The sequence below is a fragment of the Nonomuraea sp. JJY05 genome (assembly GCF_043496855.1).
Taxonomy (GTDB): Bacteria; Actinomycetota; Actinomycetes; order Streptosporangiales; family Streptosporangiaceae; genus Nonomuraea.
Window position 1 is genome coordinate 1 of the sequence record NZ_JBIEIS010000016.1, and the last position, 55,618, is coordinate 55,618.

The 55,618-nt window shown below is 71.3% G+C and carries 53 protein-coding genes (1 of these 53 cut by a window edge); 17 read left to right on the forward strand and 36 right to left on the reverse strand.

What is annotated here, in order from left to right:
• Positions 1-17: 17 nt before the first annotated feature.
• Complete coding sequence (locus ACFKCF_RS25470) at positions 18-164, forward strand: hypothetical protein (protein ID WP_394497641.1); 147 nt, start codon at positions 18-20, stop codon at positions 162-164.
• 114 nt (positions 165-278) lie between these two features.
• Here the strand turns inward: ACFKCF_RS25470 and ACFKCF_RS25475 are convergent, their stop codons facing one another.
• From ACFKCF_RS25475 to ACFKCF_RS25495, 5 genes are all read right to left on the reverse strand, one after another.
• Positions 279-1,070 carry an alpha/beta hydrolase gene (locus ACFKCF_RS25475; protein ID WP_394497324.1) on the reverse strand — a complete coding sequence of 264 codons (792 nt, stop codon included), beginning with the start codon at positions 1,068-1,070 and terminating at the stop codon, positions 279-281.
• A gap of 10 nt (positions 1,071-1,080) precedes the next feature.
• Complete coding sequence (locus ACFKCF_RS25480; RefSeq protein WP_394497326.1) at positions 1,081-3,510, reverse strand: ATP-binding protein; 2,430 nt, start codon at positions 3,508-3,510, stop codon at positions 1,081-1,083.
• A gap of 54 nt (positions 3,511-3,564) precedes the next feature.
• The gene (locus ACFKCF_RS25485) at positions 3,565-3,978 is read right to left on the reverse strand and encodes an AMP-binding protein (RefSeq protein ID WP_394497328.1); all 414 of its coding nucleotides are present in this window, start codon (positions 3,976-3,978) and stop codon (positions 3,565-3,567) included.
• A 72-nt stretch (positions 3,979-4,050) separates the two neighbouring features.
• Positions 4,051-6,795: a LuxR C-terminal-related transcriptional regulator gene (locus tag ACFKCF_RS25490; protein ID WP_394497330.1), complete on the reverse strand. Its 2,745-nt coding sequence runs from the start codon at positions 6,793-6,795 to the stop codon at positions 4,051-4,053.
• Between the two features lie 52 nt (positions 6,796-6,847).
• Positions 6,848-7,591: an AMP-binding protein gene (locus tag ACFKCF_RS25495; RefSeq protein ID WP_394497332.1), complete on the reverse strand. Its 744-nt coding sequence runs from the start codon at positions 7,589-7,591 to the stop codon at positions 6,848-6,850.
• Between the two features lie 187 nt (positions 7,592-7,778).
• Here ACFKCF_RS25495 and typA point away from each other — a divergent pair, with 187 nt between their 5' ends.
• Both typA and ACFKCF_RS25505 read left to right on the forward strand, forming a co-directional pair.
• Positions 7,779-9,629 carry a translational GTPase TypA gene (gene typA, locus ACFKCF_RS25500; protein ID WP_394497334.1) on the forward strand — a complete coding sequence of 617 codons (1,851 nt, stop codon included), beginning with the start codon at positions 7,779-7,781 and terminating at the stop codon, positions 9,627-9,629.
• 185 nt (positions 9,630-9,814) lie between these two features.
• Entirely contained in the window at positions 9,815-12,328 is a 2,514-nt protein-coding gene (locus tag ACFKCF_RS25505) for a hypothetical protein (protein WP_394497336.1), read from the forward strand.
• A 290-nt stretch (positions 12,329-12,618) separates the two neighbouring features.
• Here ACFKCF_RS25505 and ACFKCF_RS25510 read toward each other — a convergent pair whose 3' ends face one another.
• The 4 genes from ACFKCF_RS25510 to ACFKCF_RS25525 all read right to left on the reverse strand — a co-directional run bounded on the left by ACFKCF_RS25510 (position 12,619) and on the right by ACFKCF_RS25525 (position 15,302).
• Positions 12,619-13,269, reverse strand: coding sequence for a DUF2461 domain-containing protein (locus ACFKCF_RS25510; RefSeq protein WP_394497338.1), 651 nt, complete (start codon positions 13,267-13,269; stop codon positions 12,619-12,621).
• 36 nt (positions 13,270-13,305) lie between these two features.
• A complete protein-coding gene (locus tag ACFKCF_RS25515; RefSeq protein WP_394497340.1) occupies positions 13,306-14,103 on the reverse strand; it encodes a polysaccharide deacetylase family protein in 798 nt (265 codons plus the stop codon).
• 30 nt (positions 14,104-14,133) lie between these two features.
• On the reverse strand, positions 14,134-14,439 hold the full coding sequence (locus tag ACFKCF_RS25520; protein ID WP_394497342.1) for a hypothetical protein: 306 nt from the start codon (positions 14,437-14,439) through the stop codon (positions 14,134-14,136).
• Between the two features lie 287 nt (positions 14,440-14,726).
• Positions 14,727-15,302: a helix-turn-helix domain-containing protein gene (locus ACFKCF_RS25525; RefSeq protein WP_394497344.1), complete on the reverse strand. Its 576-nt coding sequence runs from the start codon at positions 15,300-15,302 to the stop codon at positions 14,727-14,729.
• A gap of 91 nt (positions 15,303-15,393) precedes the next feature.
• Here ACFKCF_RS25525 and ACFKCF_RS25530 point away from each other — a divergent pair, with 91 nt between their 5' ends.
• Positions 15,394-16,233 (forward strand): EamA family transporter, encoded by an 840-nt coding sequence (locus ACFKCF_RS25530; RefSeq protein WP_394497346.1) that lies wholly within the window; start codon positions 15,394-15,396, stop codon positions 16,231-16,233.
• 19 nt (positions 16,234-16,252) lie between these two features.
• A complete protein-coding gene (locus tag ACFKCF_RS25535) occupies positions 16,253-17,197 on the forward strand; it encodes an anti-sigma factor RsbA family regulatory protein (RefSeq protein WP_394497347.1) in 945 nt (314 codons plus the stop codon).
• A 10-nt stretch (positions 17,198-17,207) separates the two neighbouring features.
• Here the strand turns inward: ACFKCF_RS25535 and ACFKCF_RS25540 are convergent, their stop codons facing one another.
• Positions 17,208-17,792: a sigma-70 family RNA polymerase sigma factor gene (locus ACFKCF_RS25540; RefSeq protein WP_185068057.1), complete on the reverse strand. Its 585-nt coding sequence runs from the start codon at positions 17,790-17,792 to the stop codon at positions 17,208-17,210.
• Positions 17,793-18,039: 247 nt separating this feature from the next.
• On the opposite strand from ACFKCF_RS25540, the gene ACFKCF_RS25545 reads away from it, so the two are divergent.
• Positions 18,040-19,113, forward strand: a complete 1,074-nt coding sequence (locus ACFKCF_RS25545) for a PLP-dependent cysteine synthase family protein (protein ID WP_394497349.1) — start codon at positions 18,040-18,042, stop codon at positions 19,111-19,113.
• Positions 19,114-19,120: 7 nt separating this feature from the next.
• Here ACFKCF_RS25545 and ACFKCF_RS25550 read toward each other — a convergent pair whose 3' ends face one another.
• Positions 19,121-19,963 (reverse strand): ABC transporter substrate-binding protein, encoded by an 843-nt coding sequence (locus ACFKCF_RS25550; RefSeq protein ID WP_394497351.1) that lies wholly within the window; start codon positions 19,961-19,963, stop codon positions 19,121-19,123.
• A 237-nt stretch (positions 19,964-20,200) separates the two neighbouring features.
• Here ACFKCF_RS25550 and ACFKCF_RS25555 point away from each other — a divergent pair, with 237 nt between their 5' ends.
• The 3 genes from ACFKCF_RS25555 to ACFKCF_RS25565 are packed head-to-tail and all read left to right on the forward strand — an operon-like array spanning position 20,201 to position 23,078.
• Complete coding sequence (locus ACFKCF_RS25555; protein WP_394497353.1) at positions 20,201-21,235, forward strand: FecCD family ABC transporter permease; 1,035 nt, start codon at positions 20,201-20,203, stop codon at positions 21,233-21,235.
• Positions 21,235-22,278 carry a FecCD family ABC transporter permease gene (locus ACFKCF_RS25560; protein WP_394497354.1) on the forward strand — a complete coding sequence of 348 codons (1,044 nt, stop codon included), beginning with the start codon at positions 21,235-21,237 and terminating at the stop codon, positions 22,276-22,278. Before ACFKCF_RS25555 ends, ACFKCF_RS25560 begins: the two co-directional genes overlap by 1 nt.
• Positions 22,275-23,078: an ABC transporter ATP-binding protein gene (locus ACFKCF_RS25565; protein WP_394497355.1), complete on the forward strand. Its 804-nt coding sequence runs from the start codon at positions 22,275-22,277 to the stop codon at positions 23,076-23,078. Before ACFKCF_RS25560 ends, ACFKCF_RS25565 begins: the two co-directional genes overlap by 4 nt.
• Before the next feature lie 13 nt (positions 23,079-23,091).
• Here ACFKCF_RS25565 and ACFKCF_RS25570 read toward each other — a convergent pair whose 3' ends face one another.
• The 6 genes from ACFKCF_RS25570 to ACFKCF_RS25595 all read right to left on the reverse strand — a co-directional run bounded on the left by ACFKCF_RS25570 (position 23,092) and on the right by ACFKCF_RS25595 (position 31,774).
• Positions 23,092-24,768, reverse strand: coding sequence for a tetratricopeptide repeat protein (locus ACFKCF_RS25570; RefSeq protein ID WP_394497356.1), 1,677 nt, complete (start codon positions 24,766-24,768; stop codon positions 23,092-23,094).
• A 254-nt stretch (positions 24,769-25,022) separates the two neighbouring features.
• The gene (ftsY, locus tag ACFKCF_RS25575; protein WP_394497358.1) at positions 25,023-26,201 is read right to left on the reverse strand and encodes a signal recognition particle-docking protein FtsY; all 1,179 of its coding nucleotides are present in this window, start codon (positions 26,199-26,201) and stop codon (positions 25,023-25,025) included.
• A 129-nt stretch (positions 26,202-26,330) separates the two neighbouring features.
• Positions 26,331-30,011: a chromosome segregation protein SMC gene (smc, locus tag ACFKCF_RS25580; RefSeq protein WP_394497360.1), complete on the reverse strand. Its 3,681-nt coding sequence runs from the start codon at positions 30,009-30,011 to the stop codon at positions 26,331-26,333.
• A 176-nt stretch (positions 30,012-30,187) separates the two neighbouring features.
• Positions 30,188-30,382, reverse strand: coding sequence for a hypothetical protein (locus ACFKCF_RS25585; RefSeq protein ID WP_090938435.1), 195 nt, complete (start codon positions 30,380-30,382; stop codon positions 30,188-30,190).
• A gap of 190 nt (positions 30,383-30,572) precedes the next feature.
• Positions 30,573-30,860 (reverse strand): acylphosphatase, encoded by a 288-nt coding sequence (locus ACFKCF_RS25590; protein ID WP_192787578.1) that lies wholly within the window; start codon positions 30,858-30,860, stop codon positions 30,573-30,575.
• 11 nt (positions 30,861-30,871) lie between these two features.
• The gene (locus ACFKCF_RS25595) at positions 30,872-31,774 is read right to left on the reverse strand and encodes a LysR family transcriptional regulator (RefSeq protein WP_394497362.1); all 903 of its coding nucleotides are present in this window, start codon (positions 31,772-31,774) and stop codon (positions 30,872-30,874) included.
• Between the two features lie 91 nt (positions 31,775-31,865).
• Here ACFKCF_RS25595 and ACFKCF_RS25600 point away from each other — a divergent pair, with 91 nt between their 5' ends.
• On the forward strand, positions 31,866-33,029 hold the full coding sequence (locus tag ACFKCF_RS25600; RefSeq protein WP_394497363.1) for an MFS transporter: 1,164 nt from the start codon (positions 31,866-31,868) through the stop codon (positions 33,027-33,029).
• Here ACFKCF_RS25600 and mutM read toward each other — a convergent pair.
• The 8 genes from mutM to ACFKCF_RS25640 form a co-directional block, all read right to left on the reverse strand.
• On the reverse strand, positions 32,977-33,822 hold the full coding sequence (gene mutM / locus ACFKCF_RS25605; RefSeq protein ID WP_394497365.1) for a bifunctional DNA-formamidopyrimidine glycosylase/DNA-(apurinic or apyrimidinic site) lyase: 846 nt from the start codon (positions 33,820-33,822) through the stop codon (positions 32,977-32,979). The two genes, ACFKCF_RS25600 and mutM, sit on opposite strands and share 53 nt — an antisense overlap.
• A 37-nt stretch (positions 33,823-33,859) precedes the next feature.
• Positions 33,860-34,600, reverse strand: a complete 741-nt coding sequence (gene rnc / locus ACFKCF_RS25610; protein WP_376775821.1) for a ribonuclease III — start codon at positions 34,598-34,600, stop codon at positions 33,860-33,862.
• Between the two features lie 194 nt (positions 34,601-34,794).
• On the reverse strand, positions 34,795-34,974 hold the full coding sequence (gene rpmF / locus ACFKCF_RS25615) for a 50S ribosomal protein L32 (protein WP_139632166.1): 180 nt from the start codon (positions 34,972-34,974) through the stop codon (positions 34,795-34,797).
• Between the two features lies 1 nt (position 34,975).
• On the reverse strand, positions 34,976-35,545 hold the full coding sequence (locus ACFKCF_RS25620; protein WP_378525625.1) for a YceD family protein: 570 nt from the start codon (positions 35,543-35,545) through the stop codon (positions 34,976-34,978).
• A gap of 53 nt (positions 35,546-35,598) precedes the next feature.
• A complete protein-coding gene (gene coaD, locus ACFKCF_RS25625) occupies positions 35,599-36,075 on the reverse strand; it encodes a pantetheine-phosphate adenylyltransferase (protein ID WP_185068071.1) in 477 nt (158 codons plus the stop codon).
• Positions 36,076-36,089: 14 nt separating this feature from the next.
• Positions 36,090-36,656, reverse strand: a complete 567-nt coding sequence (gene rsmD / locus ACFKCF_RS25630; protein WP_394497366.1) for a 16S rRNA (guanine(966)-N(2))-methyltransferase RsmD — start codon at positions 36,654-36,656, stop codon at positions 36,090-36,092.
• A gap of 481 nt (positions 36,657-37,137) precedes the next feature.
• A complete protein-coding gene (gene recG, locus ACFKCF_RS25635; protein ID WP_394497368.1) occupies positions 37,138-39,315 on the reverse strand; it encodes an ATP-dependent DNA helicase RecG in 2,178 nt (725 codons plus the stop codon).
• A 60-nt stretch (positions 39,316-39,375) separates the two neighbouring features.
• The gene (locus tag ACFKCF_RS25640; protein ID WP_394497370.1) at positions 39,376-40,935 is read right to left on the reverse strand and encodes a DAK2 domain-containing protein; all 1,560 of its coding nucleotides are present in this window, start codon (positions 40,933-40,935) and stop codon (positions 39,376-39,378) included.
• Between the two features lie 240 nt (positions 40,936-41,175).
• Here ACFKCF_RS25640 and rpmB point away from each other — a divergent pair, with 240 nt between their 5' ends.
• Positions 41,176-41,361: a 50S ribosomal protein L28 gene (gene rpmB, locus ACFKCF_RS25645; protein WP_043618345.1), complete on the forward strand. Its 186-nt coding sequence runs from the start codon at positions 41,176-41,178 to the stop codon at positions 41,359-41,361.
• Positions 41,362-41,431: 70 nt separating this feature from the next.
• Here rpmB and thiD read toward each other — a convergent pair whose 3' ends face one another.
• From thiD to ACFKCF_RS25660, 3 genes are all read right to left on the reverse strand, one after another.
• On the reverse strand, positions 41,432-42,235 hold the full coding sequence (gene thiD / locus ACFKCF_RS25650; protein ID WP_394497372.1) for a bifunctional hydroxymethylpyrimidine kinase/phosphomethylpyrimidine kinase: 804 nt from the start codon (positions 42,233-42,235) through the stop codon (positions 41,432-41,434).
• Between the two features lie 8 nt (positions 42,236-42,243).
• A complete protein-coding gene (locus tag ACFKCF_RS25655; protein WP_394497373.1) occupies positions 42,244-43,860 on the reverse strand; it encodes a hypothetical protein in 1,617 nt (538 codons plus the stop codon).
• 270 nt (positions 43,861-44,130) lie between these two features.
• Complete coding sequence (locus tag ACFKCF_RS25660; RefSeq protein ID WP_394497375.1) at positions 44,131-45,096, reverse strand: thiamine-phosphate kinase; 966 nt, start codon at positions 45,094-45,096, stop codon at positions 44,131-44,133.
• A gap of 47 nt (positions 45,097-45,143) precedes the next feature.
• Between ACFKCF_RS25660 and ACFKCF_RS25665 the strand changes: the two genes are divergently transcribed.
• Positions 45,144-45,377 carry an Lrp/AsnC family transcriptional regulator gene (locus tag ACFKCF_RS25665; protein WP_106249262.1) on the forward strand — a complete coding sequence of 78 codons (234 nt, stop codon included), beginning with the start codon at positions 45,144-45,146 and terminating at the stop codon, positions 45,375-45,377.
• Between the two features lie 13 nt (positions 45,378-45,390).
• Entirely contained in the window at positions 45,391-45,822 is a 432-nt protein-coding gene (locus ACFKCF_RS25670) for a DUF3515 domain-containing protein (RefSeq protein WP_394497377.1), read from the forward strand.
• Positions 45,823-45,832: 10 nt separating this feature from the next.
• Here ACFKCF_RS25670 and ACFKCF_RS25675 read toward each other — a convergent pair whose 3' ends face one another.
• The 3 genes from ACFKCF_RS25675 to ACFKCF_RS25685 form a co-directional block, all read right to left on the reverse strand.
• Positions 45,833-46,927 carry a D-alanine--D-alanine ligase family protein gene (locus tag ACFKCF_RS25675; protein ID WP_394497379.1) on the reverse strand — a complete coding sequence of 365 codons (1,095 nt, stop codon included), beginning with the start codon at positions 46,925-46,927 and terminating at the stop codon, positions 45,833-45,835.
• Between the two features lie 72 nt (positions 46,928-46,999).
• Positions 47,000-48,010, reverse strand: coding sequence for an NAD(P)H-dependent glycerol-3-phosphate dehydrogenase (locus ACFKCF_RS25680; protein ID WP_394497381.1), 1,011 nt, complete (start codon positions 48,008-48,010; stop codon positions 47,000-47,002).
• A gap of 4 nt (positions 48,011-48,014) precedes the next feature.
• On the reverse strand, positions 48,015-48,725 hold the full coding sequence (locus ACFKCF_RS25685) for a lysophospholipid acyltransferase family protein (protein ID WP_394497382.1): 711 nt from the start codon (positions 48,723-48,725) through the stop codon (positions 48,015-48,017).
• A gap of 80 nt (positions 48,726-48,805) precedes the next feature.
• Between ACFKCF_RS25685 and cofC the strand changes: the two genes are divergently transcribed.
• The gene (gene cofC / locus ACFKCF_RS25690; RefSeq protein WP_394497383.1) at positions 48,806-49,441 is read left to right on the forward strand and encodes a 2-phospho-L-lactate guanylyltransferase; all 636 of its coding nucleotides are present in this window, start codon (positions 48,806-48,808) and stop codon (positions 49,439-49,441) included.
• On the opposite strand, the gene ACFKCF_RS25695 is transcribed toward cofC, so the two are convergent.
• Positions 49,436-50,644 carry an MFS transporter gene (locus ACFKCF_RS25695; protein WP_394497384.1) on the reverse strand — a complete coding sequence of 403 codons (1,209 nt, stop codon included), beginning with the start codon at positions 50,642-50,644 and terminating at the stop codon, positions 49,436-49,438. The two genes, cofC and ACFKCF_RS25695, sit on opposite strands and share 6 nt — an antisense overlap.
• A gap of 57 nt (positions 50,645-50,701) precedes the next feature.
• Here ACFKCF_RS25695 and ACFKCF_RS25700 point away from each other — a divergent pair, with 57 nt between their 5' ends.
• Entirely contained in the window at positions 50,702-50,941 is a 240-nt protein-coding gene (locus ACFKCF_RS25700) for a hypothetical protein (RefSeq protein WP_394497385.1), read from the forward strand.
• An 85-nt stretch (positions 50,942-51,026) separates the two neighbouring features.
• On the opposite strand, the gene ACFKCF_RS25705 is transcribed toward ACFKCF_RS25700, so the two are convergent.
• The 4 genes from ACFKCF_RS25705 to leuC all read right to left on the reverse strand — a co-directional run bounded on the left by ACFKCF_RS25705 (position 51,027) and on the right by leuC (position 53,619).
• On the reverse strand, positions 51,027-51,326 hold the full coding sequence (locus tag ACFKCF_RS25705) for an HU family DNA-binding protein (RefSeq protein ID WP_185068084.1): 300 nt from the start codon (positions 51,324-51,326) through the stop codon (positions 51,027-51,029).
• Between the two features lie 99 nt (positions 51,327-51,425).
• On the reverse strand, positions 51,426-51,653 hold the full coding sequence (locus ACFKCF_RS25710) for a hypothetical protein (RefSeq protein ID WP_394497386.1): 228 nt from the start codon (positions 51,651-51,653) through the stop codon (positions 51,426-51,428).
• A complete protein-coding gene (gene leuD, locus ACFKCF_RS25715) occupies positions 51,632-52,219 on the reverse strand; it encodes a 3-isopropylmalate dehydratase small subunit (protein ID WP_394497387.1) in 588 nt (195 codons plus the stop codon). The genes ACFKCF_RS25710 and leuD overlap by 22 nt, the downstream gene beginning before the upstream one ends.
• A 14-nt stretch (positions 52,220-52,233) precedes the next feature.
• The gene (leuC, locus tag ACFKCF_RS25720; protein WP_394497388.1) at positions 52,234-53,619 is read right to left on the reverse strand and encodes a 3-isopropylmalate dehydratase large subunit; all 1,386 of its coding nucleotides are present in this window, start codon (positions 53,617-53,619) and stop codon (positions 52,234-52,236) included.
• Between the two features lie 346 nt (positions 53,620-53,965).
• Here leuC and ACFKCF_RS25725 point away from each other — a divergent pair, with 346 nt between their 5' ends.
• Both ACFKCF_RS25725 and ACFKCF_RS25730 read left to right on the forward strand, forming a co-directional pair.
• Positions 53,966-54,682, forward strand: a complete 717-nt coding sequence (locus ACFKCF_RS25725; protein WP_139632184.1) for an IclR family transcriptional regulator — start codon at positions 53,966-53,968, stop codon at positions 54,680-54,682.
• 58 nt (positions 54,683-54,740) lie between these two features.
• On the forward strand, positions 54,741-55,618 hold the 5' portion of the coding sequence (locus tag ACFKCF_RS25730; protein ID WP_394497389.1) for a hypothetical protein. Its footprint extends 835 nt past the window's final position; the window shows 878 of its 1,713 coding nt (coding positions 1-878); its start codon is at positions 54,741-54,743; the stop codon falls past the right edge of the window.

A 55,618-nucleotide genomic window follows, 5' to 3' on the forward strand; every position in this document is an offset into this window, starting at 1 on the left:
AGCGGCAGCAGGACCGGGTGGAGGGCTACATCAAGATCGGCATGGACGAGGGTGCCAAGGTCGTCGTCGGCGGCCTCGACCGGCCCTACGATCGCGGCTGGTACGTCTCCCCCACCGTCTTCGTGCCACGGGACGTTGCACCCAGCGCGCCCCCGCAACGCTAGGTACAGATCCCGCTACCGGAAGTATGTCCCAAGTCCACCGCGTCGACGGTTTCCTTCCCCAGAGACTTTCTCCCGGTGGTTTCTTTCTTTCCGTCCTAGATAGACGCGTTTAACTCAGGAAAGGTTCGAGGAGATCCACTTACCGATTCTGCGGATGAGTTCGGGGGGCGCGGCGGTCTCCGCGTGGCCGTACCCGGGCTCGATCCAGAGCTCCTTGGGCTCGCGTGCGCCGGCGTAGAGCTGGTGCGCGTGGTCGAGCGGGAAGAACGCGTCCGCGTCACCGTGCACGACCAGCAGCGGGGTCGGCGAGATCAGCGCGGCGGCCTCGTGCGGCGGCATCGGGATCGGGTCCCACTCGCCGCGGGCGATCCTCGTCCGCTTGACCACCCTCGCCGCCAGGCGCCCGAACGGCCGCTCGATGGCCCAGTGGACCTGCCGCATCGGCTTGGTGCCGCGGTAGTACCAGCGGGCCGGGCCGCTCACCGCCACCACGGCGTCCACGCCGCCGCGCAGGCCCGCGTGCCGTACGGCCACCGCCGCCCCCATGGAGAAGCCCACGACCGCGAGCTTGGAGTAGCCGGCCACGCGGGCGTGCCGGACGGCGGCGTCCAGGTCGAGGATCTCCAGGTCGCCCACCGTGGTCTCGCCGCCGGAGCGCCCGTGGCCGCGGAAGTCGAAGGCGATCACGCCGCCGTACCCGCTCAGCACGTGCACGATGCGCCGCGCGGTGCGGTCCCGCCACGACCCCGTGAACCCGTGCGCCATGACAATCCCTGTGTTCATGGCCTCCACTCCGTGGAGGCGGGCTCGGTCGCCGGGAAGCCGTGCGTAAGGGGTGTGGGCGGCGTTGAGGCGTACCCCGTCGTCGGTCCTGAGCATGACGGGGAAATGGGGCGCGTACGGCATGGAGACGAGCTTATGTTCGCTCCGCGTCGACCTCGTGTTCGGCCGCCCAGACCGCGATCCGCGCCCGCGAGTCGAAGCCCAGCTTCTCCATGATGATGGCGACGTGCCTGGCCACGGCGGCCTGGCTGATCACCAGTGCCTCGGCGACGCCGCGGTTGCTCAGGCCGCGGGCCAGCATGGCGGCGATCTCCCGCTCCCTCGCGGTCAGCCCGTCCCGGGCGGGCACGCGCGGCGGCGGCGCGGCCGACCCGGGGTCGCCGTCGAGCACCAGCCCGGCCACCTCCTCCGGCGGCATCCCCGTCCCCGTGGCCCACAGCAGGTCCACCGCGTCCGCCCCGAGCCGCGCGCGGGCGAGCGCCAGCAGCTCCTCGATCCGGCCGGACGCGCCCACCTGCCCGATGGACTCGCGCAGCGCGGTGGCGGCCGAGGCCGCGAGCACCGCGCCCGCCAGGTCCTCGCGCGCCCGCGCCAGGGCGGAGACGGCCATGAGCGCGCGGACGATCCCCCTGCGCTGGCCCGTCTGCCTGCTCAGCGCCAGGCTGTCGGCTATGTGGCCCCGGGCCGCGGCGTAGTCGTGCAGCTGGGCCGCAACCCGGCCGATCTGGGCCTGGCAGCGGGCCAGCTCGATCCGGTTGTCCAGGTCCTCCAGCAGCGGCAGCGCCGCGGCGTGGTGTGACCTGGCGCTCTCCAGATCGCCCGCGGCCTCGGCCACCGCGCCCAGGTGGGTCAGCGTCCTGGCCAGGGACCAGTGGTGCCCGGCCTCCCTCGCCAGCGCGAGCGCCTCCTCGCCGTAGCGCCGGGCCTCGCCCGGCCGGCCGTGGAAGAGCGCCAGGTTGAGCTGGGCGATCCTGGCCGTGACCAGGTTGAACAGGTCGTCGTTGGCCCCGGCCGCCGCCTCCAGCTCCTGCGCGTAACACCGCGCCCGCTCGCTCTGCCCGGTGCGGAAGAGCACGGTCAGCGCCACGCCGTACGTGATGCCCAGCCAGTGGGTGTACGGGTGCCGCTTCTGCTCCTCGAGCCCCCGCACGACCAGCTCTTCGGCCCGGCCCAGCTCGTCGGCCAGCTCCAGCCCGTACGCCAGCCCGCTCCTGGCCACCGCGACCAGGTCGGCGGGCACGCCGGACAGGTCGAGCGCGAGGAGCCGCTCGTGCCAGCCGACGCTCTCGCCCAGGTCGCCGCGGACGGCCATGACGGCCATGGCGGCGCGGGCCAGGCGCAGCCCGAGTACGGGATCTTGCGACTCCACCGCCCAGTCGACCGCGTTCCTGGAGTCGTCGAGGAGGGCGCGTCCCCTGGTGAAGTGGGCGAAGCGCCCTTCCCACGGAGTCCTGCGGTCGAGCGAACCCGACTCGTGGCAGTGCTCCATCTCCTCGCAGATCGCCTTCAGGTGCCTGTCGCGCAGGCGCGCGGCCTCGCCGGCCTCGTCCAGGCGCTCGGCGGCGTACTGCTTGATGGTCTCCAGCAGGCGGTAGCGGCCGGGGGCGTGGCGGCGCACCAGCGACTTCCCGGCCAGGCCGGCGAGCAGGCCGGCCAGCTCGGGCCTGCGCAGGATGCCGCCGTCGGCGCAGATCCGCTCGGCCAGCTCGACGTCGAACGGCCCGGCGAACACCGACAGCCGGCGGAGCAGCACCCGTTCCTTGGGCGGGAGGAGCTCGTGGCTCCACTCGACGATGGCCAGGAGCGTGCGCTGCCTCGCGGGAGCCGTGCGATCGCCGGTGGCCGGCCGGCCGAAGCGCTCGCCGTCGCGACCGGCCAGGCGGTCGGCGATGTGCCCGGGGCTCAGCCGGCTCGTACGGGCCGCCGCCAGCTCCAGCGCGAGCGGCAGGCCGTCGAGCGCGCGGCACAGGCGTACGACGTCGTCCATGACGCCCGCCACCCCGCTCGCGCCCGCCGCGAGCGCCCGCTCGACGAACAGCAGCACGGACTCGGCCTCGGGATGCCGCTCGTCGGGCAGCTCCAGCGGCGGCACCCGCCAGACCAGCTCTCCCGGGATGCGCAGCGGCTCGCGGCTGGTGAGCAGGAACCGCAGCTCGGGGCACTCGGCGCTCAGGCCGGCCACCAGCTCGGCGCAGCGCTCGACCAGGTGCTCGCAGTTGTCCAGCACGATCAGCGCCCTGGCCGCGCGCAGGCGCGTGCGCAGGCCGTCCAGCAGCCGCCCGGGCACCTCGTCGCGTACGCCGAGCACCTCGGCCATCTCGTTGACGATCAGCTCGGGGTTGCCGATGCGGGCCAGCTCGACCAGCCACACGCCGTCGGGGAAGCGGCTCAGCTCGTGCGCCGCCACGCGCAGGCCGAGCCGGGTCTTGCCGATGCCGCCCACGCCGCTGAGCGTGACCACGCGTTCTTCGTGGACGAGCACCGCCAGCTCGGCCACGTCGCGGACGCGCCCGACGAAGCGGTTGGGCTCGGCGGGGAGATTGTGCGGGACTTGCGCGATCATGTGGGGCCCAGGTGGTCGCGGGAGGATCACATCCGATGCCAAGTCTCCCCTGCTTCAGGGGCTGATGGGATCACTTTCCGTGCAGAGTTCGCGACTGGTTGGATATGAATGCAGGGCGCCGATGTCGGCGACGCTCATCACGATCCGTACGCGTGATTCGTCCGCGGCGTCGAGCGCCCGCTGCACGTCGGAGATCATCACGCGGGCGCCGCTCGCGTGGATCCGGTCCCTGAAGGCGCCCGCGTCGAGGTCGCACGGCAGCGGCCAGGCGACGCCCCCCGCGGCGATCACCGCGTCGGCCGCCACCAGCAGGTCGGCACCCACGGGCAGGCAGATGAGCACGGCGTCACCCGCGCGCACACCTCGGCGCCGCAGCTGGAGGGCCGCGACCGCGGACCTCTCGTCCAGCTGCTCCTCGGTGAGTCTCAGGCCGGTGCCCGAGTCCACCATGACGATGCGCTCATCCATGTGGCCCACGGTAGGGAGGGCCCCTCATGCATACATGGGGCGGAATATGCAGATCCCTATGCAGAACTGTGGTCACCGTGCGACGATCGGCTGCTCGGCGGCCCAGACCGCGATCTGGGCCCGCGACGTGTAGCCCAGCTTCTCCATGATGTTGGCGATGTGCCGGGCGACCGTGGCGGGGCTGATCACCAGCTCCGTCGCGATGGCGCGGTTGGACAGCCCCCGGGTGAGCAGACCGGCGACCTCCAGCTCGCGGGCCGTCAGCAGCGAGTGTCTGACCGGCTCGGTCGCCACCGGCGCCTTCTGCGCGATGCGCTCGCCCTCCAGCACGTGGCGGGCGGCATCGTCGGGGCTCATGGCCCGGCCCCGCGACCAGAGCGAGGTGGTGCGGCCGTCGCCCAGCTTGGTGCGGGCCCGGCCGAGCAGCTCCTCGATCCTGATCGTGGGCGACTGCTGCCCGATCGACTCGCGCAGCCTGGCCGCCGCGCCCGCGGCCAGCACGGCGCCCTCCAGGTCGCCCTCGCGCTCCGCCAGCACCGACAGCCCGATCAGGCACAGGGCCACCCCGTGGCGTTGCCCGGTCTCCCGGCCCAGGGCGAGGCTGGCGGCCAGCCAGCCCCGCGCGGCGGCGAACTCGTGCAGCATCGCCGTCACCCTGCCGACCCTGGCCAGGGCGCGCGACAGGTCGAGGTCGCTGCCCAGCTCGCGCAGCCACGGGACGACCATCTCGTAGTGGGACTTGGCGGTCACCAGGTCGCCGCGGAACTCGGCCACCGCGCCGAGCTGGGTGGCGGTCCTGGCCATGATCCACCGGTGGCCGTGCTCGCGGGCGCGGGCGAGCGCCTCCTCGCCGTGCCGCTGCGCCTCGCGCAGCCGCCCGCGGGTCAGCGCCACGGCCGACAGCCCGGCCAGCCCCGCCGCCTGGTTCCACGCGTCACCCGACCGCAGGGCCAGGGCCAGGCCCTCCTCCGCGTGGTGCACCGCGTCCTCGGGCCTGCCCATGCGCAGCAGCACGACGACGATGAGGCTGTGGATGACGCAGCGCGCGAAGGTGTTGTCCGTGGTGAGCCCGGCCAGGCTCTCCTCAGCCAGCGCCAGGGAGCGGCTCAGCTCGTCCCTGGCCTCCAGGCCGTAGGCGAGATAGCCCCTGGCCTGCGCGATCTGCTCGCCGGGCACCTGGGTCAGATCGAGCGACAGCAGCCGCTCGATCCAGGTGACGATCTCCGTCAGGTTTCCGCAGAGCGGCAGCAGCCCGCTGCTGGCGGCGCAGAGGCGCAGGCCCAGCGGCACGTTGCCGGACTCCACGGACCAGTCGAGTGCCATCCGCTGGTCGTCGACGAGGCTCTTGCTCATGGTCAGCGCTTCGAGGCGGCGCGCCCACGACACGCCCGGCTCGACCATCTCGGTGGTGAAGTGGCGCTCCTGCAGCTCGCAGACCACGTGCAGGTGGCGCTCGCGCAGGACCTCGCGCTCGCCGGCCTGGTGGAGGCACTCGACCGCGTACCGCTTGATGGTCTCCAGCAGCCAGTAGCGCCTGCGGCTCTCGTCGCACAGCACGAGGGACTTGTCGACCAGCCCGCCGAGCAGATCGACGATCTCCGACTCCGAGATGGGCCGCTCGGCGCAGACCTGCTCGGCCAGGTCGAGATCGAAGTCGCCGGCGAACACCGACAGCCTGCGCAGCAGCACCTGCTCCTTCGCCGACAGCAGGTCGTAGCTCCACTCGACGGCCGCGAGCAGCGTGCGCTGCCTGGCGGGGGCGGTACGGCCGCCGGTGGTGAGCAGCGAGAACCGGTCGTCGATGCGGTCGGCGATCTGGCCGGGGCTGAGCAGGCTCGTGCGGGCCGCGGCCAGCTCCAGCGCCAGCGGCAGCCCGTCGAGCGCCCGGCACAGCCGCACGACGTCGGGCAGGCTGCCGGGGCCCAGCCTGGTGCCGGCCGCCGTCGCCCGGTCCAGGAAGAGCTGCACGGCCTCGGCCTGAGGGCGCCTCTGCACGGCCTCGCCCTCAGGGCGCCTCTGCACGGCCTCGCCCTCAGGGCGCCTCTGCACGGCCTCGGCCTCGGGGCCGCCCCGCCCGGGCCCGGCGTCGGGGCCGCTTTGCCCGACCTCGGCGTCGGGGTCACCCCGCCCGGGCTCAGCGTGGGGGCCATCCCGCCCGACCTCGACCTCGGGGTCACCCCGCCTGGGCTCAGCGTCGGGGGTTCCCCGCCCGGGCCCCGCCTGGGGGCCACCCCGGCCGGGCCCTGCCTCGGGAGCGGCCTCGCCTTCGGGGCCGCGCCGCACCGGCTCGGCCTGGGGAGTGGCCTGCCCGGGAGCGCCCTCGTCGGGGAGGTCGAGCGGCGGGACGCGCCAGATCAGCTCGCCGGCGATGCGCAGCGGCTCCCTGCTGGTGGCCAGGACGCTCAGGCGCGGGCAGGCCGCGATCAGCGCCGCGGCGACCTCGGCGCACCTGTCGATGAGATGCTCGCAGTTGTCGAGCAGCAGCAGGCAGTGCAGGTCGCGCAAGCGGTCGAGGACGGTGCCGAACACCGGGCGGCCCGCCTCCTCCCGCACGCCGAGCACCTGGCCGATCTCCTGGTCGACCAGCTCGGGGTGGCGCAGTCTGGCCAGCTCGACCAGCCAGACGCCGTCGGGGTACGCGGACACCAGCCCGGCCGCCACCCGCAGGGCCAGCCGGGTCTTGCCGATCCCGCCCACCCCGCACAACGTGACCACGCGCGTCTCGCGGAACAGCCCGCGCAGCTCGTCGAGATCGCGCTCGCGACCAACGAACCGGTTGGGCTCCGCCGGAAGATTGTGCCTGGGGGGCTCTGGCATGTGGTCACCCTGCGTCGCTGAAGGATCACACTCTCCCACAGTGTCGCACTTTTCACAGCCCAAGCGAGCTCACGATCGCCCTTTCGTCGACGACACGCAGAACGGGGTCGCCGAGCAGCCGTCTGGCCAGGTCATATGGAGCGACGACCATGGTGGCCCGGCGCTCCTGGGCCAGCACGCGGCAGCCCACCAGGCTCGGCTCGTGGGCGATGACGACGTGCGCGCCCACCGTCATCGCCAGATCGATCACCCGCAGGCCCCGGAACGGCTCGCTCACCGCGCTGATCACCACGTCCTCCTTGCCGATCACCAGCCGGCCGGCCAGCCTGCGCAGGTCGGCCGCCAGCGTGTGGTGATCGAACACGCGCCCGCCGTCGACGGTGAGCGCGGGCCCGGCCAGCGGGCCGTACTCGAGGGCGCGATCGCCGATCAGCGCGGTGAACGGCTTCGTCCCCGGCACGGACTGGAAGGAGAAGACCCGGTCGACCTTCACCGCGGCGGGGTCGTAGCGGCGCTGAGTGATCATGAAACGCGCCGTACCCGAGGCCGCGAGCACCGCCACCCCGCCCGCCCAGGCCACGGAGTGGACCGCCAGGGGCAGCGTGGTGCCGAGCGGGACGTCGACGATCACCTCGTCGCCGAAACGCAGGCCCTGGCGCTGCAGACCCGCCGCGGCGCGGGTGACCCGCCTGGTGAACGCGGCGTACGACAGCACCTCGCCGGTCCTGACTTCGCTGACCGCCGGTTGGTCCCCCTGGGTCGGCGCCGCGGCCATAACCAGCTCTGTCCAGGTCATGCCGACAATCTAGGGACGCCGGCCCCGCTTGCCATGCGCACAATTGTGCAACCGGCTATGTACGTAGGGCCTCCGCTCGACATCGAGGGATCCGCTCACGTCGCGCTTGTCATCAGAGGGGATCAACTAGACTTATAAGGCCGCGACTTCGCGCGGCCGCCCCCACGACACAGAGCGAGACGTCATCATGCCTTTGAACAGCCGCGACGACCTGCGGAACATCGCGATCATCGCGCACGTCGACCATGGCAAGACCACGCTTGTCGACGCGATGCTCTGGCAGTCCGGGGCCTTCCGCGCCAACCAGGACGTCGACGACCGCGTCATGGACTCCAACGACCTCGAGCGCGAGAAGGGCATCACCATTCTCGCGAAGAACACCGCGGTCAAGCACGGCGGCATGACCATCAACATCATCGACACGCCCGGCCACGCCGACTTCGGCGGCGAGGTCGAGCGCGGCCTGTCGATGGTCGACGGCGTGGTGCTGCTGGTCGACGCCTCCGAGGGGCCGCTGCCGCAGACCCGCTTCGTGCTGCGCAAGGCGCTGAGCGCGAAGATGCCGGTCATCCTGTGCATCAACAAGGTCGACCGCCCCGACGCCCGCATCAAGGACGTCGTGGACGAGGTCTACGAGCTGTTCATGGACCTCGACGCCACGGAGGAGCAGATCGACTTCCCGATCGTCTACGCCTCCGCCAAGGCCGGCCGGGCCTCCATGGAGCGCCCCGAGGACGGCGGCATGCCCGACTCGACGGACCTCGAGCCGCTGTTCGACATCATCAAGTCGACCATCCCCGCGCCGACGTACGACCCGAGCGCGCCGCTCCAGGCCCACGTCACCAACCTCGACGCCTCCTCCTACCTCGGCCGCATCGCGCTGTGCCGCATCCACCAGGGCATCATGCGCAAGGGCCAGCAGGTGGCCTGGTGCCGTACCGACGGCACGATCCAGCGCGTCAAGGTGACCGAGCTGCTCATGACCGAGGCCCTGGAGCGCAAGCCGGCCGAGGAGGCGGGCCCCGGCGACATCATCGCCATCGCCGGCATCCCCGACATCATGATCGGCGAGACCCTGGCCGACCCCGACGACCCGCGCCCGCTGCCGCTGATCACGGTGGACGAGCCGGCCATCTCGATGACCATCGGCACCAACACCTCGCCCCTGGTCGGCAAGGTCAAGGGGTCCAAGGTCACCGCCCGCATGGTCAAGGACCGCCTCGACAAGGAGCTGGTCGGCAACGTGTCGCTGCGCGTGCTGCCCACCGACCGGCCCGACGCCTGGGAGGTGCAGGGCCGCGGCGAGCTGGCGCTGGCCATCCTGGTCGAGCAGATGCGCCGCGAGGGCTACGAGCTGACCGTCGGCAAGCCGCAGGTCGTCACCAAGACCATCGACGGCAAGGTGCACGAGCCGGTCGAGCGCCTGACGGTCGACTGCCCCGAGGAATACCTCGGCGCGGTCACCCAGCTCCTGGCCGTGCGCAAGGGCCGCATGGAGCACATGACCAACCACGGCACCGGCTGGATCCGGATGGAGTTCGTGGTCCCGGCGCGCGGCCTGATCGGTTTCCGCACCGAGTTCCTCACCGAGACGCGCGGCACCGGCCTGGTGCACCACGTGTTCGACTCCTACGAGCCCTGGTTCGGCGAGCTGCGCACCCGTAACAACGGCTCCCTGGTGGCCGACCGGTCCGGCCCGGTGACCGCGTTCGCGATGCTCAACCTGCAGGAGCGCGGCACGCTGTTCGTCTCGCCGACGACCGAGGTCTACGAAGGCATGATCATCGGCGAGAACTCCCGGTCCGACGACATGGACGTGAACATCACCAAGGAGAAGAAGCTCACCAACATGCGCTCCTCCACCAGCGAGGAGACGGAAAAGGTGATCCCGCCGCGCGTCCTGTCGCTGGAGCAGGCGCTGGAGTTCATCCGCGAGGACGAGTGCGTGGAGATCACTCCGGAGCACGTGCGCATTCGCAAGGTGGTTCTCGACGCCGCCACGCGCGGTCGCGCCGCGGCCCGCGCCAAGCGCGCCTGAGATTTTCCGCCGCCCTTTTTCGGTGTAAGCACGCCCGGTAAGGCTCCCGGCTTCGCCATGGGGGATGAATGGGCCCGCCCGTCAAGAAAATGGGTCATGGGGAAAAGCTGTAATCACACCGTGACCCGGTGACATAGAACATTCCGCCATTCCGGAGAATCATCCAATTTGTGGGAAAGCTCCGGATGGCAACTGCGTTCGGGCTGGCTCTGGTGTCGTTGGGGGCGATCGTTTGGTGCACCGTCGCAGCCAGACCGGTGGCGGGCGCCGCGCTGCCCAAGAGCACCGCGGTGCCCAACCCGTGGGTGGCGGCCGCCGCCCGCGCCGATCCCCTCGTGGGCTGGGCCCGCAAGGCCACCACCGAGGTGACGGTCACCAGGGCGATTGAGAGCGACCTGGCCCCGGTGCCCAAGGGGCGGATCGATCCCCGCCAGCGGCAGGTCAAGGTGACGGTCGTACACCGCCTCCAGATGGCGCCCAAGGACCCGCTCACGGAGGCGCTGCGGCAGGGCAGCGGGTTCCCCGGCACGCTTCAGCAGGTCACCGACTCCGCGTTCGGCGCGATCAAGGTGGGCGGGCCCGGGCTGGCGCCTACGACGCGGCTGGCGCCGATCCTGACCTCCGATCCCACCGGGACCACGGCCAGGTTCTCCGTGACGCTGCTGCGGCAGGTCAAGGCGGACGAACTGCTCAAGCTCGACTTCACCGCGCCCAACGCGGTCCCGCTGATCGTCACTTCGCGCTCGATCGCGGTGCTGCCCGGCGAGTGGACGGTGCTGCGGCTGGCGGGGATCACGCCGGACCGGGAGCAGGAGGAGCGGCTGGAGTTCACCATCGGGGCGTACCCGGTGAGCATGACGCTGGCGCCGGACTCGTTCGGGTTCGCCGACACGGTCGTGGAGGACGACTTCTCGTGGGCCACCGCGCTCGGCGTGCTCACCGCCATCGCGCTCGTCGCCTTCCTGGTGCGCTCGCTCGGGCGGGGCTGGTGGGGGCGGCTGGCCAACAGGGAGCTGTTCGTCGGGCTCGTCATGGCGGCGCCCACGCTGCTGATCCCGCTGTTCGCCGAGGACTGGTCGGCGGTCGCGTACGTGATCCTCTTCGTCGCGGTGCCCGCGCTCGCGCTGCGGCACGCGGGGCGGGTGCTGCCCACCAGCCCGCCGTGGAACACCCGTGACCTGCTGGTCGTGACCGGGCTGGGCGTGGTGGTCGGGCTCGGCATGCTGGCCTGGTCGTGGCTGCACGGGCAGCTGCCGGGGCAGACGCTGCTGGCGGGAGGCGCGGTGGCGGCCGTGGCCGCGGCCGGGTCCGCGGTGGCCTTTAGCGTGGACCTGGGAGTCAGGCCGGTGATCGTACGGCTGGCCGTGCTGTCGGCGGAGGCCGCGATCGGGCTGCTCGCGCTGGCGCTGTGGCTGCGGGCGCTGCTGGCCGGCGTGTACCCGCCGGACAGCATCCGGCTGGTGCTGGCGCTGGGCTGGGCCATGATCCCGGTCGCCGCCATCGCCGTGGCCACCAAGCGGTGGACGCGCGGCGCGGTGGCCGGCGCGGTGATCGTGAGCCTGCTGGTCCAGGGCTGGCCGACCGAATGGCTGGACTCGGGGTCGTGGAGCCTGGCGGTGTCGCAACCCGAACCCCGGATCGGCAGCCTGGTGCTCACGCCGCTCGTGCGCGGGGTCCTCGGGTTGCTGCTGCTGGGGTTCCTGATGCTGGTGCTGCGGCTGCGGCGGCTCGGCGACGAGCTCTCCGCGATCGACAACCCGGTCGCCGAGTCGACCATGATCGCCGTACTGATGGTGCTGTACATCACGCCGGGCGGCAGCACGACGCTGGCGGACATCGCCGTGCCGCTGCCGCTGCTGGCGATCACCTCCATCGTCGCCTGGGCGTCCGCGCGCTGGCTGCTCTCCGGGCCGCGCCCCGTACTCACCGAGCCCGCTTCGCAGGAGGAGCACCGCCGGCTCATCAGGGCCGCGCTGCACAAGCGGCTGCTGCTCGTGGCCGAGCAGGAGCTGTACCGCTTCGGACGGGGCAGCATCGGCTCGGGAGAGATGTCGATGACCGACTTCGACGAGCGGCGGGACGCCCTGGAGCAGGCGCTGCGGCAGCACGGCCGGCACCCGGAGACCGCCTTCGCCACGGCCGCCGCATGCACGCCCTGGCACAACGGCGTGCACGCCTTCGCCGTGAGCCTGCTGCTGAGCCTGCCGTTCGCGATCGTGTACGGGTGGCCGGACGGGGCCGACCTGACCGGCTTCATCTTCGACGCGCGCTACCTGATCACGCTGCCGGCCTTCGGCTTCCTGTTCGGCTACTTCTACCCGCGCCTGCGCGGCACCCAGCCGATGACCAAGGCCCTCCACCTGACCGCCGCGGCCCTGCTCACCGAGCTGTCCGGCTACCTGTCCACCCTGGTGGAGCCGGACATTGCGGCCGTCGACAAGGCGCAGGTGGTGGGGATCGTGGTGGGTCAGGTGACCGTGGTCTGCGTCGGGCTGGGGTTGTACTGGGAGTGGCGCCTGATGCATCTGGCCGGCGAGCCATGGGCCCGGGTGCGCAACCTCCGCAGCATCCGCAGCCTGGCGGCGCCCACCCTGGCCATCGTCGTCGCGGCCGGCACCACCGCCGCCACCTCCGTCGCCGGTCAAACCGTCGACCGCATCCTCAAGGGCGACCAAATCACCACCAGCGCCCCCCGCTGACCGGCGGGATCAGGCCCCACACCCCCACCCGACCAACCCGGCCCCGGTCGCCGGCAACACCCGCCAACGCCCCCCGCCGACTGCGCGCCGCCCGCCTTGCGCCGACCACCACCGCACAACACCCCACCGACCCGGCGCCTCGTGGGCTGTGGGACGCCGCACGCTCCAGCGCCCCAGCGCCCCAGGCCAAGGTGCGCACACCGCTCGGACACCGCCTGCCCGGCGGTCTGAGCACCGACGGCGTTACGCCGACCGCCGCCCCGCCGACCCGGCGCGCGCGGTGGGCGGGGTCAGCGGCGGGGGAGTTCGCTGCCGCGGACGTGGGTGGAGAGCCAGTCGACCAGAGAGCCGTACGCGCGCCACGTGCGTGACACCCGCTCGCGCACCTCCACCGTGTGCACCCACGGCTCCGGCTCCCAGCGCACCCCCGCGTAGAGCGACTTGTGCCGCAGGAGCTCGATCCGCGGATGGTCCTCCGAGAAGCCCCGAGGTTTGGTCTTGAGGCGCTCCCCGCCCAGCTCGTAACCGGCGGACACCAGCTCCCCCGTGATCGACTCCAGGGGCTTGCCGGTCAGGTCCTCGTCCACCGCGGCCCGGTAGCGGGCCACCTGGTCGGACGCCTGGGTGTAGATGCCTCCGGCCGTGTAGAGCCCCGCCGCGCTGAGCTCCACGTAGAGCCCGATCCCCGGTTGAAGGTCCACGAACGCGCCCTGATGGGTCTTGTACGGCGTCTTGTCCTTGGAGAAGCGCACATCACGATAGGGCCGGAAGAGCTGCGCCGCCCCGAACTCGGAGGCCAGCTCGTCCGTGAGCGCGAGCATCGGCTCGCGCACCGCCTCCTCGTAGAGGTGCTTGTGCCGCGTGAAGTAGGTCTTCGAGTTGTCCGCCTCGAGCCCTTCGTAGAACAGGAAAGCCTCATCAGGGAAGCCGCTGAAACCCATGCTCCCAAGGGTGCCACGCCGCACCGACACCTCGGGTCACCGCTCGGTGTAGGTCCGCCCCGGCGACGGCGTCTTGCCGTAGAGCTCCGAAACCGTGACGTACGTGAAGCCCTTCCGGTCAAGGAGGTCGAGAATGGCGGGCACGGCCTCGACCGTCGTGCGGTGGATGTCATGCAAAAGGACGATCGATCCGGGCTTGGCCTCGCCGGCCCGCCGGGCCACGATCGCGGGGACCCGGTTCAGCCAGTCGAGGGTGTCGACGCTCCAGAGGATCTGCGCCAGCCCCTCGCTGCGCGCCTGCGCGGCGACGGCGTCGTTGGTCGACCCGTACGGCGGCCGCATGACGTGCATCCGCACCCCGGTCAGCTTGAACACGAGGTCGTTGGTGCGCTTGAGCTGGCGTTGGACCTCGTCGTGCGAGAGCCCGGCGAGGGCGGGGTGGCTCCAGGAATGGTTGCCGAGCTCGTGGCCGTCCTCGACGATGCGTCGGGTGAGGCGGCCGCCCTTGTCGGCCGCCACCATCTGCCCGATGACGAAGAACGTGGCCTTGACGTCACGTCTGCGCAGCAGGTCGAGCAGCCGCCCGGTGTACTCGCCGGGCCCGTCGTCGAAGGTCAGGGCCACGCACTTGAGCTTCGAGCAGTCGAACTTGCGGCTGCGCGGCCAGCCGGACCCGTACTGCATGGACACCAGCCGCTTGGCGAGCACCGCCGGATCGATGACGGCCGCCTTGTACGGCACGATCGGCGCCTCGGTCTGATGCTGGCGCGCCACCGAGCAGGTGACGCAGATCGCCAGAGCGAGCAGGGCCAGCGGCAGAGCCCATACGCGCATGGTTCCCCCCGAAACGCCGCGCGCGGGGGCCTATGGATAGTCCTGGACCGGTTTCCCCCGCAATTCCCTGGCCAGGTCGTCCCACCAGAGTGGGATATCGGCCTGCAGTTCCTTGAAGCGGCGCGCCACGCGCATGGCACATCCGACCGGATCCGTACCCAGATGCCGACGTTTCACCGGTCCTTCCTGCCAACGGTAAAAACCATCCCTATACCGAACGACCAGGCCTATCCATATCGAGATAGTCGCTCCGTCCCCTATCTCGTACGCGCTGGTGACGCCCAGAGCGCGAAGCTCCGACTGGAGCTTCTCGGTCGCCGCCAGGGCCTCACTCACACGCCACCCCCTGCCCACGTTCCGCCACACCAGGGATGTACCCAACAACGGGCATCAGCCGTCCAAAGCATCAAGTAATCGTCAACTACCACTGTTGAAGCTCTGACGGTCCCGTCTGGCCGCAGGGAGGCCGGTCATGATCCGGCGCGCGCCGCAGGGGAAGGGCGCCATCGACGGCAACCTCGGATCGCCATCGCACACCTCCTGCCACACGAGCCTCGCCGATCACAAACATTACTGGCTGTTACCAAGCTTTTCCACGCTGTTCCGCAAAGGAGGAGCGGCGCTCATTGGTCATGGGCCTCGCGCGGCTCCGCGACGACCATCACGAACCTGAGGTCCTCGGTCCCCTGGTTGGCGTAGCGGTGGGGCCGGTCGGCCGTGAAGAGCACCGCGTCGTCCTTGCCGATCACGTGACTCTTGCCGTACACGGTGAGCGTCAGCTCCCCGTCCAGGACGGTCAGCATCTCGCGGGTGCCCGGCGGGTGGGCGTCGCCGTCGTGGTGCTCGCCGGGCGGCATCCGCCAGTCCCACAGCTCCAGGATCATCGGCACGTCGGCGCCGACCAGCAGCCGGGCCCGCACGTCCCCCTGGTCGAACGTGACCACGTCGGCCTTGCTCACGATCCGCACGGTCGGCACGTCGGCGACCTCGACGAGCCGGGCCACGGTGACGCCCAGGGCGGAGGCGATCCGGGTGAGGGTGGAGACGCTCGGGTTCGTCCTGCCCTGCTCCACCTGGACCAGCATCCCCCTGCTCACCCCCGACCTGGCGGCGAGGGCGTCCAGCGTCAGCCCCCGGTGCGCCCGCTGGGCCCGGACGTTGTTGGCGATGGCCTGGTTGATCAGGTCTGGATCTTCCACGCAGTGCAGTCTAGTGAATTCGATTTGCAGTGGAATGTACTCTATGTGTTGTACTGGCAGTGCAACCTGTTGAACCAAAGGGGGAATACCGGTGACGGTGATCCTGGCGACCGCCTGTGCGGTGGTCTACGGCACGGCCGACTTCTTCGGCGGCCTGGCCACCCGCCGATCCCAGGTGCTGTCGGTCGTCATGCTGTCGCAGATCGCGGGCCTGCTCCTGATCCTCGCCCTGCTGCCGGTGCTGCCCGGCACGGCCGGCGCCGCCGCCCTGTCGTGGGGCCTGGCGGCGGGCCTGTCGGGCGCGGCCGGGCTGGTGCTGTTCTACCGGGCGCTGGCCACGGGGGTCATGTCGGTGGTCGCCCCGACGACCGCGGTGACCTCGGCGGCGCTGCCCGTGGTGTTCGGGCTGGCGACGGGCGAGCGGCCCGCGTTCTGGGCGCTGGTGGGCGTGGCGCTGGCGCTCTGCGCGGTGCTGCTGATCAGCCAGGACAGGTCCACCGACGGGCGGGGCTCCCTCGCCTCGGTGCTGACCGCGCTGGCGGCCGGGGCCGGGTTCGGCGGCTTCTTCATCCTGCTCGCCATGGCGCCGGACAATGCGGGGCTGTGGCCGCTGGTCGGCGCCAGAGTGTCGTCGATCACGACGGTGGCGCTGCTGGCCCTGGTCACGCGGCGCGCGCTCAAGCCCGGCCCGGGCTCCCTGCACATCATCGTGGCGGCGGGCGTGCTCGACATGGCGGCCAACGTGCTCTACCTGCTGGCCCAGCAGGACGGCCTGCTCAGCCTGGTCGCCGTGCTGGTGTCGCTGTACCCCGCGAGCACCCTGCTGCTGGCCAGACAGGTGCTCGGAGAGCGGCTGCGGGCCATCCAGGTGGCCGGTGTGGCCTGCGCGCTCGGGGCGGTGGCGTTGATAGCCGTTGCGCAGCACCTCTAGCGCTTGCTACGTTTCGCCCGTGCGCCCTGACCGGGCACGTTCCGACGGCGAGTCGCTGCGGCACATCGCGGTGCCGCACGACTCGGACGAGACCTTTGTGAGGCTCGCCACACCGCGCGTGCGCTCCGCCCTCGACGAGGGCAGGCACGTGCTGGTGATCACGTGCGCGGACAAGCTCGCCCTGCTGCACGAGGCCCTCGGCCGCGACGCCGGGCGCATCGACAGCCGGGTCTCGACCGGCTGGTACGGCCACCCGTACCGCACGCTGGCCGCCTATCACGAGTACACCCGCGACCGCCGCACCCTCGTCATCGGCGAGCCCGACTGGGAGGGCAGGAGCGAGCGCGACATCAGGGAGCTGATCCGCTACGAGTCGGTGGTCAACGCCGCGCTCCGCCCGGCGGCGGCGATCATGTTGTGCCTGTACGACGTGCGCCGCGCCCCCGAGAGAGCGCTCGACTTCGGCCCGGTCAGCCACCCGTTCCTGCTGGGCGCGGACGGCGAGGCGGCCAGCCCCCACTTCGTCGAGCCCCACGAGCTGGTCCTGAACGGCGACCGCGCGCCCCTGCCCGCGCCGCCCGACGGCGCCGAGAGCATCCCCTTTACCGCCCGCGAGCTGAAGCGGCTGCGCCAGAGCGTCGGCGACTACGCCAGAGCGGCCGGCATGGACCGCAACCTGATCACCTCGCTCGTGATCAGCGTGTCCGAGATCGCCGCGAACAGCATCGAGCACGGCGCCGGGCACGGCATGATCACGATGTGGGTGAGCGAGGGGGAGCTGGTCTGCGAGATCGCCGACCCGGGCGGCGCCCTGGACGACCCGTTACCCGGCTACATACCACCTGAGCCCGAATCCCCTCGGGGATACGGGCTCTGGATCAGCCGGCAGCTCTGCGATCTCGTGGAGCTGCGCAATGAAGGCGGCGTGTTACGCGTCCGCCTTCATCTCATGATGGGGTCGTAGGGGTCTGTCTTCACGCGGCGCGCTGGGCGGGGAGCCGTACGGCGCCTTCCTCGCGGGCGTACTCCTCGAGCATGCCGCGCAGCTGGCGGCGGCCCCGGTGGAGGCGGGACATCACGGTGCCGATGGGGGTGCCCATGCGGTCGGCGATCTCCTTGTACGCGAATCCCTCCACGTCGGCCAGGTAGACGGCCACGCGGAAATCCTCGGGCAGCGAACGCAGGGCGTTCATCACGACGCTGTCGGGCAGCCGGTCGAGTGCCTCGGTCTCGGCCGAGCGCAGGCCGGTCGAGCTGTGCGACTCGGCGGCGTGCAGCTGCCAGTCCTCGATGTCCTCGGCGGCCGACAACTTGGGCGAACGCTGCTTCTTGCGATAGTCGTTGATGAAGTTGTTGGTGAGGATCCGGTGCAGCCACGCCTTGAGGTTGGTGCCCTCCCGGAACTGGTGGTACGAGGTGTACGCCTTGGCCACCGTCTCCTGCACCAGGTCTTCCGCGTCAGCGGCGTTGCGGGTCAGGCGCATGGCGGAGGCGAACAGCTGCGACGTCACGGGCACGACATCGCGCTCGAACCAGTCCTGACGCTGCTCATCGGTCATAGTGATCAATTCATTCCCCCTTGCGCTATCCCCCGTTTCGGCACAAGCCGCCTGCGGGCGGTTTCCATCATGGCAAGTCCCAGGTAAGGGACGCGTTAGAGTCTCCGCCTTGGTCAGAGGGGGGTTTCGTCCATCTGCTCGCGGCGTGTGTGGTCACGTCCACGGCCGGACAAGTCTCAGTATCATAACACTACCCACCCAATTTTGCAGTAATAGTGGCAAGAGTCACATGGGATAGCGTATGGGCATGAGTTTTGTGGACCGTCACGACCTTGCTTCGCGCCACTGGGTGGCAGACGCCATACGCAAGGTCGAGGCCGATGCCAACCGTAGCTGCGACACACATCTGCACGTCTTTCCGCTGCCCTCGCACTGGGGTGTAAACCTCTACTTGAAAGACGAATCGGTACACCCGACGGGTTCACTCAAACATCGACTTGCTCGTTCCTTGTTCCTGTACGGGCTGGCGAACGGCTGGATCGGGCCCTCCACGACGATCGTCGAGGCGTCGAGCGGGTCCACGGCCGTGAGCGAGGCGTACTTCGCCCGGCTGCTGGGCCTGCCGTTCATCGCGGTCATGCCCGCGTCCACGTCGCCGGAGAAGTGTCACCTCATCGAGTTCTACGGCGGGAAGTGTCACCTGGTGACCGACCCCGGCGCGATCTATGAGGAATCTCACCGTCTGGCCGCCGAGACCGGCGGCCATTTCATGGACCAGTTCACCTACGCGGAGCGGGCCACCGACTGGCGCGGCAACAACAACATCGCCGAGTCCATCTATTCCCAGATGTCCATGGAGCCCCATCCGCAGCCCTCCTGGATCGTGGTGGGCGCCGGCACCGGCGGCACGTCGTCGACCATCGGCCGCTACATCCGCTACCGCCGCCACCCCACCCGCCTGGCCGTCGTCGACCCGGAGGGCTCGGCCTTCTACCCGAGCTGGGTCTCCGGCGACACCGCGGTCACCGCGCGGGGCTCCCGCATCGAGGGCATCGGCCGCCCGCGCGTGGAGCCCTCGTTCCAGCCGACGGTCATCGACCGCATGATCGCCGTCCCCGACGCCCGCTCGATCGCCGCCATGCACTGGACGCGCGAGGTCACCGGCCTTGACGTCGGCGGCTCCACGGGCACGAACATGGCGGCCTGCGTGGACCTCATCCAGGAGATGCGCTCGGCGGGCGAGCAGGGCAGCATCGTCACCCTGGTCTGCGACAGCGGCGACCGCTACCGGGGCACGTACGGCAACCCGCAGTGGCTCGCCGACCAGGGCCTCGACGTCGAACCCCACCTGGACGAGCTCCGCGCGTTCCTGCCGGACTGAGCGGGGCTCAGGCCTTGACCGGGTCCACCTCGAAGAGCTTGGCCACGTCGTCCAGGATGGCGTGCGCCCCCTGGATGCCGACCGCGCTCATCCAGGTCAGGTCGTTGACGTCGTGCTTGTCGCCCTTGAGCTTGCCCCAGAGCGGGTTGCCGACGAACTTCTCCTTGGGCCCCTCAGCCGACGGATCCGGATATGTCGAGACGAAGATGTGGTCGGCGTCCAGGTCGGTGATCCGCTCCTGGCTGACGTCCACCGCGATCGCATCGTCCTTGGTCGGCTGGCCCTCCGGGCGCGGGAACCCGACGTCCTTCATCACCAGGCCCGAATAGGACTTCTCCACATACAGCCGGACCGTCGGCTCGCCGGCGAACCTCACGACCGAGATCGTCGGCAGCTCGCCGTCCTTGGCCTTGATGGCCGCGCCGATCTTCGCCGCGCGCCCCTCGTACTCCTTGAGCCTGGTGTCGGCGAGTTGCTCCTTGCCCAGGGCCTGTCCCATGAGCCGGACGTTCTCCTTCCAGATGGCCCCGGTGGTCTCGCTGAAGACGGTCGGCGCGATCTTGGACAGCTTGTCGTACAGGGCCTCGTGCCGCACCTTGGCGGAGACGATCAGGTCGGGCTTGAGCGCGATGATCTTCTCCAGGCTCGGCTCCTCCAGCGTGCCGACCGGGGTCGCCTCCTTGCCGTACTGCGCGGCCACGGTCCCGAGATAGTCCGGCAGCGTGGAGTCGATCGAGCGGTACGTGGTGTAGCCCACCACCGGCGTCTCCAGCGTGAGCACCGCGTCGACGAAGCTCTGGTCGAGCGCCACCACCCGCTTCGGCTGGGCCGGGATCACGGTCTCGCCCATCGCGTGCTTGACGGTCCTGAACGGGGCACCGGAGGCGGGAGCCGCCGCGCTCCCCCCGGACGCGCCGGAAGAACCACAGGCCGCGAGCCCTGCCACAAGGAGAGCACCGGCCAGCATGCGCAACGGTCTCATAAGATCCCTTTCCCGAATCCCAAAGTAAGGTAAACCTAAATTAGGTTAGCCCTGCCTAAGCTGGCATACTTCACCGTGATCGGGCAAATGCTGAGGAGGACGTGGGTGAGTGCGACCGCTGTGGCCCCGCGCCTCCATGGCATCCGGCACAGGCGGCTCACCGTCCTCCTCGCCCTGCTGGCCGCCGTGCTGGTCACGATCGTGCTGAGCATCACGATCGGCTCCAAGTCCGTGCCGGTCGCCGACGCCTGGCACGCCCTCACGGCCCCCACCGGGACCGAGAACGACATCGTCATCCGCTCGCTACGCATCCCCAGGACCGCCCTCGGCGTCCTCGCCGGGATCGCGCTCGGCGTGGCGGGCGCGCTCATGCAGGGCCACACCCGCAACCCGCTCGCCGACCCGGGGCTGCTCGGCGTCACGCAGGGGGCGGCCTTCGCGATGGTGTCCTCGATCATCCTGCTCGGCGCCTCCAGCCTGCTCGCCTACATCTGGTTCGGCCTGGCGGGCGCCCTGGTCGCCAGCGTCGGGGTGTTCGCGCTGGGCATGGTGGGCGGCAGGGGCGGTCCGACCCCGGTCACGCTGGCGCTGGCGGGCACCGCCGTGAGCGCCCTGCTGTACGCGCTGACCTCGGCCATCGTGCTGCTGGACGAGCAGGCGATGGACGTCTTCCGCTTCTGGCAGGCCGGCTCGATCGCCGCCAGGGGCTCGGACGTGGTCTGGCAGGTGCTGCCGTTCATCCTCGTGGGCCTGGTGCTCGCGATGGTCAACGCGCCGGGCCTGAACGCGCTCTCCCTCGGCGAGGACGTCGCCAGGAGCCTCGGCCAGAACATCTCCATGACCCGCGCCGTCGGCGTCGCCGCGGTCACCCTGCTGTCGGGCGCGGCCGTCGCGGCCTGCGGCTCGCTGGCCTTCGTGGGCCTGATCGTGCCCCACCTCGCCCGCCCGATGTCGGGCACCGACCACCGGTGGCTGCTGCCGTTCTCGGGGCTGATCGGCGCGGCGCTGCTGCTGCTGGCCGACGTGATCGGCCGGGTGGTGGCCCCGCCGGGAGAGCTGGAGGTGGGCGTGGTGCTCGCGCTGCTCGGCGCGCCGTTCTTCGTCGCGCTCGTCAGGCGCAGGAAGCCAGTGCGACTGTGATGACCGCTCTCTCCCTGCGCGTCGGCGCCGTGTCCTGGCGGGTACGGCTGCGCGGCGTCGCCGTCTCCCTGATCGGCCTGGCCCTGATCGTCCTGCTCATGGCCATGAACATGCGCATCGGCGAGATCCGGATGACGCTGCCGGAAGTGATCTCCGGCACGTTCGACGTCAACAGCGCCGCCCACTTCGTCATCATGGAGCTGCGCCTGCCGCGCGCCCTCACCGGCGCCCTCGTCGGTGCGGCGCTCGCGCTGTCCGGCGCGATCATCCAGTCCATCGCGCGCAACCCGCTGGCCAGCCCCGAGATCCTCGGCGTCACCACCGGGGCCTCGGTCACGGTCGTGGCCGGCGTCGTGGCCAGCGGCAGCGCGTACGGCGGCACCAGCGGCCTGCTGGCCACCGTCGGCATCCCCGCGCTGGCCCTGCTCGGCGGCCTGATCGGCGCGGCCGTCGTGTACGGGCTGGCCTGGCGGCGCGGCCTGGACGGCTACCGGCTGGTCCTGGTCGGCATCGGCGTGGCCGCCGTGTTCACGAACATCAAGTTCTGGCTCCTGACCGTCGGCGACGTCAACGACACCGGCCGCGCCATGGTCTGGATCAGCGGCTCGCTCAACGGCCGCGGCTGGGAGCACGTGCTGCCCACCGCGCTGGCCCTGGCCGTACTGGTGCCGCTGACCCTGCTCGGCACCCGTTCCCTCGACGCCCTGCGCTTCGGCGACGACACGGTGACCGCGCTCGGCGTCCGCACCAACCTGGCCCGCGCCCTGATGATCCTGGCGGCCGTGCTGCTGGCCGCCGTGGCCACCGCCTCCGCCGGCCCGATCGCGTTCGTGGCCCTGGCCTCGCCGCAGATCGCGCTCAGGCTCACCCGCTCCGCCCGGCCGCCGCTGCTCTGCTCGGCGGTCGTGGGCGCCGTGCTCACCACCGCCGCCGACCTGATCGCCAGGACCGCGTTCTCCCCGCTGGAGCTGCCGGTCGGCATCGTGACGGCCGTGCTGGGCGCCCCTTACCTGATCCACCTGATCTGGAGGTCACGCAAATGAGGCTGCAGGCCGCCGGCGTCAAGCTCGGGTACGGCGAACGCCTGGTGGTCGACGGGCTCGACCTCGGCATCGAGGCGGGCACGGTGACCACCATCATCGGTCCGAACGGCTGCGGCAAGTCCACGCTGCTGCGCGCGCTCGGCCGCCTGCTCAAGCCGCAGGGCGGCGAGGTGCTGCTGGACGGCAAGCGCATCGACAAGATCCCCACCCGCGAGGTGGCCAAGATCCTCGGCGTGCTCCCCCAGGCGCCCAGCGCCCCCGAAGGGCTGACCGTGGCCGACCTGGTGGCCAGGGGCAGGCACCCGCACCAGACGTGGTACCGGCAGTGGTCCTCGGACGACGAGGGCGCCGTCGCCGCCGCCCTGGACATGACGGGCCTGGCCGACCTGGCGGAACGGCCGCTGGACGAGCTGTCGGGCGGGCAGCGGCAGCGGGCCTGGATCTCCATGGCCCTGGCCCAGGGCACGGACCTGCTGCTGCTCGACGAGCCGACCACGTTCCTGGACCTGGCGCACCAGGTGGAGGTGCTGGAGCTCGTCCGGCACCTGCACCAGGAGGCGGGCCGCACGGTCGTCATGGTCCTGCACGACCTCAACCTGGCCGCCCGCTACGCCGACCGGCTGGTGGCCATGCGCGCCGGGCGGGTGGTCGCCGCGGGCACCCCGCACGAGGTGCTGACCGAGGACCTGCTGGGCGAGGTGTTCGAGCTGGACGCCAAGGTCATCGAGGATCCGGTGGCGGGGACGCCTCTCGTGGTTCCGATCCGGCCGCGTTCGCACCCCGTGGACCCGCGAGCCTGACCCACCGCGGCGATCACCCTTCGGCCAGCGCCCGCCTGACCTCCTCGTCGCCGGGAGCCAGCTCCGCGGCTCTGAGCAGGTCGTCCCTGGCCTTGTCCGCCAGCCCCGCGGCCCGGTGGACCACGGCCCTGTTGAACAGCAGCTCGGCCGTCTCCGCCAGCTTGAGCGCGTGGGTCAGGTCGGCCAGCGCCGCCTCGTGCTCACCGCTCTCGAAGGCCAGCTCGGCCCGGCCCGCCCAGGCCGCCACCAGGTCGGGGTCGGCCTCCAGCGCCCCGTCGAACGCGGTCCGCGCCTCCGGACGCCTGCCCTCGGCCAGCTCCACCTGCCCGAGCACGCACAGCAGGTGGGGGTCGCGGGGCGTCAGCCCCAGCCCGCGCACCACGTCCTCCCTGGCCCTCGCGTGGTCTCCCATGGCCACGCCGATCCCGCTGCGGTTCACGTACGCGGGCGCGAACTCGGGGTCGAGCTCCAACGTATGGTCCAGGTCGGCGCGGGCCCCGTCGAGGTCGCCCGCCGCGAACCGGATCTCGGCGCGGTTGTAGTACGCCTCTGGGAAGGGCGGGCTGAGCCGCATGACCGCCTCGTAGTCGGCCAGCGCCTCCTCCGACCGGCCGAGCCGGTGCAGCAGGTTGCCGCGTTCGAGGTAGTAGTCGGGATAGCCGGGATCGGCCTCCACGGCCCGCCTGTAGTCGGCCAGCGCCTCCTCCGTCCGGCCTGCCATGGCCAGCAGCTGCGCCCTGTTGGCGTGGAGCACGAGCCGGTGGATCGGGTGCTCGCCGGCCAGCTCCGCCTCCGCCAGGTCGACGGCCTGCTGCACGAGCTCCATGGCCGCCTCGTGACGGCCCCTGCGCACCTCGACCAGGGCCTTGCCGTTGAGGTCGAACCCGAGGTGGAAGGCCCGCTCGCGGCGGTCCGGCAGCAGCGACGTGATCGTGATCGCCTCGTTGATCCAGGCCAGGGCCTGCTCGGGGTCGCGCCGGGCGGGGTCGTGGTGGCGTACGAGGATCATGGCGGTGGCGTACGCGACGGTGGCGCGGTGCTTGGGGTCGGTGCTCACCCGCCTGGCCCGGTCGTAGAGCTCGCGGGCCTCGTCCTCGCGCTCGATGGCCTCCAGGGCGCTGGCGACGCGCTGCAGGAGGTGCTGCCAGCCCTCCGGGTCGTCCTCGTACGCCATCCCGCGCAGCACGGCCAGCCCCGACTCGGCCATGGCGTGGTGGAAGCCCTCGTCGCGGTAACGGTCGAAGTCCGCGCACAGCGGTCCGGTGCCCGGGGCCGACGGGCCCTCGTCGATGCGCAGCAGCTCCGGGTCGAGCCTGCGCCGCAGCACGGCCACCAGCTCGGTGTCGGTGTGGTCAGCTGTGCCCAGGTTCGTCACGGTGAGCGCGAGCGGGCCCGTGTCGCGCAGGTGGTCGCGGACGAACTCGGCCAGCCCGTTCGCGATCCTGAGGCTGCGCCGGGCGCCGGGCACGAGGATGCGCTGCCCCCTGGGCAGGCGGCCGGCCAGCGAGGTCCTGCGCTCGGGGACGGTCTCGCGTAATCGCGGCGCGGCGGCGCGGATCTCGATGTCGTGCGCGGCGACCAGTTCGGGCCGGCGCTCCAGCGCCCGGGGGACGAGGTGGCCGAGGAGCCCGGCCGCGAAAGTGTAGGGGCCGCCGATCCGGCGGTCGGCGTCAAGGAAGATCGTGTCCACGAAAGGCCTTTCCGTGCTGGCCGGCGCCCCACGAGACGCCGGCCGGGCGGCTCAGGCGCTGTGCCTCGGCGCGGCCGCGGCGGTCGGCTTCACGGTTCCTGGCCGATGAACGACGATCTTCTTCATGGCGCCCCTTTGCGCGGAACGAGCGATCATTGATGACCGCTACATGTCAGCACAAGGAAAAGCCTTCGAACAATTGTTTATCTGGTAATGGCTATTCCTTGGACAATTACCGCGCGCCCGGAATCGCGTCAGTCTCCCAGGATGGCGTCCACGAACACCTCGGGATCGAACGGCGCCAGATCGTCGGGCCCCTCGCCCAGCCCCGCGAGCTTGACCGGCACGCCCAGCTCCCGCTGCACGGAGATCACGATGCCGCCCTTGGCCGTGCCGTCGAGCTTGGTCAGCGCGATGCCTGTGATGTTGACCACCTCGGCGAACACCTGGGCCTGGCGCATGCCGTTCTGGCCCGTGGTGGCGTCGAGGACGAGGAGCACCTCGTCGACCGTGGCCTTCTTCTCGATGACCCGCTTGACCTTGCCCAGCTCGTCCATGAGGCCGGTCTTGGTGTGGAGGCGGCCCGCGGTGTCGACGATGACCACGTCGACCTTCTCCTCGATCCCCCTGGCGACGGCGTCGAACGCCACGGAGGCCGGGTCGCCGCCCTCCGGGCCGCGCACCACGTCGGCGCCCACCCGCTCGCCCCAGGTCTGGAGCTGGTCGGCGGCGGCCGCGCGGAACGTGTCGGCCGCGCCGAGCACGACCTTCTTCCCGTCGCCGACTAGCGAGCGGGCGAGCTTGCCGGTGGTGGTGGTCTTGCCGGTGCCGTTGACGCCCACGACGAGGGCCACCGCGGGCCGCTCGCCGTGCTTCTGGATGTGGAGCGTGCGGTCGAGGTCGGGGTTGATCTGGGCCAGCAGCTCCTCGCGCAGCAGACCGCGCAGCTCCTCGGGGGTGCGGCTGCCCAGCACCTTGACCTTGGTGCGCAGGTCGTCGACGATCACGCGGGTCGGCGCGACGCCGACGTCGGCGGTGATCAGCTTCTCCTCGACCTCGTCCCAGACGTCGTCGTCGAGGCGGTCGCGGGAGAGCAGCTCCAGCAGGCCGCGCCCGAGGGCGCTCTGCGAGCGCGCCAGCCGCGAGCGCAGCCGCACCATCCGGCCCGCGGACGGCGGCGGCACCTCGATCTCAGGCACGACGACGGCCGGCTCGGCGGGCTTGACCGGCGGCGGCAGCGTGGTGGTCGCGCCCTCGCCCTCCTCGCCCGCCACTCCCGCGGGCCGCTCCTCCTGCTCGGGGAGCACGGGGGTCTCCGGCGGTTTGACCGGCGGGGCCGCCTTGCGGCCCGGCTTGAAGTACAGCAGAAGGCCGCCGGCCGCCAGCAGGGCGACGACGGCCACGATCACTATGACGCCGAGGTAACCATCCACAAGATGTCAGTTTTCCAGATCGACCGGCATGGTCATGCCCAAGGCACCACCGATCAGGCCCAACTCACGCCCTCAGACCGGCTGTCCGGCGCGCCGCCACGTGGTGGGCAGCCTCGCCCCGCCGTGCTGTCAGGCCGGCTCGCGTTCGCGCAGCCGCTGGCTGACGACCTGCGTCACGCCGTCCCCGCGCATCGAGACGCCGTAGAGCGCGTCGGCGATCTCCATCGTGCGCTTGTTGTGGGTGATGACGATCAGCTGCGAGCTCTGCCGCAGCTCCTCGAACAGCGTCAGCAGCCGCTGCGTGTTCGTGTCGTCGAGCGCCGCCTCGACCTCGTCCATCACGTAGAACGGCGAGGGCCGCGCCTTGAAGATGGAGATCAGGAACGCCACGGCGGTCAGCGACCGCTCCCCGCCCGACAGCAGCGACAGCCGCTTGACCTTCTTGCCCGGCGGCCTGGCCTCGACCTCGATGCCGGTGGTCAGCATGTCGGCCGGCTCGGTCAGCACCAGCCGTCCCTCGCCGCCCGGGAACACCCTGGTGAAGATCTGCTCGAACTCCCGGGCCACGTCCTCGTACGCCGAGGCGAACATCTGCTCGACCCGGTCGTCGACCTCCTTGACCACGGTCAGCAGGTCGCGCCTGGTCTTCTTGAGGTCCTCCAGCTGCGAGGTGAGGAAGGCGTGCCGCTCCTCCAGCGCCGCGAACTCCTCCAGGGCGAGGGGGTTGACCTTGCCGAGCTGGTTCATCTGCCGCTCGGCGGCCCTGGCCCGCTTCTCCTGCTCCTCCCGCACGTACGGCACGGGCGGGTCGCCCGGGACCGGGACCTCGGGCCCGTACTCGGAGATCAGGGCCTCCATCTCGACCCCGAACTCCTCCAGCGCCCGCTGCTCCATCTGCTCCAGCCGCAGCCGCTGCTCGGTGCGGGCGACCTCGCTGCCGTGCACGCGGTTGACCAGCTTGTCCAGCTCCTGGCCGAGCTCGCGGACGCGCAGGCGTACCTGCTTGAGCTCGGCGTCGACGGCGACCCGGGCGAGGTCGGCCTCGTCGCGCTCCCTCGACGCGAGCCGGACGGAGGACTCGAGCGCACCGAGCACCTGCTTGGCGCCCTTGCTGACGGCCTCGGCCACGGCGGCCTGCTGCCGGCGCCGGGCGCGCTGGGCGGCGGCCTGGGCGCGGTCCTGGCGCTCGCGCTGGGCGGCCCGGACCAGCCCGTCGGCGCGGCCCTCGATGCCCTTGACCCGCTCCTCGGCCGTGCGGACCTGGAGCCGGGTGTCCATCTCGCGCTGCCTGGCGGCCTCGCAGGCGCCGGCCAGATCGTCGCGGAGGTCGGTGGTGGGCTCGGACTCCAGCTCCTGCGCGTATTCGGCCTCGGCCAGGCGGATCTCCAGCTCGGCCAGCTCCTCCAGCCCTTCGGCGCGGGCCTCCTCCGCCTTGGTGACGCTCACGGCCAGGCGCTCGGCCTCGTCGTGGGCGGCGTTGGCGGCGGCCTCCAGCTGGGCCAGGCGCTTGGCGGCGGCGGCGTTGCGCTGGTCGGCCTCCCGCTGACGGCCCCTGACCTGGTCGAGGGCCCCCTGGGCGGCGCTGACGCCCGCCTGGGCGGTGGTGACGGCGGTCTGGGCCTCGTTGACCTTCGCCTGGGCGGCCTCCAGCGCCGTCTGGGCCGTCTGCTCCTGCTCGACCGCCTGGTCGAGGGCGACGGCCGTCTCCTCCGCCCGGCTCTCGGCCTCCTCCAGGTCCCTGACGGCCTCGTCGAACGCGGCCCGCACCTGCAGCACGGAGGTGCCGCCCTCGGAGCCGCCGCCGGCCAGGTGGACGCTCAGCAGGTCGCCCGCCTTCGTGACCGCCCTGAGCCCGGGGTGGGCCTCGACGACCGCACGGGCGGCTTCGAGGTCCGCCACCACCACGACGTCCGCGAGGACGTGGTCGAGGGCGGCCCGCAGGTGGTCGGGGACCGCGACGAGGTCGGCGGCCCACTGACCGCCCTCTGGAGCCGCCGTACGGGCGCGCCGGGCTCTGTCGTCCTCGGCTCCGACCAGGAGGGTCGCCTGGCCCGTGCCCTGGGCGCGCAGCAGCTCAAGGGCCTCGACGGCCGTGTCGAGGGTCTTGACCGCGATGGCCTCGGCGACCGGGCCCAGCACGGCCGCCACCGCCGGCTCGGCGCCGGGCGTGACCTGCATCGAGGCGGCCAGCGGCCCCAGCACCCCGGCCAGATCCGCGTCCAGCAGGGCCGCGCCGCCGTCGCCCTTGGCGAGCCCCAGCTCCAGGGCGTCCCGGCGGGCGATGAGCGCGGCCACGGACCGCTGGGCCTCCTGGTCGGCGGCGCGCGCGCTGGTCATCCCGGACTTGGCGGCCTGCAGGGCGGCGCGCGGCGCGTCGAGGCCCGACTTGGCCTCCTCGGCCGCCGCCCGCGCCTCGTCGGCGACCGCCCTGGCCTCCTCCACCAGCGCCTGCGCCGTGGCCAGCTCCTCGGCGAGCGCGGGATCGACCGCGGGCTCCTCCAGCCGCTGCGCCTCCAGGTCCTCCCTGGCCCGCCGCTCGCGCCCGGCCGCGTCGGCCACGGACTGCTGGAGCCGCCCGATCTCGTCCTCGGCGGCCCGCGTCCGGCTCCGTACGGAATCGACCTGGCCGCGCAGCCTGGCCAGCCCTTCGCGGCGGTCGGCGGCGGCCCGGGCGGCCAGGGCGAGGCGGTGCTCCTCGGCGCTCAGCCCGGCCTCGGCCTCGGCCCGCCGCTGGACGGCCTCCTCCAGCAGCTCCTGCGCCTGCTCCAGCTCGGCCCTGAGGATCAGCTCCCGCTCGCGCACCTCGGCCGCCTCGCGCTCGAGGTCCTCGGGGTCGCGGCCGCGGCGCTCGATGGCGGCGGCGTCGAGCGCGTGCCGGTGGCGCTCGGCGGCGAGCTGCGCCAGGCCGGTGATGCGCTCGCGCAGCGACGAGAGCCGGAAATACGTCTCCTGCGCGGCGCTCAGCCGCGGCTGCGTCTCGGCCTCGGCCGCCTCCAGGGCCGCCTCGCGCTGCTGGCCCTCGGCCAGCTCGGTCTCGACCTGGTTGCGCCTGGCCGTGATGGCGGCCTCGTCGGCGGCCTCGCGCTCCAGCGTCGTACGCAGGATGCACACGTCGTCGGCCAGCAGCCGCAGCCGGGCGTCACGCAGGTCGGCCTGGATGACGGCGGCCTTGCGGGCGATCTCCGCCTGCCGGCCCAGCGGCTTGAGCTGGCGGCGCAGCTCGGTGGTGAGGTCTTGCACGCGGGTCAGGTTGGCCTGCATGGAGTCGAGCTTGCGCAGCGCCTTTTCCTTGCGCTTGCGGTGCTTGAGCACGCCGGCGGCCTCTTCGATGAACGCCCGCCGGTCCTCGGGGCCCGCGTGCAGGACGGCGTCGAGCTGGCCCTGGCCGACGATCACGTGCATCTCGCGGCCGATGCCGGAGTCGGACAGCAGCTCCTGGATGTCGAGCAGGCGGCAGGTGTCGCCGTTGATCGCGTATTCGCTCTGCCCCGACCTGAACATCAGCCGGCTGATCGTGACCTCGGTGTAGTCGATCGGCAGCGCGCCGTCGGAGTTGTCGATGGTCAGCGTCACCTCGGCGCGCCCGAGCGGCGGCCTGGAGGAGGTGCCGGCGAAGATGACATCCTCCATCTTGCCGCCGCGCAGCGACTTGGCGCTGTGCTCGCCCATGACCCAGGCGAGGGCGTCGACGACGTTGGACTTGCCGGAGCCGTTGGGGCCGACGACGCAGGTGATGCCCGGCTCGAGACGCAGGGCGGTCGCCGAGGCGAAAGACTTGAAGCCGCGCAGGGTGAGGGTCTTCAAATACAAGCGCGGCCCCCTTCTGCCTGATGCGGACTCCGGAAAGCCTACTGGTCCTCACTGCCCCACGCGGGCCGGTACCGTCCGGGCAGGCCCGGCCTGGGCAAAGGAAGCTTTCCGAATCTGCGCAAATAACAAGGGACGCCTCTCCGAGACGTCCCTGGGGTCTTGCGCTCCGATCACTCTCAGGTGAGTGCCGGCTCGCGCTCTTGCATGCGGCTTAGCGCCTCATCGCGGGTTTGCGCCGCAAGAGCGTCATTGGTGGCCTGAAGTCGGATGAGTTCTGCCTCCAGATCCCGGATACGCTGCTGCAGGCGGCGCATCTCCGAGACCATTCGAGGGTCAGGACCGCCGACGTGGCCGAGTAGAGCCTTCGCCATGGTAAAGGGTCCTCCACGCTGAGTGACCAGACTGGTTCGCGCACTTCTATTCCGCGGGAGGGGTGCGCGTGGTACCTAACAAGAGTCGCACCGGCAGTGTGGGCGGTCAAGTCGAACGAACCGCTGAGCCCTACTGATGGGCACTCCCGACATACAACTATACCCTATTTGGGCGGTTTAACGGAAGTCGCTACCGCTCCACAAACCCGCCCAAACTACCTCGGGGTTCACTCCAACGTTCCACTACTCCATCGACCCTGCCCGGCGTGTCGCAACCTCTGAGCAGCGCCAGCAGCTTGACGCACGCCTCGCGCGGGCCCTCCGCGACCACCTCCACCCGTCCGTCCTCGGTGTTGCGTGCCCACCCCACGAGCCCCAGCTCCAGTGCGCGCGCCCGGGTCCACCAGCGGAACCCCACACCTTGGACCCTGCCCCGTACCCAGGCGGTCAGCCGTGAGTTGTCATTGTTTTCCTGCATTTCATCTCCCGTCAGGCCACAAGGGGCTCCACCCGGTGTGCGTGCCCGGCGGCCGCCTCCTCGAACGCCAGCACGGCCGCGGTCTCGGCCGCCTTCACCCAGGCCAGGCCCATGATCGACGGGCTCAGCCCGGCGACGGGGACGAAGCTCACGTCGGGCCGCCGGTGGTGGGCCGCCGTCGGCGTGCAGAACAGCATGCCACCCCGGTCGAGCGCCACCTGGGTCAGGCCCTCCTGGCTGGTGGCGACGGTGCCGGCCCGGGGAATCGGGCGTCCGGAAGGGGTTACGGACGGTGCGATCAACTCGCGGTAGACACGCGGGGCGGGGCCGTCCAGGCCGATCAGGGGCACGTCCGCCAGCTCCTCCGCGGCGATGCCGGTGCGGGCGGCCAGCGGATGGCGGGTGGAGACGCCCAGCTGGTAGGAGACCTCGTTCAACCCTTCGCCGGTCGCCAGGTCCGGCTCGTTCACCGGCAGCAGCGTGAACGTGAGATCCACCTGCCCGGCCCGCAGCTTGCCGAAGGGGTCCGAGAGCGGGATCTCGACCAGCTCCACCGCGCACTCCGGATACCGGCGCTCGAAGGCCCGCACGCTGCCGGTGACGACCTCCGTGGGCGTGGCCAGGAAGCCGACTCTGAGCTCACCTGTCACCTCGCGGGCGGCCGCCTTGGCCCGGTGCACCGCGTTGGCCAGGCCCTCGTAGGAGGGGCGCAGGTCGGCCAGGAAGCGCTCGCCCAGGGGCGTGAGGCGCACCCTGCGGCTGGTGCGCTCGAAGAGCCTGCCGCCGATCCTGGTCTCCAGCGAGCGCATGAGCTGGCTCACCCTGCCGGGCGACAGGTAGAGGCGCTCGGCCGTACGCGCGAAGTGCAGCTCCTCGCTGAGCACCACGAAGCACTCCAGCTCCCTGAACTCCATGCTCATCCCCTCGGATCGCTTAGCCTGCCTAAACCAAGCCTTCGGACTTCGTCATTGTTCCCGCCCGCCGCCGAACCCGAGGCTGAGGGGCATGACCATTACCGATGTCTCCCCCGCCACCCGGGCGCGCTGGCTCGCCGTGTCGTCGGTGGCGGTGGGCACCTTCACCATCGTGACCAGCGAGATGCTGCCCGTCGGCCTGCTGACCTCGATCGCCGACACCCTTGAGGTGTCCGACGGGACGGCCGGGCTGATGATGTCGGCCCCGGGGCTGGTCGCCGCCGTGTCCGCGCCGGTGCTGGCGCTCACCGCCCGCCGGCTCGACCGGCGGGTGATCCTGATCGGGCTGATGGCGCTGCTGGCGGTGGCCAACCTGGTGGGCGCGTTCGCGCCGAGCTACCCCGTCATCCTGGCCGCCCGGGTGCTGACCGGGGTGAGCATCGGCGGGTTCTGGGCGTTCGCGGCCAGCCTCGGGACACGGCTGGTGCCGGAACGGTCCGTCGGGCGGGCCACGTCGATCATCCTGGCCGGGGTGTCCGTGGCGTCGGTGCTGGGGGTGCCCGCGGCGACGTTCGTGTCGTCGTTCGCGGGGTGGCGCAGCGCGTTCGTCGCGATGGGGGTGGTGGCGCTGGTCCTGGTCGTCGTCCTGTACGCGACCCTGCCGCCCCTTCCGGGCGAGGCCCTTGCCCGGACTCCGGGATCCCGGCACGGATGGCTCTCGGGGCCGCTCAAGACCGTCCTCGTCATGACCGTGCTCGTCGTGTCCGGCCACTTCGCCGCCTACACCTATGTCCGGCCGTTCCTGGAGCAGGTCTCGCACGCCGGCCCCGCCCTCGTCAGCACGATCCTGCTCCTGTACGGCGCCGCGGGCGTGGCGGGCAACTTCGCCGCCGGGGCGTGGGCGGCCAGGAACCCCAAGCCGGTCCTGATCGCTCTGGCCGCTCTCATCGCGCTGGCCACGGCGGCCCTGGCCGCGATCGGCCTGCCGCTGGTCGTGCTGCTGGTGTGGGGCTTCGGCTACGGGGGCGTCGGGGTGACCCTGCAGCTGTGGATCATGCGCTCGGGCGGCGGGGAGCTCGGCACGGCGCTCTTCGTCGGCGCCTTCAACGTCTCCATCGCGCTCGGCGCGTTCGCCGGCGGCCGGGTCGTGGACGGGGTCTCGATCTCAGCGGTGATGTGGCTGGGCTGCGGGCTCGCCGTTCTCACCGCGGCCGTCGCTGGCATCTGGGGCAGGAGTAGGACGAGCGGTTCATGAACGGCTCGCGCCTGATCGCGGTGCCGCAGCGGGAGCAGGGCAGGTCGCGCCGGCCGTAGACCTCCAGCGAGCGCTCGAAGTAGCCGCTCTCGCCGTTGACGTTGACGTAGAGGCTGTCGAACGAGGTGCCGCCCTGCTGCAGCGCGGAGGACATGACGGCGCGGACCCCCGCCAGCAGCTCGGCGATCTTGGGGCGGGTGAGCGTCTGCGTCTGCCGGGCCCAGTGCAGCCGGGCGATCCACAGGGCCTCGTCGGCGTAGATGTTGCCGACGCCGCTGATCAGCGACTGGTCGAGCAGCGCGCGCTTGACCTCCGTGTGCCTGGCCCTGAGCCGGCGGGCGAACTCCGCGTCGTCGAACCCCGGCTCGAACGGGTCGGGGGCGATGTGGGCGATCGGCTCGGGGACGCCCGCGGCCAGGCCGGTCAGCATCACGTGGCCGAACGTCCGCTGGTCGACGAAGCGCAGGTCGGGGCCGCCGTCCTCGAAGCGGACGCGTACCCGCAGGTGCTTCTCCAGCGGCGAGTCGGGCTCGACGACCAGCAGCTGGCCGCTCATCCCCAGGTGGGCCAGGAGCGCCTCCTCGGCGCCCGACAGCGGCAGCCACAGGTATTTGCCGCGCCGCTCTGCCGACAGCACCGTGCGGCCCTTGAGGCGCGCGGTGAACTCGTCGGCTCCGGGCGCGTGCCGCCTGATGGCGCGGGGATGCAGCACCTCCGCCGAGGCGATCTCGCGCCCGATGACCCACTGCGCGAGGCCGCGCCTGACGACCTCGACCTCCGGTAGCTCAGGCACCTCAGACCCTTTCGTGTGGCTCGGCCCGGGCGGCCGTTCAGCCCGCGGGCTGGCTCTCGCGCTGCTCGCGCCGGGCCCTGATCCGGGTCCAGGCCGCCTCGGCCGCCTGCTGCTCGGCCTCCTTCTTGCTGCGCCCGGTGCCCGAACCGTAGGACTCGCCGCCGACCCGCACCATGGCCGTGAACGACTTGGCGTGGTCGGGGCCGCTCTCCTCGACGTGGTATTCGGGCACGCCGAGCGCCTCGGAGGCCGTCAGCTCCTGCAGGGAGGTCTTCCAGTCGAGCCCGGCGCCGAGCGAGGCCGAGCGGACGATCAGCGGGTCGAACAGCAGGTGCACCACCCGGAACGCCTCGTCGAGCCCCTTGTCGACGTAGACCGCGCCGATCAGCGCCTCGAGGGTGTCGGCCAGGATGGACGACTTGTCGCGCCCACCGGTGCCCTCCTCGCCCCTGCCGAGCCGCAGGAACCGGCCCAGGCCCAGGTTGCGGGCCACGTCGGCCAGCGCGCGCATGTTGACCACCGCGGCACGCAGCTTCGCCAGCTGGCCCTCGGGCAGGTCGGGGTGGTTGCGGTAGAGGGTGTCGGTGACCACCAGGCCCAGCACCGAGTCACCCAGGAACTCCAGGCGCTCGTTGGTGGGCAGGCCGCCGTTCTCGTACGCGTAGGAGCGGTGCGTCAGCGCCCGCTCCAGGATGTCGGGGTCGAGGCCGACCGCCAGGACCCGCTCCAGCTCGTCTCGGGCGACCTCTACGGCCACCGGCTTAGGACCTGTGCCCACGTGCTTCCTCCTCGGACATCTTCGCATGGTGCGCCGACTGCGGAAGATGCCCGAAAACGTGGTGGGCGTCGGGGTAACGCGTAGCCCCGGCGTCCACCACGGCCGCGGGCGAACCGCCGCCGCACGCGTCTGAAACGGTAACGCCGACCGAGGCACCATCGCACCCGGTCGGCATCACGTCAACTGCTGACGGATCAGGCGGACGGCTCGATGACCTGACGACGGTTGTAGGTGCCGCAGGTGGGGCACGCGATGTGCGGCTGCTTGGGCGAACGGCACTGCGGGCAGCTCACCAGGGCGACAGCAGTCGTCTTCCACTGGGAGCGACGGTGGCGGGTGTTACTCCGCGACATCTTTCGCTTCGGGACGGCCACGTCACTTCTCCTGATCGTTATCTTTGTCGGTAATCAGACCTTGCAACGACGCCCAGCGGGCATCGATCTTCTCGTGCCGGTGATCCTCGCCGGCCTCGGCCAGCTTGATCCCGCACTCCGTGCAGAGCCCCTCGCAGTCCTCACGGCAGACGGGGCTCAACGGCAGTGCGAGCACCACCGCGTCGCGGAACGTCGGCTCGAGGTCGAGCAGCTCGCCGTCGAGCAGCGAGTCCTCCTCCGAGGCGTCCTCGTCGGAGTAGAAGAACAGCTCCTGCAGGTCGACCTCGAGGTCCGAGGTGACGGGGTCGAGACAGCGAGCGCACTCCCCGGCGAGCGGGGCCTGCGCCGTGCCCGACACGAGCACGCCTTCCATCACTGCTTCGAGCCGGAGGTCCAGCTCGACTTCGGCGTCTTTGGGGACACCGATCATGTCGACGCCGAGGTCCGCCGGTGCCGGGAGGGTCAGAGTCATCTGCCGCATCGTGCCCGGCCGCTTTCCGAGGTCATGAGTGGAGATCACCCACGGGGAGCGGGGGTCGAGGTGCTGAGTCATCCTGCTCTCGCTAGGCATGGCGAGACGATCGCCGTCGTACAAGGCCGAAATGAAAGGATAGCAGGTCGCGCTCAGCCCCTGAGCCGCTCGATGAGCAGCTTGTGCACCAGATCGGGTACGAGCCCCGAGACGTCGCCACCATACCTGGCGATCTCCTTCACCCTGCTGGAGGACAGGAACGAGTATTCGGGGTTGGTCGGCATGAACAGCGTCTCGACCCCCGACAGGCGGTAGTTGAGTTGCGCCATCTGCAACTCGTAGTCGAAGTCGCTGACCACCCTGATGCCTTTGACGATGGCGGGGATGTCGTTCTGCCTGCAGAAGTCGACCAGCAGTCCGTGGAATTTCCGCACCTTGACGTTGGGATATTCCTTGGTCACGGTCTGCAGGATCTCAATTCGTTCGTCCACCGTGAACAGGCTGCTTTTCTCGACGTTGATGAGGACTGCCACGGTCACCTCGTCATAGAGCCGGGCGGACCGGCCGATGATGTCGAGGTGGCCATTCGTGATGGGGTCGAACGACCCCGGGCAGACTACGCGGCGCAAGACGCCTCCCAGGTTTACGGGTTCCCGGCGGCGCGACCGTACCAAACGGACGCTTCGCCATAACGACGGACCCTCTCCTCAACGTAGCCTTCCGGCCACATCAGTGCCTTTCCCCTGCTTTCCCTCTCGAATGCCACCAACGCCTCATCCAGCAGCCAGCCGTTGTCGCGCAGCGACTCCAGCGTCCGCTGGACCTCCTCGTCGGACACGGCGTAGGGCGGGTCGGCGAAGACGATGTCGTACGGCTCGGCGGGCGGCTTGCCGAGCATGCGCTCGACCTTGTCCGCGATCACCGTGGCGCCGTCGAGGCCGAGCGACTGCACGTTCGCCTTGATCGTCCTGACGGCCCTGGGGTCGGACTCCACCAGGACGGCCTCCTTGGCGCCCCTGGACAGCGCCTCCAGGCCGATCGCCCCGGACCCGGCGTACAGGTCGAGCAGGCGGGCGCCGGCGAGGCCGTACAGCGAGTCGAGCGTCAAGAAGATCCCTTCTCTGGCTCTGTCGCTGGTCGGTCTCGTCCCCCGCCCCGGCGGCACCGCCAACCGCCTGCCACCCGCGCTGCCTGCGATGATCCGCGTCATGTGACCCATTGTTCCGCATGTTCGCGCAGGTCAAGAGTGGACAAGTGTCTGCCTCGAGTGCGCAAGGGTGATTCACATCGGCGCGACGGGCCCGCATGATGAGTTCTGCGGCCTTCAAGGTGACCCACATGAAGGCCGACCGGCGTGATCGTGAGCCCTTCCGCACGCCGGTTCCCTCGGCACCTGACCCGAGGGTGGGCCCAGCCGGGGACGGCATTCGGGGGGAGGCCGTCCCCGCGGCTGGGCTTTTCCACTTCTGACCGGCCGGACGGCTGCCACCTCCGCCGACGCGCCCCGCGACCGCGCAGCCGAAGCACCGCACGCCGCCACCCGGCCCACTGCCCGCATCGCGCCGAGCACCGCCGCACGCCGTCCCGCCGCACCGGCGCCCGAAATCCCAGCGCGCCATCGGACGACCGCAACCGCCGCATGCCCCCGGGCGGCCGTAAGCGCCGGACGCCGGGCGGCCCCGCCACACGGGTCAGGTCTTCTCCAGGTACTCCGCGCGTTCGTCCGCCAGCAGGCGGGCGATCTCCGCCCGCAAACCCTCGTAGGACGTCAGGTCCGGATCCTCCGCCAGCAGCGCGGCGGCCTCGTCGCGGGCCGTGGCGATCACGTCCTCGTCCCGCAGGAGCTGCAGCAGCTTCAGCGACGACCGCTTGCCCGACTGCGCCGCCCCCAGGACGTCACCCTCCCGCCGTTGCTCCAGGTCCACGCGCGACAGCTCGAAGCCGTCCAGGGTGGCGGCCACCGCGTCGAGGCGGCCGCGGGCCGGCGTGCCCTCGGCGAAGTCGGAGACCAGGAGGCACAGCCCCGGGAGGCCGCCGCGGCCGACGCGGCCGCGGAGCTGGTGGAGCTGCGAGACGCCGAAGCGGTCGGCGTCCATGATGATCATGACGGAGGAGTTGGGGACGTCGACCCCGACCTCGATGACGGTGGTGGCCACCAGGACGTCGAGCTCGCCCCGCGTGAAGGAGCGCATGATCGCGTCCTTCTCCTCCGGCGGGAGCTTGCCGTGGAGCGTGCCGACCCGCAGGTCGTGGAAAGGCCCGCTCTTCAGCAGCTCGGCCACGTCGAGGACCGCCAGCGGCGGGCGGCGGTCGTCGTCGCCGGCGGCGGCCGCCAGGTCGCCCTCGTCGCCCTCCAGGTCGCCGATGCGCGGGCACACGATGTACGCCTGCCGCCCCAGCGCCACCTCCTCCCGCACCCGCTGCCAGGTGCGTTCGAGGTAGTGGGGCTTCTCGGCGGCCGGGACGACGTGCGTGGTGATGGGGGCCCGGCCCGACGGGAGCTGGGACAGCGTCGAGACCTCCAGGTCGCCGAAGACGGTCATGGCGACCGTGCGCGGGATCGGCGTGGCCGTCATGACCAGGACGTGCGGCCGCCCGCCGGCCGCCTTCTCGCGCAGGGCGTCGCGCTGCTCCACCCCGAACCGGTGCTGCTCGTCCACCACGACCAGCCCCAGGTCGGCGAACTGCACGTGCTCCTGCAGCAGCGCGTGGGTGCCCACGACGATCCCCGCCGTGCCCGAGGCGGCGTCCAGCAGGGCCGCCCGGCGGGCGGCGGCGCCCATGGAGCCGGTCAGCAGCGTGACCGACGTGCCGCCGAACATGCCCCCCTGCGCCAGATCCCCGAGCATGCCGGTGATCGAGCGGTGGTGCTGCTGGGCCAGCACCTCCGTGGGGGCCAGCAGCGCCGCCTGGCCGCCCGCGTCGACCACCTGGAGCATCGCCCGCAGCGCCACCACCGTCTTGCCCGCGCCGACCTCGCCCTGCAGCAGCCGGTGCATGGGGTGCTCCAGCGCGAGGTCGGCGGCGATCTCCTCGCCGACCTGCGCCTGCCCCTCCGTCAGCGAGAACGGCAGCCGCGCGTCGAAGTCGGTCAGCAGGCCGTCGTCGCGCCTGGGCCTGGCCTTGGCGGGCAGCGCGGTGGCGGCCCGGCGCCGCCGCAGCAGCACGGCCTGCAGCACGAACGCCTCGTCGAACTTCAGCCGCTTGCGCGCCCGCCCCATCTCGGCGAAGTCCTTCGGCCGGTGGATGCCCTCCAGCGCCTCGCCCAGGTCCTGCAGCCCGTGGCGGGCCCGCAGCTCGGCGGGCAGCGGGTCGTCGAGCGGGCCCAGCGTGTCGAGCACGACGCCGACCGCCCGCCTGATCGCCCACGGCGTGACGTCCTTGCCCGCCGGATAGATCGGCACCGGCGCCGCCGCGAATTCCTCCGCGCTCGCCTCGTTCTCCTCGAACAGCTCGAACTCCGGGTGCGTGAGCTGCCAGCGCGGCTTCGACCGCGCGCCGAACAGCCCCACCTTGCCCGCGAACATGCCCCGCTGCCCGGGCTTGAGCCGCGACTCGGCCACGTGGGAGCCCTTGCCGAAGAACGACAGGTAGAGCTTGTTGCCGTTTCCGTCGACGACCTCGACCTCCAGCCAGGTGCCGCCGCGGTTGCGCATGGGCTTGCGCATGAGCCTGGTCACCTCGCCGACCACGGTGACGTGCTCGTCGACCTCGAGCGCGTCGAGCGTGGTCAGCTCGCCGCGCTCGGCGTAGCGCCGGGGATAGTGACGCAGCAGGTCACCGACCGTCTCCAGGTCGAGCACGCTGTGCAGCAACTTGGCGGTCTTCGGGTCGAGCGCCTTCGTCAGAGGCTCGTCGAAACGGCTCACGGCATTAAGTTCTACCGCGTCGGCCCGACAGGAATCCCGTCCATCGGCCTCGACGTCAGATCACTCCACACCGATCAGGAGCGGGTAGCCGCCCTGCTCGCCGTCGTACACGACCAGATCGACGTCGGGCCGCGTACCGCGCAGCTGCTCCTCCAGCCGCGCGGTGAGCCCCGAAGGCGCCTGCGCGCCCGTGACCAGGGTCACCAGCTCGCCGCCCCCGGCCACCATCCGGTCCACGACCATGGTGGCCACGCGGTCGAGCGAGCCGCCGATCACCGCGACGTCCCCGTCGATCATGCCGAGCACGTCCCCGGGGCGGCACAGCCCCGCACTCGTCATCGCCTCCCGGTCCGCCACCGTCACATGTCCGTACCGCGTGTGCCCCGCCGCGTCCGTCATCGCCACCACGTCGTCGTCGAAGCGGCGCAGCGGATCGTGTACGGCCAGCGCCGCCAGCCCCTGCACGGTCGCCTTCGTCGGCAGCACGCTGACCACGGCCCCGTCCTCGCGGGCGATCTCGGCGGCCGCGGCGGCGACCGACCTGACGCCCTCGTCGTTCGGCAGGACCGCGACCTCGCCGCCCGCCTGCCTGATCGCGGCCAGCATGGCGGGCAGGGTGGGCCGGGTGCCGGGCTCGCGCCGTACGACGACCGCGCCGCACTCCTCGAACAGCGCCGCGATCCCGTCACCCGCGGCCACCGCCACCACGCCCCGGCCCGCGCTGCCGCGGTGGGTGCGCTCGGCCAGGTACGTGATCCTGATCCGGTGCGGCCGCCCGGCCCGCACCCCGGCCTCGACGGCGGGACCGGCCTCGGCCACGTGGACGTGGACGTTCCACAGCCCGCCACCGCCGACCACGACCAGCGAGTCGCCCATGGCGTCGAGCTCCTCCCGCAGCGCGGCCACCGCGGCGTCGTCGGCGTCCAGCAGGTACATCACCTCGTACCCCGCCCCCACCTCGGCCATCGGCGCGACCCGCGAGGTCGGCGCGGGCACGTCGTAGTGATCGCTGTAGGAGTCGGTGAGCACGGCGGCCAGCGTCTCCAGCACGATCGCCGCGCCCGCGCCGCCCGCGTCCACCACGCCGCTGCGGGCCAGGACGTCCAGCTGGGCAGGCGTGCGGCGCAGCGCGGCGCGGGCCTCGCCCGCCGCCTGCCGCGCCACCTCCCGCAGATCCTCCCCGTCCACGTCCTGTACGGCTCGCGCGGCGGACTCCAGCACGCTCAGCACCGTGCCCTCCACCGGCCTGGCCACCGCCTCCCTGGCCAGCACGGCGGCCCTGAGCAGCCCCGCCCGCAGGTCGGAGCCGTCTTTCAGCACCTCGGCGAGGCCGCGTAACGCCTGGCTGACGATCACGCCGGAGTTGCCGCGGGCCCCGACGAGCGCGCCGTACGAGAGCGTCTGCCACACCACGGCCGCGTCCACGTCGTCGGGCAGCGACTCGACGGCCTCGGCCGCGGACAGCATGGTCAGGTGCAGGTTGGTGCCGGTGTCGCCGTCGGCCACGGGGAAGACGTTCAGCGCGTCGATCTCGGTCCTGGCCCGGCCGAGCGCGTCGGCGGCCAGGCGGGCCCAGCGGCGCACCGCCGGCGGGTCGAGGATCTTCATCTGCGCCCTCACCCTCCGACTCTGTATCCCCGACCAACCGGCCCCGACCGACCTCCCGGCTCCCGGAGGAGACCGAATGCGCTACGGTTGTCGAAGGAGAATATCGCCGCTGGGGCTCCGGTCCAGCGTTCCAGTTCGCGCCCATCGGTGTGGATCGGATATTCTCGTCTGGCTGGCCGGTTGTCCCGGCATGCCCTCCGCCCGGAAAGCATCAGCGGACAGGGCTACATCGACTGTTTTAAGGAGCGAACCGTGGCTTCCGTCTGCGATGTCTGCCGCAAGGGCCCGACCTTCGGCAACAACGTGTCCCACTCCCACCGCCGTACCCGTCGTCGTTGGAACCCCAACATCCAGACGGTCCGCGCGGTCGTCGGCGGCACGCCGAAGAAGCTGAATGTGTGCACCTCGTGCATCAAGGCGGGCAAGGTCACCCGCTAGTCCCACACTTTCGCGCAAGCCCGTAGCCCCCGAGGGAGCCGCGGGCTTGCGCGTTTTCGTCTTCTGAAGCTCAGCGCCAGCGCCAGGCGTGGTCCACCGGGCCGATGCCGCCTCCCAGAGGGAAGCCGCGGGCGATCGCGCCCGTCACGTACTCCTTGGCCTTCCCCACTGCCTCCGGCACGTCGTCGCCCAGCGCGAGCCGGGAGGCGATGGCCGAGGCCAGCGTGCAGCCCGTGCCGTGGGTGTGGCGGTTGTCGAGGCGCTCGGCGGTGAAGCGGTACTCGTCCGTGCCGTCCGTGAGCAGGTCCACGGGCGCGCCCGGCAGGTGGCCGCCCTTGATCAGCGCCCATTTGGGCCCGAGCTCCAGAACGGCCTCGGCCGCCGCCCGTAGCCCGTCCTCGTCCTCGACCTTGACGGAGGTGAGCTGCTCCACCTCCCACAGGTTCGGCGTCACCACGGTGGCCACGGGCAGCAGCCGCGTCCGCAGCGTGACGACGGCCTCGGGCGCGAGCAGCGAGTCGCCGTGCTTCGACACCCCCACGGGGTCCACGATCACCGGCGCGGCGTACGAGCCGAGCGCGTCGGCCACGACCTCGACCAGCGCGGGGGAGGCCAGCATGCCGGTCTTCACCGCCTGGGCGCCGATGTCGCCCAGGACCGAGTCGAGCTGCGCGCGTACGGCCTCGGGTGGCAGCTCCCAGTAGCCCTGGACGCCCAGGGAGTTCTGAGCCGTCACCGCGGCGATGACGCTCATGCCGTGGACGCCCATGGCCAGCATGGTCTTCAGGTCAGCCTGGATGCCCGCGCCGCCCCCGGAGTCGGAGCCGGCGACGGTCAGCACGCGTGGAGGGGTCGAAACCGTCATGTCCCCCATCCAACCACTCAGCTGACGGCGCACTCCCCGCTGACCAGCCCGCAGTTGGCGGCCTTCTGGCCCTTGCCCGTGGCGGTGAACGAGACGTTCACCGAGTCACCGGCCAACAGCGACGCCGACAGATCGAGGATCAGCAGATCGCCGTCCTGCGTCCATTGGGCGCCGGTCACGGTCATGACCTCGCCCTCGACCGGGACGGAGACCGTCGGGTTCTCCAGCGTCGCGCGGGAGGCGTTCGAGAGCGTCATGTCGGCCTGGTAGCTGAGCAGGCGCTGCTTGATGGTCTGCTTGATGTTCATCGCGCCGCTCTGGCCGGACCCGAAGGTGTCCGTGTTGGACGGGATCGGGGTGCTGCCGCCGCTGGTTACCCCGCCACCGGTGTCGGAGTCGTCCAGTGTCGAGGGCTCCTCGGTCGGCGTCTCGGAGGCGAGCTCCTCGACGGGCGGTGTCGGCTCCTTCGTCGGCTTCGCGGACGTCTTCACCTTGGTCTTGGTGGGCGTCGGCGTCGCGGAGGCGGTGCGGCGCGGCGGCGTACGGGCGCTGTACGAGGCCGTCGGAGACGGGGTCTGGGACGGCGTCGTCTCGTCCGCCGTCTCCTCCTCGGACGGCTCCTCCTCCGGCGTGGTCTCCTCTTCGGTCGGCTGGGAGGCCGCGGGGCCCGGCTGGTTGTTGGTCGCCTGGACGGCGGCGCAGGTCGCGCCCGAGCACTTGTCGGGCGTGCCCGACGAGCTCATGAACTTGACCCCCGCCACGGTGCCGCCGAGCACGACGGCGACCGCCGCGACCGACAGCAGCGCGACCCGGCCCTTGCCTCCGCCCGACGACGGGGGCGGCGCGAGCACGTCGTCGCCGCCGCGCCCGCCCTTACGGCGCCCGCGGCGGCCCTTGGGCTCCTCCGGCTCGCCGAGGCCGGGGTCGGCCGCCCAGTCGGAGGCGAGGAAGCCGGTCTCGGCGTTCGCCCAGGCGGGCGCCTGCACGGCCGTGGGCTCCCCGGCCACCTTGATGTCCCCGGGCTCGGGCGGACCGGACGACATGGGCACCGCGCCGGTACGGTCGCCGGGCCCGTCGAACGGCCCGGGCCGATCGCCGGGAGGCGGTCCGCCGAAGGCGCCGCCCGGCACGTCGGGGCCGTCGAAGAAGGCCGTGTGCTCCATGGGCCCGTCAAAGGGACCGGGTGTCTCGAAGGGTCCTCGCCCGGCGGCCGGGCCCGGACCCGGTCCTCCAGGGCCGGGCGGAGCGTCCGGCCCGCCGAAGAAGGCCGTACGCTCGGCGGGTCCCTCCCTGGGAGCCGCCGCGTCGAAAGGGCCCCGCCCGGCGGGTGCGCCCGGGTTGTCGGGGCCGTCGAAAAAGGCCGTACGCTCCATGGCCCCGTCAAAGGGACCGGGACGGTCGGCGTCAAAAGGGCGGTCGCCCGGTTGGCCCCACTCCGGCGGCCGGGCGAAGGCGCCCGTCGTCTCGAACGGCCCGGCCCCCTCCCCAGGACCCGGCTGCGGGAAGCCATGCACGGGGTCGTTGGCCGGGCGGGAGCCGCCGGCGGGGTCGTTGGGCAGCGCGAAGGCACCGGTGGTCTCGAACGGCTCGGACTGCGGCCCGCGCGGAAGCGGTCCGTCAGTGCGCCGCGGCATGGGAGCCCACTGGCCCGTCACCTCGGGTTCGTCCGGCAGCGAAGGCCAGCCCGGCGGCTCGGCCTGCTCGTCAGGACCCCAGAATGCGCTGTTGTTCCCCCGTTCATCCCCGTCGTCGGATCCACCTGTGCCGTGGCGGCCCATGGCTGCCCTTTCTCGCGGTTACAGTGGCCGCCAATCTTCATAACACCTTCGCGACACCCTTGTCACAGTAATCACCGGAGTCCCACCACAAATCCGGAAAAATGTCACTCAAATTGGGACAAGTCATCACCGAAAGTGATCCCAGCCGCGCCGGCCGATCTCCCGCCCGTACACCAGCACGCCTTCGCCCTCGACCACCCGGCCCACGACCTGCCACGACGGCGGCAGACGTACCTCTGCGGGGAAGACCGCGGCGAGCGCGTGATCCTCACCACCCGTGAGCACCCACTCCAGCGGATCGGCCCCCAATTCCTTGGCCGCGACCGAAACCGGCTCCCCCACGGCAAAGGCCTGCGGGTCCAGCTCGATGCGCACGCCGCTGGCCTTGGCGACGTGGCCGAGGTCCTGCAGCAGCCCGTCGCTGACGTCCAGCATCGCGCTCGCGCCCAGCTCGGCCGCCCCCGGCCCCATCGCGTACGGAGGGCTGGGCCGCCGGTGCGCGACCACGACCTCCTCCAGGACGGGGTTCTCCGGCACGCCCGCCTCCAGCAGCGCCCACCCTGCGGCGGCGTACCCCAGCCGCCCGGCCACCGCCACCACCTGCCCCGGCCGGGCGCCCGAGCGCGTCACGGGAGGCCGCCCGCCCAGGTCGCCCAGCGCGGTCACCCCGATGACCACCAGGTCGCACCGCGTGATGTCGCCTCCGGCGACGCTCGCGCCGACCACCGCGCACTCGTCGCGGAACCCGTCCGTCAGCGCGTCCAGCCACGCCAGCGGCAGGTCGGCGGGCATGCCCAGCCCGACCACGAGGGAGGTCGGTCCGGCGCCCATGGCGGCCACGTCGGCGAGGTTCTGGGCGGCGGCCTTACGTCCCACGTCGTAACCGCTGGACCAATCCCGGCGAAAATGTCTACCCTCGATCAGCAAATCCGTTGAGACCACGACCCGGCCGTCGGGCGCGCCGACCACGGCGGCGTCGTCACCCGGACCGAGCATTACCGCCGCACCCTGGGGCAGACGTCCGGTAATCCGATTTATCACTGCGAATTCGCCGAGATCTCCGACTGTGATGACGCACCTCCTGACGCACACAGGGTACGGTGGCCCTTCGGCGTGATCCAATCGCCCGGGAGGACGTGATGGTGCAGGCCTACATCCTTATTCAGACCGAGGTCGGCAAGGCCGCTGCCGTGGCTCGCGAGATTTCCGGGATTCCCGGGGTCACTCAAGCGGAAGACGTGACGGGGCCCTACGACGTGATCGTGCGCGCGGAGGCCAACAACGTCGACGAGCTGGGCAAGCTCGTCGTCGCGCAGATTCAGGCGGTGGAAGGGATCACGCGTACTCTTACGTGTCCGATCGTCCACATTTGAAGGTAGTCGTCGCATGCGTGCCGCCGCCGCCCTGCTCGTTCTCCTCGCGCTCGCCGGTTGCGGCGGCACCGTACAGGTCGATCCGCCCAAGCCGACGGGTGAAGCGGTGACGGCCTGCGGCAAGCTGGCGACGCTGCTGCCCCAGACGCTCGACGGCGATCGGCGTGGCGCGTCCACGCCCGAGTCGCCGTACGTCGCCGTCTGGGGCGACGGGTCCATCGCGCTGCGCTGCGGCGTACCCAGGCCGGCCAGGATGGCGCCCACCGACCAGCTCCAGGAGATCGGCGGGGTGGGCTGGTTCGCCGACCCCGACAGGCCCACGTTGTTCACCGCGGTCACGGACGTGGCCTACGTGGAGGTCACGGTCGGCGGCGAGCACGTGGCCGCCGAGGTGCTCGCGGACCTGTCGAAGCCGATCGCCCAGGTCTCGCCCTCGTCCCGGTGACCGCGCGATCTCAACGCAGGCCCGCCGAGCGCGACAGCGCCAGCTGGACGAGCCGGTCGACCAGCGCCGGGTAGTCCAGCCCCGAGGCGGCCCAGAGCTGCGGCGCCACCGACAGTGACGTGAACCCGGGCATGGTGTTGATCTCGTTGAAGATCAGCTCGCCCTCGGGCGTGTAGAAGAAGTCGACCCGCGCGAGCCCCTCGCAGTCGAGCGCCTCGAACGCGCGCACGGCCATGGCCCGCAGCTGCTCGGCCGCCTCCTCGGGGAGGTCGGCGGGCACGGTGAGCGACATCTGGTCCGGGTAGTACTTCGCCTCGAAGTCGAAGAACTCCTGGCCGCCCTCGACCTTGACCTCGCCCGGCAGCGACGCGACCGCGGGCTCGTCGCCGAGCGACTCCAGCACCGCACACTCGATCTCACGCCCCACGATGGCTGCCTCGATGAGCACCTTGGGGTCGTGCTGCCTGGCGAACTCCACGGCCGCCTCCAGCTCGCCCAGGTCGTGGGCCTTGGAGATGCCCTGCGAGGACCCGGCCCTGGCGGGCTTGACGAACACCGGCCAGCCGAGCCCCTCCGCCTCCTTCAGCACGCGGTCGCGGTCGAGCCGCCAGTCACGGTCGCGTACGACGACGTGGCGGCCGGTCGGCAGCCCGGCGGCGGCCATCACGGTCTTCATGTGGGCCTTGTCCATGCCCACCGCGCTGGCCAGCACGCCCGAGCCGACGTAGCGCACCCCGGCCATCTCGAGCAGCCCCTGGATGGTGCCGTCCTCGGCGAACGGGCCGTGCATCACGGGGAACACCACGTCCACCGAGCCGAGCTCCACGGGGATGCTGCCGGGGTCGTACGCCACCAGCGAACTCCCGCCGGACGGCAGCGCCAGCGCCGCACCCGAGGTGTCGACGACCGGCAGCTCACCAGACTCGATGGCGAACCGCTGGTCGGAAGCCGCCAGCACCCACCTGCCGTCCTGGGCGATCCCGATGGGGATCACCTCGTACTTGCTCCTGTCGATCGCATCCAGCACACTGCCCGCGCCCATCAGGGACACGGCGTGCTCCGAATTGCGGCCTCCGAAAACAACGGCGACGCGTGGCTTGCTCATGGTGTCCGAATCTACCGGGGTGTCCCGGTCACAGCGAGCCGAGCACGCCGCAATCAGGACTTTCTCACATCCTCACACCCCGTACCGCTCCGGTTTGGGCGATCGGGACATCAGCAACATGCCCGCTTCCGCCGGTGACATGCCGTCGTGCACGACGCCGACGACGACCTCGGTGATCGGCATCTCGACGTCGTGTTTCCTGGCCAGCTCCAGCACGGACTCGCACGACTTCACGCCCTCGGCGGTCTGCCTGGTGGCGGCCACGACCTCGGCGAGGGTCATGCCCCTGCCCAGGTTCTCGCCGAAGGTGCGGTTGCGCGACAGCGGCGACGTGCAGGTCGCCACGAGGTCTCCCATGCCGGCGAGCCCCGCGAAGGTGTGCTGGTCGGCCCCCAGGGCCGCGCCCAGGCGGGAGATCTCGGCCAGCCCCCTGGTGATGAGCATGGCGCTGACGTTGTCGCCCATGCCCATGCCCGCGGAGACGCCCACGGCCAGGGCGATCACGTTCTTCACCGCGCCGCCCAGCTCGACGCCGACCACGTCGTGGTTGGTGTACGGGCGGAACCACGGCGGCAGGTGGCAGATCGCCTGCAGCCGGGCGGCGACCGACTCGTCGGTGCAGGCGACGACGGTGGCGGCGGGCTGGCGTTCGGCGATCTCCTTGGCCAGGTTGGGCCCGGAGACCACGGCGACCCGCTCCTCGGGCACCTCGGCGACCTCGCGGATCACCTCGCTCATCCGCTTGGTCGTGCCCAGCTCGATGCCCTTCATCAGGCTCACCAGGACGGCGTTCGGCGGGATGTGCTCGCGCCAGGCGGCCAGGTTGGGCCGCAGCTGCTGCGACGGCACCGCCAGGACCACGAACTCGGCCCCTTCGAGCGCCCGCCCCGGGTCGGTCGTGGCGCGCAGCTTCTCGGGGAGGGGGATGCCCGGCAGGTAGTCGGGGTTGACGTGGTCGCGGTCGATCGCCTCGGTCAGCTCCCGTCTGCGCCCCCAGAGCGTGACCTCGTTGCCTGCCTCGGCCAGGATCATCGCGAACGTGGTCCCCCACGAACCCGTGCCGAAAACGGCCACCTTCGTCATGCCATCACCCCTTGGCCGGATCGTAGGGAGTCTCGGGGGCCTTCTCGCCACGCAGCTCGGCGAGCTGCTGGGTGATCGCGGCCGTGATGTCGGCGGTCGCCGCGCGCAACACCTCCGCGTGCAGCGGCTGGCCTGCATACTTCGATAGGTCCACCGGTGGGCCCACCGTCACGCGGAACGTCTTGCGCGGGAACAGTCTGGGCTTCTTCTCCCCGTACGGCAGCAACTCATGCGCGCCCCAATGGGCCACCGGGATGACCGGCGCGCCGCTCTCCAGCGCCAGCCGCGCCGCGCCCGTCTTGCCCACCATGGGCCACAGATCGGGATCGCGAGTGCAGGTGCCCTCGGGGTAGAACAGGATCGCGCCGCCGTCCTTGAGCCGCTGAGCCGAGATGTGCAGGGACTTCGCCGCCTCGGCGCTGCCCCGGTCGACGGGGATGGCCAGCAGCGCCGTCACCGCCCTGCCCAGGAACGGCACCTTGAACAGAGCTGACTTGGCCAGGATTACCGGCCAGCGCCCGTTGTTGTAGAGGAAGTGCGAAAGCAGGACCGGATCAGTCCAGGAGAGGTGATTGGTCGCGATGATCACGCCGCCGGTGCGCGGGATGCGCTCCCCACGACGCCAGTCCCTCTTGACCAGGAGCCAGGACAGCGGTTTCACGATGACGACTGCCAGGGTTTCCCAGAAACGCGATGGTCGCGCGGGGCGGCTCATGGTCTCCTCCAACACGTACGGGATGCGCCCCAAGTCTCCCGGTTGGCCGCGCGGGATGTCGAGGCGGGATGCTTAAGACTATGAGCATCCGCTGGTCGCTGGTCATCCCGGTGAAGACGCTGGTCGCGGCGAAGACGAGGCTGGCCGCGGCGACGGGTCCGCACCGGACCAGGCTGGCCGTGGCCGTGGCGAGTGACACGGTGGCGGCGGCGCTCTCGTGCGCGCGCGTCGCCCGGGTGATCGTGGTGACGGCCGACCCGGCCGCGGCCGGGCCCCTGGGCGCGCTGGGGGCCGAGGTGGTGCCCGACCCGGACCGCGGCCTGAACACCGCCCTGCGCACCGGGGCCGCCCATGCCGTACGCGTCGCGCCCGGCGACGCGGTGGGGGCGCTCCAGGCGGACCTGCCCGCCCTGCGGTCGCCGGAGCTGGGGACGGCGCTGGAGGCCGCGGCCGAGTTCGACCAGTCCTTCGTGCCGGACGCGCTCGACGTCGGGACGACCTTCTACGGGGTGCGGCCCGGGATGCCGTTCACGCCGAGGTTCGGCGGGGAGTCGCGGGCCAAGCATTTGGCGGGCGGGGCGAAGGAGCTGTGCGTGCCGGGGATCGACTCGGTGCGGCGGGACGTGGACACGCCCGACGACCTGCGCGCGGCCATCACGCTGGGCCTCGGCCGCCACACGGCCGCGGTGGTCGCCGAGCTGTGGCCGAGCTCATGAGGTTCTCGCGGGCGCCTTCATGATGGCGGGCGAGGTCGCCACCGCCAGGTGCGCCAGGCTCATCACGGCCACGGCCGCGGCGAAGGCCGCGTAGCCGCCGAGCCACTCCCCCAGCGCGCCGCCGGCCAGCCCGCCCAGCGGGTACGCCCCCCACATGAGGAAGCGCATGCTGGCGTTGACCCGGCCCATCAGATGGTCGGGCGTGATGCGCTGGCGGTAGCTGAGCTGGGCCACGCCGAAGATCGAGCTCATCATGCCGAACAACGACGAGGCCACCGGGAAGATCAGCAGCCGCCAGCCCGGGCCGGTCGCCAGCGCGGGCAGGTAGAGCACGGTGGCCAGGACGGCGGAGCCGTACAGGGCCGGACCACTGCCGAAGCGCGCGGTGACGCGGGCCACCAGCGCGGCCCCCACGAGCGAGCCGACGGCGGCGGCCGACAGCAGCAGCCCGTACTGGGCCGAGCCGACTCCCAGCTCCTTGACCAGGTAGAGAGGCAGGCCGACCGTGGCGATGCCGTTGGCCGTCATGACGAGCGCGCCCACGACCGCGACCCTGCGCAGCACCCGCTCGCCCGCGACGAACCTGATGCCCTCCGCCACCTCCTGGCGCAACCTCCGCTCGCCTCGCCGCGGGCTCTCCTCGGCGCGCACGCCCGACAGCAGGAGCGCGGAGAGGAGATAGCTGACGGCGTCGGCCAGCAGCGCGATCGGCGCGGTGAACACGGCCACCGCCCAGCCTCCGACGCCCGGTCCCGCGAGCAGCGAGGTGTTCCTGGTGACCTCCAGGACGCCGTTGCCGCGTTCGAGGCGCTCCTTGGTCACGACGGCGGGCAGGAAGCTCATGTGGGCGACGTCGAAGAAGACCGTGCCCACGCCCAGCACCAGGGCGACCGCGTACAGCTGCGGCAGCGTCAGCACGTCGAACCAGGCCGCCACCGGGACCGACAGCAGCGCCACGCCACGCGCGACGTCGGACCAGATGAGGATCGGGCGGCGCCGCGACCGGTCCACCCACACGCCCGCGGGCAGCCCGATCAGCAGGAAGGCGAGCATCTGGGCCGCCGACAGCAGGCCGAGCTGGAAGGCTCCGGCGTCGAGGGCGAGGAGTGCCGCCAGGGGAAGGGCCACCACCGTGACCTGCGTGCCCATCTGCGTGATGGCGTTCGCCCACGCAAACCGCCAGAAGTCGCCCTTACGCCCCATATCCCTAGATCCTTACGGCCTGGCCGGACGAGGGGCAAACGAATTACGCTGATCAGCGTGCAGGGAACGGTACGCAGCTTCGACGAGGCCACGCGCTCGGGGACGGTGTTCCTCGACGACGGGACCGTGCTGGAGTTCGGCACGTCCGCCTTCGACGCGGGGCCGCTGCGGCTGCTGCGCACGGGGCAGCGGGTCAACCTCGGGATGTCCGGCGGGGAGATCGCCTACATCACGCTCTCGACCTTCCCGGTCCCGGACGCCTTCGGCGGCCGGCCGCGGGCGGGCGATTCCGAGTAACTTTTGCCGGGTCTCGGCCCGGCCCATTGCGGGCCGAAATGCGAAACGCCCGGGCCGATGGCCCGGGCGGAAGCGCGTGCTGGGTTTACTTCTTCTTTCCGACTTTCTTGCCGCCCTGGTTGACCAGCTCCTTGAAGTCGGATCCCGGGCGGAACTTCGGCCCCCAGCTCTCGGGAACGTTGATTTCCGCGCCGGTCGACGGGTTCCTGGCCGTGCGGGCGGGCTTGTTCACCATCTCGAATGCGCCGAAGCCCGTGATCGAGACCTTGTCGCCGCTCGCCACGGCCTTCTGGATGGTGTCGATGACCGCGTTCACGGCCTCGGTGGCCGTCTTCCTGTCGCCCACACGATCCGCGATGGCCTCGACGAGTTCTCGCTTGTTCATGAAAGTCCTGCTCCCCCAGTTACGGCTCGGGGTTCCAGCTCATGAGTTCGCCCTAGAAACCCCTTACGGGCTTGAAAGTAGGCGGGATCGCGGGTGAACTCAATCACCTAGCGCGTTTTCCCCACTACGTGGCGTGTCGAGAGCGGCCAGAAAGGCGTCGAGGCGGGCGGCGGCCCTTTCCGGGTCACGCTTCGCCAGGTCGCAAATCGCGAGGTAGCGGCGGGCCAGCCGGTCCTTCTCCGCCGCGGGAAGCATGCGGACGCGGCGGTGCGCCTCGCGCAACCGCCGCGCCAGTTCGTCGTCTTCTAGACGGTCGTCGGCAGCCATGGCTGCCGACCATTCTCGTACGTCGCCACTTCGTCGGCGTGACGCAGGGTCAGCCCGATGTCGTCGAGGCCCTCCATGAGCCGCCAGCGGGTGTAGTCGTCGATCTCGAACGCCACGACCTCATCGGCCCAGCGGACGTGGCGTTCGGTCAGGTCGACGGTGACCTCGAGCTTCGGGTCGGCCTCGACGGCCGCCTGCAGGGCCTCGACCTTGTCGCCCGGCAGGACGACCGGCAGCAGGCCCATCTTGGTGGAGTTGTTGCGGAAGATGTCGCCGAAGCGGGCGGCGATCACGACGCGGAACCCGTACTGCTGCAGCGCCCAGACCGCGTGCTCACGCGAGGAGCCGGTGCCGAAGTCGGGGCCGGAGACGAGGATCGAGCCGCCCTCGTAGGACGGGTCGTTCAGCACGAACGTCGGGTCCTCGCGCCAGGCCGCGAACAGGCCCTTCTCGAACCCGGTGCGGCTGACCTGCTTGAGCCAGACGGCCGGGATGATCTGGTCGGTGTCGACGTTGCTGCGGCGCAGCGGCACCGCCGTACCGGTGTGGGTGGTGAAGGCTTCCATCGGTCCAGGTCTCCTTACAGGTCGGCGGGCGCGGTGAGACGGCCGGTGACGGCGGTCGCGGCGGCGACCTGCGGCGACACCAGGTGGGTGCGGCCACCCTTGCCCTGGCGGCCCTCGAAGTTGCGGTTGGAGGTGGAGGCGCTGCGCTCGCCGGGCTGGAGCGTGTCGGGGTTCATGCCCAAGCACATCGAGCAGCCGGCCTCGCGCCACTCGGCGCCGGCGGCCTTGAACACCTCGTGCAGGCCCTCCTGCTCGGCCTGCAGCTTGACCAGCATGGAGCCGGGGACGATCAGCGTGCGGGTCTTCACCTGGCGGCCGCGCAGGATCTCGGCGGCCGAGCGCAGGTCCTCGATGCGGCCGTTGGTGCACGAGCCGACGAACACCGTGTCGACCTCGATCTCACGCAGCGGCGTGCCGGCGGTCAGGCCCATGTACTCCAGGGCCCGCTCGGCGGCCGAGCGCTCGACCGGGTCGGAGAAGCTCTCCGGCGACGGGACGGACTCGCCCAGCGGCAGACCCTGGCCCGGGTTGGTGCCCCACGTGACGTACGGGGTCAGCGTCGCGGCGTCGATCTCCACGACCTTGTCGAACACGGCGTCGTCGTCGGTGCGCAGCGTCTTCCAGTATTCGACGGCCTGGTCCCACGCCTCGCCCTCGGGCGCGTGCGGGCGGCCCTTCAGGTACTCGAACGTGGTCTCGTCCGGCGCGATCATGCCCGCGCGGGCGCCCGCCTCGATCGACATGTTGCAGACCGTCATGCGGCCCTCCATGGAGAGCTTGCGGACGGCCTCGCCGCGGTACTCGACGATGTAGCCCTGGCCGCCGCCGGTGCCGATCTTGGCGATGATCGCCAGGATCAGGTCCTTGGCGGTCACGCCGGCGGGCAACTCGCCCGAGACCTCGATCGCCATCGTCTTCGGCCGGTACGCGGGCAGCGTCTGCGTGGCCAGCACGTGCTCGACCTCGGAGGTGCCGATGCCGAACGCGATGCCGCCGAACGCGCCGTGCGTGGAGGTGTGGGAGTCACCGCACACGATCGTCATGCCCGGCTGCGTCAGCCCGAACTGCGGGCCGATGATGTGCACCACGCCCTGGCCGGCGTCGCCCATCGGATGGAGCCTGATGCCGAACTCGGCGGCGTTCTTGCGCAGCGTCTCGACCTGCGTCTTGGACACCGGGTCGGAGATCGGGCCGAGCACGGTCGGCACGTTGTGGTCCTCGGTGGCGATCGTGAGATCGGGCCGCCGCACCTTCCGGCCGGCGAGACGGAGCCCGTCGAACGCCTGCGGGCTGGTCACCTCGTGAATGAGGTGCAGGTCGATATAGAGCAGGTCCGGTTCGCCCTCGGCACGCCGGACTACGTGTTGCTCCCAGACCTTCTCGGCCAGTGTGCGGCCCATGATCTCCTCCTGTTTGTTCGCGATGCGCCATCGCACCGCTTGCTCAGGCCCGGTCCCGCCGGTCGCCGCTCCGGGGGACCAGCGCTCCCTGTGTTCATTGCGATGCTGCGCATCGCGGCTCGGTCGCTGAGATCCGGTCTCTTCCCTCGTCACTCCGGTCGCTACGCTCCCTTCGTTCCTCAGTCCAGAGACCGGCGCTCCCTCGCGTGCTTACTGCGATGCATCGCATCGCGGCTCGGTCGCTCAGGTCCGGCCACTGCGCTCCTCAGTTCCAGGGACCGGCTCCCTCGCGTGGGAGTTTGCCTCCGACTTGCCTTCTCATATGTCGAGACGGCAGTATCGGTGTATGGACAACTCTAGCGGAGTCGGAGTACTCGACAAGGCAGTTCTTGTACTCAATGCCCTCGAAGCGGGACCCGCTTCACTGGCGCAGCTCGTCCAGGCCACCGGTCTGGCCCGCCCCACGGCCCATCGGCTGGCCGTCGCACTAGAGCACCACCGCATTGTGAGTCGTGACACACAGGGCAGGTTCGTACTGGGTCCCCGGCTTTCCGAGTTGTCCACCGCGGCCGGCGAGGACCGGCTGCTGGCGGTGGCCGCCCCCGTTCTGATGCAGCTCAGGGATCTCACGGGTGAGAGCGCGCAACTCTACCGCCGGCAGGGCGACGAGCGCGTCTGCGTCGCGGCCGCCGAACGCGCGAGCGGCCTGCGGGACACCGTACCGGTGGGATCCGCGCTGCCCATGACGGCGGGCTCGGCCGCGCAGATACTGCTGGCGTGGGAGGAGCCTGACCGGCTGCACCGTGGCCTGCGCGGCGCCAAGTTCAGCGCCGCCACCCTCGCCTCCGTACGGCGCCGCGGGTGGGCCCACAGCGTCGGCGAGCGCGAGCAGGGGGTGGCCAGCGTGTCGGCGCCCATAAGGGGCAGCGGCGGCAAGGTGATCGCGGCCGTGTCGGTCTCCGGCCCCATCGAACGGCTCACGAGGGCGCCGGGACGACTCCACGCGGTGCCCGTTATGGCGGCCGCCGAACGTATAACGGAGGCAATGCGTCGCACGTCATGATCGGCGAAACCAGGTATTTGGGGAGCCGAGTGCCTCGTGGGCGCACTAGCCTGAGTGCGTGACAGATCGCATCGAGGTAGCCGCCACTGAGCTGCGACCCCTGCTCGAAGAGTTCATCATGTGGGCGCGTGCGAACGCGCCCGGAAGCGACCCCGAGCTCGTGGGGCCCGCCGCACTGTGGCACCGTCTCGCCTTCTCGCAGGACCTCGGCACGTGGAAGCGCGCCGACCTGCGCAACCTGCTGCTCGACCGCATGCCCAAGGTCGTGGAGGATCCCGACGCCGCCGCCGACGGGATGCTCCCGGCCGTGGACGCGTACCTGACGTTCCTCTCCCAGACCGGCAGGCTGGCCAAGGGCTCGGACACCCTCGCCGATCTGCAGGCTGAGCTCGACGACGTCGAGGACGAGTTCGTCGACCTCATGGAAGAGCTGCTCGACGACGCCGAGGGCGACGACGAGGAGGAGGACGAGGTCGGCGACCTGGGCGATTTCGAGCCGTTCGCGGACGACCTCGCCGAACTCGAGACGATCAGGCTGCGGCCCGACTCGGAGCTGGCCGCGGCGGCCCGGCAGGCGCCGCTGGTGGCCAAGGCCCGCGACCTCGCCCTCTGGGTGGGGTCCGGTCGCCGGGTGGGCGAAGACAACCTGCTCACCGACGCCGAGGTGGAGGAGGCGCTGGCGGCCGTCGGGTTGCCCAAGCCCGAGACCGACGGCCCGATCGCCGAGGCCGTCCCGCAGCTCTGGAACATCTGGAACCTGGCCGTGGACCTGGAGTTCCTCCAGCCCGGCGAGGGCAGCACGGTCGCGGTGCAGGACGACACCTCGGAGTGGCCGTTCGACGACGACGAGGACGTGCTCGACGCCTGGATGCTGGGGCTCCACTCCGTCGATTACGGCGATCCGGAGCTGAGCGACGAAGACCTCACGATGGCGCT

Excerpts from the sequence above, each read along its gene's own strand:
- ACFKCF_RS25475 (WP_394497324.1), bottom strand. The coding sequence starts at position 1,070 with ATGCCGTACGCGCCCCATTTCCCCGTCATGCTCAGGACCGACGACGGG.
- ACFKCF_RS25480 (WP_394497326.1), bottom strand. The coding sequence starts at position 3,510 with ATGATCGCGCAAGTCCCGCACAATCTCCCCGCCGAGCCCAACCGCTTC.
- ACFKCF_RS25485 (WP_394497328.1), bottom strand. The coding sequence starts at position 3,978 with ATGGATGAGCGCATCGTCATGGTGGACTCGGGCACCGGCCTGAGACTC.
- ACFKCF_RS25490 (WP_394497330.1), bottom strand. The coding sequence starts at position 6,795 with ATGCCAGAGCCCCCCAGGCACAATCTTCCGGCGGAGCCCAACCGGTTC.
- ACFKCF_RS25495 (WP_394497332.1), bottom strand. The coding sequence starts at position 7,591 with ATGACCTGGACAGAGCTGGTTATGGCCGCGGCGCCGACCCAGGGGGAC.
- typA (WP_394497334.1), top strand. The coding sequence starts at position 7,779 with ATGCCTTTGAACAGCCGCGACGACCTGCGGAACATCGCGATCATCGCG.
- ACFKCF_RS25505 (WP_394497336.1), top strand. The coding sequence starts at position 9,815 with ATGGCAACTGCGTTCGGGCTGGCTCTGGTGTCGTTGGGGGCGATCGTT.
- ACFKCF_RS25510 (WP_394497338.1), bottom strand. The coding sequence starts at position 13,269 with ATGGGTTTCAGCGGCTTCCCTGATGAGGCTTTCCTGTTCTACGAAGGG.
- ACFKCF_RS25515 (WP_394497340.1), bottom strand. The coding sequence starts at position 14,103 with ATGCGCGTATGGGCTCTGCCGCTGGCCCTGCTCGCTCTGGCGATCTGC.
- ACFKCF_RS25540 (WP_185068057.1), bottom strand. The coding sequence starts at position 17,792 with ATGACCGATGAGCAGCGTCAGGACTGGTTCGAGCGCGATGTCGTGCCC.
- ACFKCF_RS25545 (WP_394497349.1), top strand. The coding sequence starts at position 18,040 with ATGAGTTTTGTGGACCGTCACGACCTTGCTTCGCGCCACTGGGTGGCA.
- ACFKCF_RS25550 (WP_394497351.1), bottom strand. The coding sequence starts at position 19,963 with ATGGGCGAGACCGTGATCCCGGCCCAGCCGAAGCGGGTGGTGGCGCTC.
- ACFKCF_RS25560 (WP_394497354.1), top strand. The coding sequence starts at position 21,235 with ATGACCGCTCTCTCCCTGCGCGTCGGCGCCGTGTCCTGGCGGGTACGG.
- ACFKCF_RS25565 (WP_394497355.1), top strand. The coding sequence starts at position 22,275 with ATGAGGCTGCAGGCCGCCGGCGTCAAGCTCGGGTACGGCGAACGCCTG.
- ACFKCF_RS25585 (WP_090938435.1), bottom strand. The coding sequence starts at position 30,382 with ATGGCGAAGGCTCTACTCGGCCACGTCGGCGGTCCTGACCCTCGAATG.
- ACFKCF_RS25590 (WP_192787578.1), bottom strand. The coding sequence starts at position 30,860 with ATGCAGGAAAACAATGACAACTCACGGCTGACCGCCTGGGTACGGGGC.
- ACFKCF_RS25595 (WP_394497362.1), bottom strand. The coding sequence starts at position 31,774 with ATGGAGTTCAGGGAGCTGGAGTGCTTCGTGGTGCTCAGCGAGGAGCTG.
- ACFKCF_RS25600 (WP_394497363.1), top strand. The coding sequence starts at position 31,866 with ATGACCATTACCGATGTCTCCCCCGCCACCCGGGCGCGCTGGCTCGCC.
- ACFKCF_RS25620 (WP_378525625.1), bottom strand. The coding sequence starts at position 35,545 with ATGCCTAGCGAGAGCAGGATGACTCAGCACCTCGACCCCCGCTCCCCG.
- rsmD (WP_394497366.1), bottom strand. The coding sequence starts at position 36,656 with ATGACGCGGATCATCGCAGGCAGCGCGGGTGGCAGGCGGTTGGCGGTG.
- thiD (WP_394497372.1), bottom strand. The coding sequence starts at position 42,235 with ATGGGGGACATGACGGTTTCGACCCCTCCACGCGTGCTGACCGTCGCC.
- ACFKCF_RS25655 (WP_394497373.1), bottom strand. The coding sequence starts at position 43,860 with ATGCCGCGGCGCACTGACGGACCGCTTCCGCGCGGGCCGCAGTCCGAG.
- ACFKCF_RS25665 (WP_106249262.1), top strand. The coding sequence starts at position 45,144 with ATGGTGCAGGCCTACATCCTTATTCAGACCGAGGTCGGCAAGGCCGCT.
- ACFKCF_RS25670 (WP_394497377.1), top strand. The coding sequence starts at position 45,391 with ATGCGTGCCGCCGCCGCCCTGCTCGTTCTCCTCGCGCTCGCCGGTTGC.
- ACFKCF_RS25675 (WP_394497379.1), bottom strand. The coding sequence starts at position 46,927 with ATGAGCAAGCCACGCGTCGCCGTTGTTTTCGGAGGCCGCAATTCGGAG.
- ACFKCF_RS25680 (WP_394497381.1), bottom strand. The coding sequence starts at position 48,010 with ATGACGAAGGTGGCCGTTTTCGGCACGGGTTCGTGGGGGACCACGTTC.
- ACFKCF_RS25685 (WP_394497382.1), bottom strand. The coding sequence starts at position 48,725 with ATGAGCCGCCCCGCGCGACCATCGCGTTTCTGGGAAACCCTGGCAGTC.
- cofC (WP_394497383.1), top strand. The coding sequence starts at position 48,806 with ATGAGCATCCGCTGGTCGCTGGTCATCCCGGTGAAGACGCTGGTCGCG.
- ACFKCF_RS25695 (WP_394497384.1), bottom strand. The coding sequence starts at position 50,644 with ATGGGGCGTAAGGGCGACTTCTGGCGGTTTGCGTGGGCGAACGCCATC.
- ACFKCF_RS25705 (WP_185068084.1), bottom strand. The coding sequence starts at position 51,326 with ATGAACAAGCGAGAACTCGTCGAGGCCATCGCGGATCGTGTGGGCGAC.
- ACFKCF_RS25710 (WP_394497386.1), bottom strand. The coding sequence starts at position 51,653 with ATGGCTGCCGACGACCGTCTAGAAGACGACGAACTGGCGCGGCGGTTG.
- leuD (WP_394497387.1), bottom strand. The coding sequence starts at position 52,219 with ATGGAAGCCTTCACCACCCACACCGGTACGGCGGTGCCGCTGCGCCGC.
- leuC (WP_394497388.1), bottom strand. The coding sequence starts at position 53,619 with ATGGGCCGCACACTGGCCGAGAAGGTCTGGGAGCAACACGTAGTCCGG.
- ACFKCF_RS25725 (WP_139632184.1), top strand. The coding sequence starts at position 53,966 with ATGGACAACTCTAGCGGAGTCGGAGTACTCGACAAGGCAGTTCTTGTA.